At 73.1% G+C, this 54,889-nt stretch carries 53 protein-coding genes (1 of these 53 running past the window's edge); 28 read left to right on the top strand and 25 right to left on the bottom strand.

Features of this window, described 5'->3' with window-relative positions:
- Nucleotides 1–105: the end of a barstar family protein gene (locus ACFV9Q_RS03205; protein WP_377233115.1), read on the top strand. The gene continues 306 nt to the left of window position 1, outside the view; the window shows 105 of its 411 coding nt (coding positions 307–411); the start codon falls outside the window, past its left edge; its stop codon occupies nucleotides 103–105.
- 40 nt (nucleotides 106–145) lie between these two features.
- Here ACFV9Q_RS03205 and ACFV9Q_RS03200 read toward each other — a convergent pair whose 3' ends face one another.
- The gene (locus ACFV9Q_RS03200) at nucleotides 146–1,048 is read right to left on the bottom strand and encodes a hypothetical protein (protein ID WP_377233114.1); all 903 of its coding nucleotides are present in this window, start codon (nucleotides 1,046–1,048) and stop codon (nucleotides 146–148) included.
- A complete protein-coding gene (locus ACFV9Q_RS03195) occupies nucleotides 1,048–1,617 on the bottom strand; it encodes a SigE family RNA polymerase sigma factor (RefSeq protein ID WP_377231537.1) in 570 nt (189 codons plus the stop codon). The genes ACFV9Q_RS03200 and ACFV9Q_RS03195 overlap by 1 nt, the downstream gene beginning before the upstream one ends.
- 271 nt (nucleotides 1,618–1,888) lie before the next feature.
- Here ACFV9Q_RS03195 and ACFV9Q_RS03190 point away from each other — a divergent pair, with 271 nt between their 5' ends.
- The gene (locus ACFV9Q_RS03190) at nucleotides 1,889–4,837 is read left to right on the top strand and encodes a TIR domain-containing protein (RefSeq protein ID WP_377233113.1); all 2,949 of its coding nucleotides are present in this window, start codon (nucleotides 1,889–1,891) and stop codon (nucleotides 4,835–4,837) included.
- Between the two features lie 33 nt (nucleotides 4,838–4,870).
- On the opposite strand, the gene ACFV9Q_RS03185 is transcribed toward ACFV9Q_RS03190, so the two are convergent.
- Nucleotides 4,871–5,713 (bottom strand): helix-turn-helix transcriptional regulator, encoded by an 843-nt coding sequence (locus ACFV9Q_RS03185; protein WP_377233112.1) that lies wholly within the window; start codon nucleotides 5,711–5,713, stop codon nucleotides 4,871–4,873.
- A 212-nt stretch (nucleotides 5,714–5,925) separates the two neighbouring features.
- Here ACFV9Q_RS03185 and ACFV9Q_RS03180 point away from each other — a divergent pair, with 212 nt between their 5' ends.
- The 4 genes from ACFV9Q_RS03180 (at nucleotide 5,926) to ACFV9Q_RS03165 (ending at nucleotide 9,696) form a co-directional block, all read left to right on the top strand.
- Nucleotides 5,926–6,318, top strand: coding sequence for an ester cyclase (locus tag ACFV9Q_RS03180; RefSeq protein ID WP_377233111.1), 393 nt, complete (start codon nucleotides 5,926–5,928; stop codon nucleotides 6,316–6,318).
- Between the two features lie 150 nt (nucleotides 6,319–6,468).
- Nucleotides 6,469–7,707 (top strand): carboxylate--amine ligase, encoded by a 1,239-nt coding sequence (locus ACFV9Q_RS03175; RefSeq protein ID WP_377233110.1) that lies wholly within the window; start codon nucleotides 6,469–6,471, stop codon nucleotides 7,705–7,707.
- Nucleotides 7,700–8,494 (top strand): aspartate/glutamate racemase family protein, encoded by a 795-nt coding sequence (locus tag ACFV9Q_RS03170; RefSeq protein ID WP_377233109.1) that lies wholly within the window; start codon nucleotides 7,700–7,702, stop codon nucleotides 8,492–8,494. Before ACFV9Q_RS03175 ends, ACFV9Q_RS03170 begins: the two co-directional genes overlap by 8 nt.
- Nucleotides 8,495–8,613: 119 nt before the next feature.
- On the top strand, nucleotides 8,614–9,696 hold the full coding sequence (locus tag ACFV9Q_RS03165; RefSeq protein WP_377233108.1) for a S1C family serine protease: 1,083 nt from the start codon (nucleotides 8,614–8,616) through the stop codon (nucleotides 9,694–9,696).
- A 29-nt stretch (nucleotides 9,697–9,725) separates the two neighbouring features.
- Here ACFV9Q_RS03165 and ACFV9Q_RS03160 read toward each other — a convergent pair whose 3' ends face one another.
- Nucleotides 9,726–11,063, bottom strand: coding sequence for a GntP family permease (locus tag ACFV9Q_RS03160; RefSeq protein ID WP_377233107.1), 1,338 nt, complete (start codon nucleotides 11,061–11,063; stop codon nucleotides 9,726–9,728).
- 286 nt (nucleotides 11,064–11,349) lie between these two features.
- Between ACFV9Q_RS03160 and ACFV9Q_RS03155 the strand changes: the two genes are divergently transcribed.
- A complete protein-coding gene (locus ACFV9Q_RS03155) occupies nucleotides 11,350–12,519 on the top strand; it encodes a mandelate racemase/muconate lactonizing enzyme family protein (RefSeq protein WP_377233106.1) in 1,170 nt (389 codons plus the stop codon).
- Nucleotides 12,520–12,552: 33 nt separating this feature from the next.
- Here the strand turns inward: ACFV9Q_RS03155 and ACFV9Q_RS03150 are convergent, their stop codons facing one another.
- Complete coding sequence (locus tag ACFV9Q_RS03150; RefSeq protein WP_377233105.1) at nucleotides 12,553–13,224, bottom strand: FadR/GntR family transcriptional regulator; 672 nt, start codon at nucleotides 13,222–13,224, stop codon at nucleotides 12,553–12,555.
- 135 nt (nucleotides 13,225–13,359) lie between these two features.
- Between ACFV9Q_RS03150 and ACFV9Q_RS03145 the strand changes: the two genes are divergently transcribed.
- Entirely contained in the window at nucleotides 13,360–13,716 is a 357-nt protein-coding gene (locus tag ACFV9Q_RS03145; RefSeq protein ID WP_377233104.1) for a VOC family protein, read from the top strand.
- Nucleotides 13,717–13,732: 16 nt separating this feature from the next.
- Here ACFV9Q_RS03145 and ACFV9Q_RS03140 read toward each other — a convergent pair whose 3' ends face one another.
- The gene (locus ACFV9Q_RS03140) at nucleotides 13,733–14,302 is read right to left on the bottom strand and encodes a TetR/AcrR family transcriptional regulator (RefSeq protein ID WP_377233103.1); all 570 of its coding nucleotides are present in this window, start codon (nucleotides 14,300–14,302) and stop codon (nucleotides 13,733–13,735) included.
- Nucleotides 14,303–14,367: 65 nt separating this feature from the next.
- Between ACFV9Q_RS03140 and ACFV9Q_RS03135 the strand changes: the two genes are divergently transcribed.
- A complete protein-coding gene (locus ACFV9Q_RS03135) occupies nucleotides 14,368–15,183 on the top strand; it encodes an MBL fold metallo-hydrolase (protein ID WP_377233102.1) in 816 nt (271 codons plus the stop codon).
- 86 nt (nucleotides 15,184–15,269) lie between these two features.
- Complete coding sequence (locus tag ACFV9Q_RS03130) at nucleotides 15,270–16,106, top strand: alpha/beta fold hydrolase (RefSeq protein WP_377233101.1); 837 nt, start codon at nucleotides 15,270–15,272, stop codon at nucleotides 16,104–16,106.
- 51 nt (nucleotides 16,107–16,157) lie between these two features.
- Here the strand turns inward: ACFV9Q_RS03130 and ACFV9Q_RS03125 are convergent, their stop codons facing one another.
- A complete protein-coding gene (locus ACFV9Q_RS03125; RefSeq protein WP_377233100.1) occupies nucleotides 16,158–17,036 on the bottom strand; it encodes an SDR family oxidoreductase in 879 nt (292 codons plus the stop codon).
- A gap of 78 nt (nucleotides 17,037–17,114) precedes the next feature.
- Here ACFV9Q_RS03125 and ACFV9Q_RS03120 point away from each other — a divergent pair, with 78 nt between their 5' ends.
- Together ACFV9Q_RS03120 and rraA are read left to right on the top strand one after the other, a co-directional pair.
- Complete coding sequence (locus ACFV9Q_RS03120; protein ID WP_377233099.1) at nucleotides 17,115–17,711, top strand: TetR/AcrR family transcriptional regulator; 597 nt, start codon at nucleotides 17,115–17,117, stop codon at nucleotides 17,709–17,711.
- A gap of 90 nt (nucleotides 17,712–17,801) precedes the next feature.
- Nucleotides 17,802–18,266 carry a ribonuclease E activity regulator RraA gene (gene rraA / locus ACFV9Q_RS03115; protein WP_377230891.1) on the top strand — a complete coding sequence of 155 codons (465 nt, stop codon included), beginning with the start codon at nucleotides 17,802–17,804 and terminating at the stop codon, nucleotides 18,264–18,266.
- 18 nt (nucleotides 18,267–18,284) lie between these two features.
- On the opposite strand, the gene ACFV9Q_RS03110 is transcribed toward rraA, so the two are convergent.
- The 3 genes from ACFV9Q_RS03110 to ACFV9Q_RS03100 all read right to left on the bottom strand — a co-directional run bounded on the left by ACFV9Q_RS03110 (nucleotide 18,285) and on the right by ACFV9Q_RS03100 (nucleotide 21,592).
- Nucleotides 18,285–19,553, bottom strand: a complete 1,269-nt coding sequence (locus ACFV9Q_RS03110; protein WP_377233098.1) for a hemolysin family protein — start codon at nucleotides 19,551–19,553, stop codon at nucleotides 18,285–18,287.
- A gap of 129 nt (nucleotides 19,554–19,682) precedes the next feature.
- Complete coding sequence (locus tag ACFV9Q_RS03105; RefSeq protein ID WP_377233097.1) at nucleotides 19,683–20,303, bottom strand: response regulator; 621 nt, start codon at nucleotides 20,301–20,303, stop codon at nucleotides 19,683–19,685.
- Nucleotides 20,300–21,592 (bottom strand): sensor histidine kinase, encoded by a 1,293-nt coding sequence (locus ACFV9Q_RS03100; RefSeq protein WP_377233096.1) that lies wholly within the window; start codon nucleotides 21,590–21,592, stop codon nucleotides 20,300–20,302. Before ACFV9Q_RS03100 ends, ACFV9Q_RS03105 begins: the two co-directional genes overlap by 4 nt.
- A 158-nt stretch (nucleotides 21,593–21,750) precedes the next feature.
- Here ACFV9Q_RS03100 and ACFV9Q_RS03095 point away from each other — a divergent pair, with 158 nt between their 5' ends.
- Both ACFV9Q_RS03095 and ACFV9Q_RS03090 read left to right on the top strand, forming a co-directional pair.
- On the top strand, nucleotides 21,751–22,881 hold the full coding sequence (locus ACFV9Q_RS03095) for an FtsX-like permease family protein (protein WP_377233095.1): 1,131 nt from the start codon (nucleotides 21,751–21,753) through the stop codon (nucleotides 22,879–22,881).
- 46 nt (nucleotides 22,882–22,927) lie between these two features.
- A complete protein-coding gene (locus ACFV9Q_RS03090) occupies nucleotides 22,928–23,614 on the top strand; it encodes an ABC transporter ATP-binding protein (protein WP_377233094.1) in 687 nt (228 codons plus the stop codon).
- A gap of 102 nt (nucleotides 23,615–23,716) precedes the next feature.
- Here ACFV9Q_RS03090 and ACFV9Q_RS03085 read toward each other — a convergent pair whose 3' ends face one another.
- Genes ACFV9Q_RS03085 through ACFV9Q_RS03070 form a run of 4 tightly spaced genes read right to left on the bottom strand, consistent with a single transcriptional unit; the run spans nucleotide 23,717 to nucleotide 28,074 of the window.
- The gene (locus ACFV9Q_RS03085) at nucleotides 23,717–24,568 is read right to left on the bottom strand and encodes a carbohydrate ABC transporter permease (protein WP_377233093.1); all 852 of its coding nucleotides are present in this window, start codon (nucleotides 24,566–24,568) and stop codon (nucleotides 23,717–23,719) included.
- Nucleotides 24,565–25,506, bottom strand: a complete 942-nt coding sequence (locus ACFV9Q_RS03080) for a carbohydrate ABC transporter permease (RefSeq protein ID WP_377233092.1) — start codon at nucleotides 25,504–25,506, stop codon at nucleotides 24,565–24,567. The genes ACFV9Q_RS03085 and ACFV9Q_RS03080 overlap by 4 nt, the downstream gene beginning before the upstream one ends.
- A 1-nt stretch (nucleotide 25,507) precedes the next feature.
- On the bottom strand, nucleotides 25,508–26,812 hold the full coding sequence (locus ACFV9Q_RS03075) for an ABC transporter substrate-binding protein (protein ID WP_377233091.1): 1,305 nt from the start codon (nucleotides 26,810–26,812) through the stop codon (nucleotides 25,508–25,510).
- Nucleotides 26,809–28,074: an aminotransferase class V-fold PLP-dependent enzyme gene (locus tag ACFV9Q_RS03070; RefSeq protein ID WP_377233090.1), complete on the bottom strand. Its 1,266-nt coding sequence runs from the start codon at nucleotides 28,072–28,074 to the stop codon at nucleotides 26,809–26,811. Before ACFV9Q_RS03070 ends, ACFV9Q_RS03075 begins: the two co-directional genes overlap by 4 nt.
- A gap of 148 nt (nucleotides 28,075–28,222) precedes the next feature.
- Between ACFV9Q_RS03070 and ACFV9Q_RS03065 the strand changes: the two genes are divergently transcribed.
- On the top strand, nucleotides 28,223–28,912 hold the full coding sequence (locus ACFV9Q_RS03065; protein WP_377230419.1) for a FadR/GntR family transcriptional regulator: 690 nt from the start codon (nucleotides 28,223–28,225) through the stop codon (nucleotides 28,910–28,912).
- A 21-nt stretch (nucleotides 28,913–28,933) separates the two neighbouring features.
- Here the strand turns inward: ACFV9Q_RS03065 and ACFV9Q_RS03060 are convergent, their stop codons facing one another.
- Entirely contained in the window at nucleotides 28,934–32,392 is a 3,459-nt protein-coding gene (locus ACFV9Q_RS03060; protein WP_377233089.1) for a DNRLRE domain-containing protein, read from the bottom strand.
- 133 nt (nucleotides 32,393–32,525) lie between these two features.
- Complete coding sequence (locus ACFV9Q_RS03055; RefSeq protein WP_377233088.1) at nucleotides 32,526–33,572, bottom strand: LacI family DNA-binding transcriptional regulator; 1,047 nt, start codon at nucleotides 33,570–33,572, stop codon at nucleotides 32,526–32,528.
- Between the two features lie 184 nt (nucleotides 33,573–33,756).
- On the opposite strand from ACFV9Q_RS03055, the gene ACFV9Q_RS03050 reads away from it, so the two are divergent.
- The 5 genes from ACFV9Q_RS03050 to ACFV9Q_RS03030 are packed head-to-tail and all read left to right on the top strand — an operon-like array spanning nucleotide 33,757 to nucleotide 38,901.
- On the top strand, nucleotides 33,757–35,079 hold the full coding sequence (locus ACFV9Q_RS03050; protein ID WP_377233087.1) for an ABC transporter substrate-binding protein: 1,323 nt from the start codon (nucleotides 33,757–33,759) through the stop codon (nucleotides 35,077–35,079).
- Nucleotides 35,080–35,096: 17 nt separating this feature from the next.
- Nucleotides 35,097–36,059 (top strand): carbohydrate ABC transporter permease, encoded by a 963-nt coding sequence (locus tag ACFV9Q_RS03045; protein WP_377233086.1) that lies wholly within the window; start codon nucleotides 35,097–35,099, stop codon nucleotides 36,057–36,059.
- Nucleotides 36,056–36,880, top strand: a complete 825-nt coding sequence (locus ACFV9Q_RS03040; RefSeq protein WP_377233085.1) for a carbohydrate ABC transporter permease — start codon at nucleotides 36,056–36,058, stop codon at nucleotides 36,878–36,880. The genes ACFV9Q_RS03045 and ACFV9Q_RS03040 overlap by 4 nt, the downstream gene beginning before the upstream one ends.
- 30 nt (nucleotides 36,881–36,910) lie before the next feature.
- Entirely contained in the window at nucleotides 36,911–37,900 is a 990-nt protein-coding gene (locus ACFV9Q_RS03035) for an acetylxylan esterase (RefSeq protein WP_377233084.1), read from the top strand.
- Nucleotides 37,897–38,901, top strand: a complete 1,005-nt coding sequence (locus tag ACFV9Q_RS03030; RefSeq protein WP_377233083.1) for a hydroxyacid dehydrogenase — start codon at nucleotides 37,897–37,899, stop codon at nucleotides 38,899–38,901. Before ACFV9Q_RS03035 ends, ACFV9Q_RS03030 begins: the two co-directional genes overlap by 4 nt.
- A 13-nt stretch (nucleotides 38,902–38,914) precedes the next feature.
- Here the strand turns inward: ACFV9Q_RS03030 and ACFV9Q_RS03025 are convergent, their stop codons facing one another.
- The 4 genes from ACFV9Q_RS03025 to ACFV9Q_RS03010 all read right to left on the bottom strand — a co-directional run bounded on the left by ACFV9Q_RS03025 (nucleotide 38,915) and on the right by ACFV9Q_RS03010 (nucleotide 42,904).
- Nucleotides 38,915–39,514: an NADPH-dependent FMN reductase gene (locus ACFV9Q_RS03025; RefSeq protein WP_377230420.1), complete on the bottom strand. Its 600-nt coding sequence runs from the start codon at nucleotides 39,512–39,514 to the stop codon at nucleotides 38,915–38,917.
- Between the two features lie 146 nt (nucleotides 39,515–39,660).
- Nucleotides 39,661–40,326, bottom strand: a complete 666-nt coding sequence (locus tag ACFV9Q_RS03020; protein ID WP_377233082.1) for a hypothetical protein — start codon at nucleotides 40,324–40,326, stop codon at nucleotides 39,661–39,663.
- Between the two features lie 74 nt (nucleotides 40,327–40,400).
- The gene (locus ACFV9Q_RS03015) at nucleotides 40,401–41,735 is read right to left on the bottom strand and encodes an ABC transporter substrate-binding protein (protein ID WP_377233081.1); all 1,335 of its coding nucleotides are present in this window, start codon (nucleotides 41,733–41,735) and stop codon (nucleotides 40,401–40,403) included.
- A 101-nt stretch (nucleotides 41,736–41,836) separates the two neighbouring features.
- Nucleotides 41,837–42,904 (bottom strand): substrate-binding domain-containing protein, encoded by a 1,068-nt coding sequence (locus tag ACFV9Q_RS03010; protein WP_377233080.1) that lies wholly within the window; start codon nucleotides 42,902–42,904, stop codon nucleotides 41,837–41,839.
- 134 nt (nucleotides 42,905–43,038) lie between these two features.
- On the opposite strand from ACFV9Q_RS03010, the gene ACFV9Q_RS03005 reads away from it, so the two are divergent.
- Nucleotides 43,039–45,063, top strand: coding sequence for a DUF2264 domain-containing protein (locus ACFV9Q_RS03005; RefSeq protein ID WP_377233079.1), 2,025 nt, complete (start codon nucleotides 43,039–43,041; stop codon nucleotides 45,061–45,063).
- 11 nt (nucleotides 45,064–45,074) lie between these two features.
- Here ACFV9Q_RS03005 and ACFV9Q_RS03000 read toward each other — a convergent pair whose 3' ends face one another.
- The 3 genes from ACFV9Q_RS03000 to ACFV9Q_RS02990 form a co-directional block, all read right to left on the bottom strand.
- On the bottom strand, nucleotides 45,075–45,572 hold the full coding sequence (locus ACFV9Q_RS03000) for a hypothetical protein (RefSeq protein ID WP_377233078.1): 498 nt from the start codon (nucleotides 45,570–45,572) through the stop codon (nucleotides 45,075–45,077).
- A gap of 67 nt (nucleotides 45,573–45,639) precedes the next feature.
- Nucleotides 45,640–46,575 (bottom strand): universal stress protein, encoded by a 936-nt coding sequence (locus ACFV9Q_RS02995; RefSeq protein ID WP_377233077.1) that lies wholly within the window; start codon nucleotides 46,573–46,575, stop codon nucleotides 45,640–45,642.
- Between the two features lie 2 nt (nucleotides 46,576–46,577).
- A complete protein-coding gene (locus ACFV9Q_RS02990) occupies nucleotides 46,578–47,165 on the bottom strand; it encodes a flavodoxin family protein (protein ID WP_377233076.1) in 588 nt (195 codons plus the stop codon).
- A 130-nt stretch (nucleotides 47,166–47,295) separates the two neighbouring features.
- Between ACFV9Q_RS02990 and ACFV9Q_RS02985 the strand changes: the two genes are divergently transcribed.
- Complete coding sequence (locus ACFV9Q_RS02985; protein WP_377233075.1) at nucleotides 47,296–48,267, top strand: Acg family FMN-binding oxidoreductase; 972 nt, start codon at nucleotides 47,296–47,298, stop codon at nucleotides 48,265–48,267.
- A 15-nt stretch (nucleotides 48,268–48,282) separates the two neighbouring features.
- Here the strand turns inward: ACFV9Q_RS02985 and ACFV9Q_RS02980 are convergent, their stop codons facing one another.
- Together ACFV9Q_RS02980 and ACFV9Q_RS02975 are read right to left on the bottom strand one after the other, a co-directional pair.
- The gene (locus tag ACFV9Q_RS02980; protein WP_377230429.1) at nucleotides 48,283–49,107 is read right to left on the bottom strand and encodes an alpha/beta fold hydrolase; all 825 of its coding nucleotides are present in this window, start codon (nucleotides 49,105–49,107) and stop codon (nucleotides 48,283–48,285) included.
- A 184-nt stretch (nucleotides 49,108–49,291) separates the two neighbouring features.
- Entirely contained in the window at nucleotides 49,292–49,678 is a 387-nt protein-coding gene (locus ACFV9Q_RS02975) for a VOC family protein (RefSeq protein WP_377233074.1), read from the bottom strand.
- 124 nt (nucleotides 49,679–49,802) lie between these two features.
- Here ACFV9Q_RS02975 and ACFV9Q_RS02970 point away from each other — a divergent pair, with 124 nt between their 5' ends.
- The 6 genes from ACFV9Q_RS02970 (at nucleotide 49,803) to ACFV9Q_RS02945 (ending at nucleotide 54,862) form a co-directional block, all read left to right on the top strand.
- A complete protein-coding gene (locus ACFV9Q_RS02970) occupies nucleotides 49,803–50,243 on the top strand; it encodes an ArsR/SmtB family transcription factor (RefSeq protein WP_377233073.1) in 441 nt (146 codons plus the stop codon).
- Nucleotides 50,240–51,958 carry a SulP family inorganic anion transporter gene (locus tag ACFV9Q_RS02965; RefSeq protein WP_377233072.1) on the top strand — a complete coding sequence of 573 codons (1,719 nt, stop codon included), beginning with the start codon at nucleotides 50,240–50,242 and terminating at the stop codon, nucleotides 51,956–51,958. The genes ACFV9Q_RS02970 and ACFV9Q_RS02965 overlap by 4 nt, the downstream gene beginning before the upstream one ends.
- 106 nt (nucleotides 51,959–52,064) lie before the next feature.
- Entirely contained in the window at nucleotides 52,065–52,691 is a 627-nt protein-coding gene (locus ACFV9Q_RS02960) for a hypothetical protein (RefSeq protein ID WP_377233071.1), read from the top strand.
- 27 nt (nucleotides 52,692–52,718) lie between these two features.
- Nucleotides 52,719–53,663, top strand: a complete 945-nt coding sequence (locus tag ACFV9Q_RS02955) for a hypothetical protein (RefSeq protein WP_377233070.1) — start codon at nucleotides 52,719–52,721, stop codon at nucleotides 53,661–53,663.
- 40 nt (nucleotides 53,664–53,703) lie between these two features.
- Entirely contained in the window at nucleotides 53,704–54,192 is a 489-nt protein-coding gene (locus tag ACFV9Q_RS02950; protein ID WP_377233069.1) for a hypothetical protein, read from the top strand.
- 103 nt (nucleotides 54,193–54,295) lie between these two features.
- Complete coding sequence (locus tag ACFV9Q_RS02945; protein WP_377233068.1) at nucleotides 54,296–54,862, top strand: DUF305 domain-containing protein; 567 nt, start codon at nucleotides 54,296–54,298, stop codon at nucleotides 54,860–54,862.
- Nucleotides 54,863–54,889: the final 27 nt, after the last annotated feature.

Here is a 54,889-nt window from a genome sequence, read left to right as displayed (position 1 = left end):
CGCGGCGAGGGTCCAACGCTGTTCGACGAGATCGTCGCCATCGTCCGCGACCACGGACCCGGCGGCCGGGAGTCGGCGGACGGGATCCTGCTGGAGCTGGTCTGAGGCGGGTCAGCGCCTGAGGCGGGTCGGCGCCTGAGGCGGGTCAGCGCCGGAAGTCCAGGGTGCCCAGGAAGGCGTGCAGGTCCTTCCAGCCCTGCTCGGTGCCGTCGAAATCGACCACGAGGAAGAGGTTCTCGCCGCGGTCGCTCTGGTGGAGGTAGATCTGCGCGCTGTAGGCCTCCGGCTCACCGTCCAGCGTGTGCAACGACGGCTGGACCTCGGCGTAGTCCGCACCGGGGACGGTGATCAGCTGGGACCAGGGCGCGGGGTCGGTCTGCGTCCACCAGTTCCCGCCGGGCTTGCCGCCCTGCACGTACACCCGCTCGTACTCCGGGTGCTCCTTGGTCGCCGCCTCCAGCTCCTCCGCGGTGAGGTCGGGCGCCCCCGGCAGCTGCGCGTAGAGGTCCTTCAGCTCCTCGGGATCCACGCCCCCGTTCACGTGCGTCACCGTCGGGCCCGTCCACTCGACGCCGGGCGTGAACTGCCCGTCGGTCGCCTCGGAGGTCCAAGACTGCGGCACGGCGAACGACAGGCCGTTGAGCTCCACCTGCTTCCAGCCCGCCGGGACCACGTGGTCGAGCGGTTCGAGCACGGGGTACTCGATGCCACCGACCGGCCGGCCGCTCGGGTCCGGATCGGCCTGTGCGCCGTCCGACGGACCGGTCGACGCGGTCGCGTCCGCCGCCGCGTGGTCGCTGCCCGGCAGCAGGTCACCGCGGTGGGCACCGGCCGCGCCGAGCACCCCGAGACCCGCGCCGGCGAGCGCGAGCGCCGCGACGCAGGCTCCCGCCGTCCTGGCCACCCGGCGGCGCCGCACGTTCCGCACGGCGGTCGCCACCAGCAGCGCCGGGTCGAGGTCCCCCGGCGTCTCGATCATCGACCCCGCCGTGCGGATGCCGGCCGCGAGCGCCGCGTCCTTCGTGGGGTGGGTGTCGTACATGGTCATCATCGTTCTCCCCCGTTGGGCACCAGCACGGTGCGCAGGCGTCGTAGGCCGTGTGCGGCGGTGGACTTGACGGTGCCCTCGGAGATGCGGAGCTCGGCGGCCGTCTCCGCGACCGAGCGGTCGAGCATGAACCGGAGCACCACCACGCGCCGCTGCTTCACGGTGAGCTGCATGAGCGCGCGGACCAGGCGGTCGCGGTCGACCACCTCCCCCTCGAACACCAGCACGCCAGGACTGCGCACGCTGGCGGCGGGGTCGTCGGTGAGCACCTCGCGGCGGGTGCGGCGCCAGGTGTCGATGCGGGCCGTCGCCAGGACGCGGCGCGCGTAGGCGAACGGGTCGCCGTCGCCCACCTTCTTCCAGGCGTTGAACGTGCGCTCGAGGGCGATCTGCACCAGGTCCTTCGCGCGGTGCTCGTCACCGCACAGCATGTAGGCGATGCGGTACAGCGCCGGGGTCTTTGCGTGGGCGAAGACCGTGAACTGCGCGACCGGGTCGGCGCCGCTCCGGACGACCGGCACCTCCGTGGTGACCGTCTCGGGGACCACACCCACGGCGGTCCCGCTCATCCGCTCCACCGTCCCCGAAGTGAGCGGTCAGGAGGCGGTGTCGGGGATGGTTCGCGGCGTCGTGGACCCCGCTTGGTTGGCGTCATGCACCATAGACGCAGCCCGGGGCGGGTGGGGTTCTGTGCAGTTTCCGGGCCGTATCACCCAGGGATGATTGAAGGCCCGCACCACGGCACATACCATCGCGTCGAGATCCACGTCACCCGTTCTTGCAGGTCAACGGACCTTGGAGTGCCATGCTGCCCATCTCGCGCACACCGCTGCTCCCGTCGTGTGGCACCGAGTGAGGTTCCGACCCGCTCGTGGATCGAGCGCCGACCGTGGCCAAGACACCCCTCACAGCTCCACATACGACGCCTTCATCAGCTACAGCCACAAGGACATCGGAGTGGCACGCGAACTGCACCGTCAGCTCGAGTCGTTCGCCTGGGTGCAGCGGGAGCGGTCGCTGCGGATCTACCGCGACGAGGCGAACCTCGCGGCGGGCGGCGCTCTCGACGCGACGATCCAGGCGGCGCTGGAGAACTCTGAATGGTTGATCCTGATCGCGTCGCCGGACGCGGCCACGTCCGAGTACGTGGCGCTCGAGCTGCGGTGGTGGTGGGCCAAGCATCAGTCCTGGGACCGGCTGCTGATCGGTGTGGCACGGGGCCAGGTGGCGTGGACGCCGGAGGCGGCCGACCTCGTTGCCGAACGGGGTCAGGAGCTCGCTCTCCCGGGGTTCCTCCTCGAGACCACCTCGACCGAGCCGAAGTACGAGAACCTGCACCTGCTCACGCAGACCGAACGGCCTCGCAGGACGCACGGACCCGAGCTCTCCCGCCTCCTCGCCAGCTTCGCCGGCCCCATCCGCGGCGTCGAGAAGGATCTGTTGGTCAACTACCGGATGGAATGGCTGCAGGCGGAGAACCGTCGTGGGGCCCGGATCCGCGCAGCTCTCGTCGCGGCGGTCGTCGTGGTCACGGTGGCGGCCGGAGTCGCCTTCGACCAGTGGCAGAGGTCCGAAGCACGCAACACCGTCGCGAACGCGAGGTCGTTCGCGAACGCGGCACTCGAGCTGTCCGCCACAGACGACGACCTGGCGAAGCTCCTGGCGGTCGAGGCGTACCGCCTCGACCCCGCGACGAGGAGTGCCCTGTACCAGGCCACCAGCGCCAACCCGCTCCGTCGGGCCGAGGTGACGATCCCCTCCGAGGTCACGACGAACGACGTGGGGCGGACACTGCTCACCGCAGCACCACACTCAGTCGTCGGTGTCGCCGGTGACCGTGTCTTCCGGTGGTCGGTTCCGAAGGAACACCTCACCGATCTCGGCCCGATCGGGCAAGGCCCGGCCGCTGACGACGGAAATGCACCGACGGACATCGCGACAAGCAAGGACGGGACCGTTGTCGCTGTCTCGACGAAGGACAGAACCGTCCTCTGGGTGGACGGACACCGCACGTCCACACGATTCCCTGGGGCTCAGGCGGTCGGCTTGTCCCCCGACGGCTCCTCGCTGACGACCGCGACCCGTCTCGCATATTTCTGGGAAGACGATCCAGCCTGGCGTATCCAGTCCTTCAGCACGGACGGAGGCGAATCGCTGGTCCGGAAGAAACTGCCCTGGACCTCGAGCGTCGACAAGATCGCGATGGACGACGACGTCATCACTCTCGCCGGGATGGAAGGGAACTGGCACCGTCTCAGGCGGAATGACCTGAGTGTCCTCGCCTCGAGCGAACAGGGACTCGCCCCGATGAACGGCGCCGAGCTCGCGCTGTCACCGAACGCAAGGTATTACGGCCACGCGTGGTTCGACCTGTCCGTGTACCCCAACTTCACGGGTGCCCGCACCGAGCCTGGCGACGGGTTCCACTACACCGAACCCGTGCGGATGACGATCGAGAACGATCTCAACCCTGGCGCCCTGCCTGGCGCCCATGTCAACAACCCGATACGTTCCAGCGCCGACAGGACGACCGTCTTCGCGATCAGCGACTCCGGGACGCGCTACCTGGTCGCGGGGGGCGACGAGACGTGGGTGACCTCGCTGGACGAGCCCTACGACGAACCGAATGCATGGAAGCTCACCGGGGCAGGCCAGCCCGATGCGGCGATCTTTCTCTCCGATCACGAGGTCGTCACCGCAGATCAGTCGGAGCTGACCTTCTGGGACATATCGCCACCGAAGCCTGCGCTCCGCGAGGACCTCGATCTGGTCGCCCCAGACGGGGGCACGGCCGGATTCAGCGCGATGCTCGCGGTCTCGCCGGACGAGAGGTCGATGGCGGTCGCCGGCGCGGGGCAGCTCATGGTTCGGCGCGCCGATGGGGCTCAACAACAGGGCCAGACAGAGCTGCGGCCGATCTGGCTCCCGAACCGAGAGCTTCTCCTTGTCTCGGTCGACCAGGGCTGGATCCTCAACCCGGACGACACCGTCGAGAAAGTGTGGAGCAGACCCTCTCCGCCGCAGAAGCTGAACGGGGACGACACGCTGGGAGCATGGATCGACGGCAGCTCCGTCATCGTCGTCGGAGCTGACCGCGAGATCGCCATCCGCGACTGGGCCACGGGAAGGCTCGTACGTGAGATCGAACCGGAGATCCCGGCCACACCCGAGTCCGAGTTCCCAGGTCTCCCCACCGGGCCCAGCCTTGCGTCCTTGAGCCCCGACGGACAGTCCATGGCGCTCGTGGCCGACGACGCGAGCGGTGCCTACGTGGTCGACATGAGGTCCGGCGGCACAGGCCCCCGACTTCCCGTCGAGGGGCCCTCCGGCGTCCTTCATCTCGGTGAGGAGATCGCCGTCGTGCACGGCGACGGGATCGATGTCGTCGACGGACGCGCGCTCAAGGTGGCATCGTCGATCACCATGCACGGGGACTACGGCATGGCGGTCGCCACGATTCCAGGCACAGACGCCATCGCCCGGGTGAAGTTCACCGGAACGGTCGAGCTGTTCGACATGTCGACGGGCGCGTCGCTCGGGGAGTACCCCTTGGAGCGCCGGAACGCATCGATCGCGAACGTGCAGTGGGAGACTGCCTCCCTGCTCACCACACAGGACTCGATCTACTCCGTCGCCGCCAACACCGCTGTCTCACGCTGGTCGCTGAAACCAGAGGATGTGGTCAGGGCGGCGTGTCGGGCGGCCGGCCGCCAACCCTCGCCCGCGGAGTGGAGCTCCGTGGCCAGCATCGAGGCTCCGGACGATCTGTCCTGCGACCGGCCGAGGTGAGCGACCGCAAAAAGTGCAGCCGCGCTCCGGAAATCAGCTGAACTGCTGCAGCCCGATCGTCGCGAGGAGGTCGAGCTGCCCGGCGGCCTCGGTGCCCGGTGCGGCGGTGTACACGATGAGCCGCAGGTCGCTGTCCCGGACCGTGAGGAAGTCGGCGTCGAGGGTGATCGGGCCGATCTCCGGGTGGAGGAACGTCCGGTGGCCCGGGGCGGGCTGCGGGGGCAGACGCCGCTCCCACAGGTCGGCGAAGTCGTCGCTGGCCTCCTTCAGGTCCGCGACGAGCTCGCGCAGCTCGGTGTCCTCCGGGTACCGGACCCACGCCTCCCGCAGGTCCGCGACCACCTCCAGCCGCAGGAGGCGTTCCTCCTCCTCGGTCCGCACGTAGCGGGTGGACCGGTGCGTGAAGATGATCCACGCGAGGTTCTGCTCCCGCAGCGGCAGGGCCGACGTGTCCCCGGTCAGGGCGTAGGCCAGGGCGTTGGACGTGACGCAGTGCCACGACGCGTCGACGACGGTCACCGGCGTGTCGGTGAGCCGGTCCAGGATGCGCTGCACGCTGGGCGTGATGTGCCGCTTGACCTGCCCGGACAGCGGCTCCGCCTGGTCCCCGAGCCGGAACAGGTGCACGCGCTCCTGGTCGGACAGCCGCAGCACACGGGCCAGCGACAGCAGCACGGACGCCGAGGGGTGACCGGCACGGCCCTGCTCCAGGCGGGCGAGGTACTCGACCGACAGCCCCGCGAGCTGGGCGACCTCCTGCCTCCGGAGGCCGGGCACGCGCCGTCGTCCCCCGGCGACGAGGCCCGCCTCACCGGGCGAGACCCGGTCACGCCACGCCCGCAGGCTGCTGGCGAGCTCGCTGGAGTTCACGACCATGCGTCCAGTCGTACCACGCGGGCGTGCGGCCGAGGGTAGCCCTGCCAGTACGAGGCTCGACAGGTTCATTTTGCTCCGGACGGCGCGGGGCGAGACTCGGAGCACCCGGCCGGTGAGACCCACCGACGGACGAACCAACAGATCGGAAGAGCAATGAAGAACACTCGCCTCGTGCCCGCCCCCTCCGTGGCGGTCCTCCTGTGAGCGCGGGCATGACGCCGGAGGAGCTGCGCGACTTCTACCGGCGGTACGTGGACCTGGCGAACAAGCGCGACTTCGACCGCATGGACGAGTTCGCGCACGACGAGGTCATCATGAACGGCACCCCGGTCGCCCGCGACGACATGGTCGCCGAGTTCCGCCGGCACACCGACGCCGTCCCGGACCTGACCTGGGAGATCAAGGAGCTCCTGGTCGACGGCGGCCACGTCGCCGCCCGGCTCGTCGACACCGGGACGCCCGAGCGGGAGTGGAACGGCCTGGCGCCCACCGGCGCGACCGTCACGTTGTCCGAGACCGCGTTCTACGAGGTCGAGGACGGCCGGTTCAAGCACATGTGGTACCTGATGGACACCGACGCGCTCCGCACCCAGCTCGCCCCGTAGGCGACGGGGGGAAGGACGGCGGATGGCCCGGCCGACGGCCGGGCCATCCCCGTTCCCGGCCCCCGGATGTCCGACTTTTCCACTTCACCCCCTCTGTGACACAACGTTTCAGGCGCCTCGGACGTGTGAGATGACATGAGGAACAAAGCAGTGCACCCAGTCATCCTCGGTGGCGACGCCGGTGCCTACAGCCTCGCGCGCGCCTTCCACGAGGGCTACGGGGTCCGGTCGACCGTCGTGTCCATCCGCCCGACGCCGAACGTCGCGCACTCCGGCATCATCCGTAACGTCGTCGAACCGCGCCTCGACGAGCCCGACGTCCTGGTCGAGCTGATCCGCCGGATCGCCGCCGCCGGACCGGGCCCGGTCATCGTGCTCACCTGCGTGGACTGGTACGTGCGGGCGCTCGCGGAGCACCGCGAACGCCTGGAGGACGTCGCGGTCGTGCCCTACCCGTCGGTCGAGCTGCTCGACCGGGTGATGGACAAGCAGCGGTTCTCCGAGCTGTGCCAGGAGATCGGGGTGCCGCACCCCCGCACCGAGGTGCGCGACGGCGGCGAGCCGGTCGGCGACCTCGACCTGCGCTACCCGCTGATCGCCAAGCCCGGCGACAACACGGCGTGGCACCAGGTGTCGTTCCACGGCAAGGCGAAGGTGCACCTGGTGCAGGACCGCGAGGAGCTGGCCGCGCTGCTGACGGCGGCCGGGGACGCGGGCTACCGGCGGCCGATGATCATCCAGGAGTACGTGCCCGGCGACGACTCGCAGATGCGGATCATGACCACCTACTCGGACCGCACGGGCGCGGTGCGCATGGCGTGGGGCGGCCGGGTGTTGCTGGAGGAGCACACGCCCGGGACGTTGGGCAACCCCGCCGCGATCCTCACCGGGCCGCTCCCCCAGGTCGAGGCGGACGCCCGCCGGCTGGTGGAGCACCTGGGTTGGACGGGGTTCGCGAACTTCGACGTCAAGGTGGACCCGCGGACCGGCGTCGGGCACTTCTTCGAGCTGAACCCGCGCACGGGGCGGTCCAACTACTACCTGACGGCGAGCGGCCTGAACCCCGCCGCCTACTGGATGGGCGACCACCTGACCGGGTTCTGGCCGCCGGCCGCCGAACCGCTGGAGGTGCTGTACCGGATCGTCCCGGGCTTCCTCCTGGACCGGTACCTGGCGGACAAGTCGGTGCGCGCCGAGGTGCGCCGCGCCCGCGCGGTGCACCCGCTCAAGTACGGCCGGGACCGGTCGCCGCGGCGCGACGCCTGGGTGCGGCTCGCGGAGCTGAACCAGGTGCGCAAGTTCTCGCAGTACCACCCCGCGCCGGAGGCGGGCGAGGCGAACGGGCGGCCCGATGAGCCCGTCCCGTCCGGGGAGCGCGACGTTGCCTGACGACGGCGCGCCGTCGCCCGGCGACGACAGACCGGGTTCCGGCCCCGCGGGGACGCTGGTCGGCGTGCTCGGCGGGGTCGGGCCGCTCGCGACGGTCCTGTTCATGGAGCGCGTCGTCCGGCTGACCGACGCGGCGCGCGACCAGGACCACGTCGACATGGCGGTGCTGCAGCACGCGACCGTCCCGGACCGGACGGCGTTCGTGCTGGGGCGCTCCGCCGACGACCCCGGGCCGGTGCTCGCCGCCGACGCGCGGCGGCTCGCCGGGCTCGGGGCCGACCTCCTCGTCCTGCCGTGCAACACGGCGCACGCCTTCGCCGGCGCGGTCGCCGCGGCGACGCCGGCCCTGCTGCTGACCGCCGTGGATGCGGCGGTGTCCGCGGTGTGCGACACCTGGACCGCTCGCTTCAGCGGGCCGCGGCCCGAGGTGGTCGGCCTGCTGGCGACCGAGGGGACGATCGCGTCGGGCGTCTACCTGGACGCCTTCAGCGCCCACGGCGTCAAGACCCTCGTGCCGGACGTCGCCGGACAGGCGGCCGTGACCGCCCTGATCTACGACGGCATCAAGGCGGGCCGCGGCGGCGACCTGACGGCGCTGGCGGGCGTGGTCGCCGACCTGCGATCGCGCGGCGCCGGCGCGGTCGTGCTCGGGTGCACCGAGCTGTCGGTCGCGGCGGAGGCGACCCCGCCGGACCGCCTGCCCGGCGTCGTGCTCGTGGACGCCCTCGACGAGCTGGCCCGCGCGACGGTGCTCCGGGCGGGACGGCGGCTGCGCCCCGCGGGCTGACGACGGGCCGCCGTGCCGTCGCCCCGTGCCGTCGCCGCCACGCCGTTCCCGTGCGAGCCTGAAGGCGGTCCAGCGCCCGGCACCGCACGCCCGTGCGCGGCCACTCCCGGGGAGGAACGATGTGCGCGCAGCCGTCCCCCGAGCGCCGGCGTCGCCGGTGGCGTGGCCCGGCCCTGGCGACCGGCGCGGCCCTCGGGGCCCTGGCGCTGGGCCTGGCCGGAGGCGTGCTCGGCGCCCGGCTCGCGGCGGACCCGGACGCGTCCGAGCCGGTGGGTAGCTGCGACGTGGCCGAGGTGGCCCCGCGCGTCCTGCCGACGATCGTCACGATCAGCGCGACGGGCGCGGAGTCCGGCACGGGCAGCGGCGCGATCCTCACCGCGGACGGCGCCGTGGTCACCAACGACCACGTCATCACGCCGGCCGTCCCCGACGGCCGGATCGAGGTGATCCTGGCCGACGGCGAGCGCCTGCCCGCCGAGCTGGTCGGACGCGACCCCCAGACCGACCTCGCCGTGCTGGACGTCGAGCCCGGGCGTGCGCTGCCCGCCATCGAGCTCGCCGGCTCCGACGACGTCGCCATCGGGGAGCCCGTCGTCGCGCTCGGTGCGCCGCTGGGGCTGTCCAGCACGGTGACGGCGGGCATCGTCAGCGCGACCGGCCGCTCGGTGACGGTGCCCACCGGCGAGGGCGGCACCACCGTCCTGACCGGGGCGATCCAGACGGACGCCTCGATCAACCCCGGCAACTCCGGCGGCGCGCTGGTCGACTGCGACGGACGCCTGGTCGGGGTGAACACCGCGATCTCTACGGTGCCCGACAGCGCGGGGCAGCCGGTGGGCGGCAGCGTCGGGATCGGGTTCGCGGTTCCCGTGGGCACGGTCCGGGCGATCACCGACGAGCTGATCGAGCACGGCCGGGTCGCGCACCCGTCCTTCGGGATGACCGTCTCCGAGCTCCCGGCGTCCGCCGCCGCGCGGTTCGGCGTGCCGCCGGGGCTCGTCGTCACCGCGGTGACCGACGGCGGGGCCGCGCAGGCCGCCGGCCTCCGGGTGGGCGACCTGATCACCAGCCTGGACGGCCAGGCCGGTCCGACCGACGCGACGCTGGCGCGGGTCGTCGTGCACGCCGCCGACGGCGACGAGGTGGAGGTGGAGGTCTTGCGGGACGGGCGGTCCCGCCAGGTGACGGTGACCCTGAGCTGAGTCACGTCGGCCCGGCGGGACCGGCCGCCTCAGACGAAGATGTCGGCGGCCAGGACCGCGACCAGCGCCACGACGGAGAGGATCGACTGGCCCAGCGTGTACGTCTTGAGGGTGCCGCGGGTGGACAGCCCGAAGAGGCTGCGCAGCATCCAGAACGCGTTGTCGCTGAACTGACCGCCGAAGATCCCGCCCGCGCCGGCGGCGAGGACCACGAGCACGGGGCTCAGGCCGAGCCCGTCGACCAGCGGGGCGATGATGCTGATCGCCGTGATTCCTGCGACGGTCTGACCTCCGATGGCCATCCGCATGACGGCGGCGATGAACCACACGGCCAGCAGCGGGAGCGCCGAGTTCGCCTCGAAGAGGTTGGCCAGCACGTCCTGCATGCCGGTGCCCGCGATGATCTGGCCGAGCGAGCCCGACACGGCGGTGACAACAAGGATGGTGCCGACGGTCTCGAGCGCCTTGTTCACCACGTCGGCCTGACCCGCCAGCCCCGACCTGAGCGCCGTGATGACCAGGGCGGTCAGGGCGCCGGCGAGCAGCGCGATCACGGGGCTCCCGATGAACTGCACCACGGCGTTGTCCACCCCGACGAGCGGCGCGACGATCGCGGCGACGATGAGCACGAGCACCACGAGCACCGGCGCCAGCGCGACCGGCATGGACGGCAGGCGGGTCTCGTCCGGCTCGGCCTCGACCAGGACCTGCTCGTCCACGGCCTCCTCGTCCCGGGCCGGGTTCCACCACCGCAGGCGCTCCATCGCCCCGACGTAGAGGAAGATCGACAGCGCCACGGAGGGGACGGCGACGAGGAAGCCGGGGACGAGCAGGTCGCTCGGCGAGAGGGAGAGCGTGCCGAGGTAGGCGAGCATCGCGGCACCCGGGATCACCAGGGCGTTGCCGGCGGCAAGACCCATGGACACCGGCCCGGCCAGGGAGGCGACCGGACGTCCCGTGATCCGGGCGACCCGGCGGGCGATCGGCGCGACGAGCACGAGCAGCACGTCGAAATAGATCGCCGGGGTCACCGTCGAGAGCGTCAGGCCGAACGCGTAGGGCGACCCCCTGGTCCCGAAGACCTTGAGGATGCCGCCCACGATCCGCTGGACCGCGCCGTAGCTCGACATGAGCAGGCCCATGATCACGCCGAGCGAGATGAGCAGGCCGACCTCGGCCATGAGGGACCCGAAGCCCTCGTTGATCCCCGCGACCACGTCGTCGAGGGGGATGCCCGTGGTGATCCCCAGGACGATCGTCCCGAGGAGCAGCGCGAGCGCCGGGTTGAGCTTGAGCCGGACGATCAGCAGCGCGATCGCCACGAAGACCAGAACGAAGTCGATGATCAGCCATGATGCCGACACCATCGCCACCTGCTTCCGTGGTGGGGGCCGCGCACGGGCGGCCCCGGTAGGTAGGACTCCGAGGGTCGGGTGACGATGGATGCTGTCCTGCGATCCGCCATTGGACCCTGGTTGACTCCTCAGATGACTTGCACCGTAGCGGGCGTCCGGACGAACGGTCAACTCGCCGGTTTCTATATGAGACAGCGGTTCACGACGACTCCTGCCGGGATCAAGTCCTCTGATGACCTGTTATCGTCGGTCGAGAGCCGGCAGGACGATGCTGCCGGTTTCCGAGCAGAGGAGCGAGATGAAGATCGATCGGGTCGAGACGTTCGTGCTGAAGGTGCCGCTGGGAGCCGAGCGCTTCTACTCCTCCCAGGCGGAGTTCCCCGAGCGCAACAGCCTGCTGGTCCGGCTCACCACCGACGACGGCGTGGTCGGCTGGGGCGAGGGCGGGCAGTACGGCCCCGCGGAGCCTGTTCAGGCGGCCGTCGACGCCGTCCTGGGCCCGCGGCTGCTGGAGCTGGGTACGACGGACCCCGCCGTGGTGTGGGAGCAGCTGTACTCCTCCACGCGCGACTTCGGCCAGAAGGGCACCTACGTCGAGGCCATCAGCGCAATCGACATCGCCCTGTGGGACCTCGCCGGCAAGTACCTCGGGGCGCCCGTCTCGACCCTGCTGGGCGGCCGGTTCCGCGAGCGCGTGCGCGCCTACGGCACGGGCGGCTACTACCGGCACACCGACCTGGACCCGGCCCGGGACCTCCCCGCGCTGCAGGACGAGGTGTCGCGGTACGCCGAGTCGGGGTTCTCGATGCTCAAGATGAAGGTGGGCCTGCTGCCCGTGCGCGAGGACGCGCGCCGCGTCGCCGCCGTGCGCGAGGCCCTCGGCGAGGACTTCAGCCTGCTGGCCGACGCCAACCACGCGTACACGTCGAGCACCGCGGTGGCCATGGGCCGGGTGCTGGAGGACGCCGGGTTCGAGTTCTTCGAGGAGCCCGTGCCGCCGGAGGACCGGGCCGGCTACGCCCGGGTGCGGGCCGCGATCGACGTCCCGGTCGCGGGCGGCGAGGCCGAGTACACGCGCTACGGGTTCCGTGACTTCATCGCCGACGGCTGCGTCGACATCGTCCAGCCCGACATCTGCGTGGCCGGCGGCATCTCCGAGGTGCAGCGCATCGCCACCCTCGCCTCGGCGTACAACCTGCGCACGGTGCCGCACGTCTGGGGCAGCGGCGTGGCGCTGAGCGCCGGGCTGCACGTGTGCGCCGCACTCCCCCTCGCGCCGTACGGCTTGCGCGCCGTCCCGCTGCAGAACGAGCCGGTGATCGAGTTCGACCGCACACCCAATCCGCTGCGCGACGACCTGCTCGTCGAGCCCTTCACCCTGACCGACGGCCACGTGGCCGTCCCCACCGGCCCGGGGCTGGGCATCGAGGTCGACATGGACGTCGTCGAGCGGTACCGGACGGCCTGACGCCCCGAGGCCCGCCCGCCCGTCGCCGCCCGGCTACCGGGCCGGGCGGGCGGCGGCGTCCGCCGGGCCTGACCTCAGCTCCTGCTGCACCGTGCGGACGTGCTCGGCAGCGAGCCGACCCGCCCGCTCGGGGTCCCGGTCGCCGATGGCCTCCGCGATGGCGACATGGTCCGCGTGTGCCCGCTCGCGGCGGCCCGGCATGCCGATCACCTTGAGCGAGTACTCCTCGTGCTGCGCCGCGAACGAGTCCCACACCAACAGGAGCAGCGGGTTGCCGCTCGCCTCCGCGACCTGCCGGTGGAACCGGCCGTCGAGCCGGACGAACTCCTCCCGGGTGGTGGCGGGGTCGCCGGCGGCGACCAGGATGGACTGCAGCAGCTCGTGGTGGTGGTCGGTCAGCCGGCGCGCGGCGAGCTCGGCGGTGGTGCTCTCGATCGCGATGCGGACCTCGAACAGGTCGCTCATCGTGTACCCGCCGGCCAGCGTCAGGTCGAGCGGTCCGATCCGGCTCGACCGGTCGCTGGTGACGTAGACGCCGCTGCCGTGCGTGCTGCGCAGGTAGCCCGCCGCGGCCAGCGTCCGGACCGCCTCGCGCATCGAGCTGCGGCCCACCTCGAACCGCTGGGCGAGCTCGGGCTCGGCGGGCAGCTTGCTGCCGACCGGGAAGTCGCCCGCGACGATCAGCGCCTCCAGCTGGTCGGCCACCCTGTCGGACAGCCTCTTGCGTGGGACCCGTTCACTCGTGGCCAACTCGGTTCGCTCCTGTGCACTCGACGACGCCTAGGTGAGTTTACCGGGCAGGACCGATCAATATCACCGGGGAGCACCGTCCACCCGTCCATGAGCGAATTTCTCTCCGACGGTGACGAACTCTTCGCGGCGAGCTGCGTGAAGAGCTACGCGGCCACCTACCCCTGGTGGGAGACGCTGCTCGGCGCCCCGCCGTCGTTCAAGGCGACCGCGACCGAGGCGGTGTGGGAGGTGGCGCCCCACCGCTGGATCGTGCTCGAACAGCGCCCGGAGCGCGCCGGGAACGCGACGCACACGCTGTACGTGACCGACCTCGACGCCCGGGTCGCGGCGATCTCCGCCCGCGGCATCGAGCCGAGCGACACCGAGGTCTACGGCGACGTCCGCAAGGTGGTCTACCGCGACCCCGAGGGGAACGAGATCGGGTTCGGCGGCAGCCCGGCGTGAGCCGGGACGTCCGCCCCTAGTCAGCCCGCGGCGTCGTGGAGGCCAGCACCCGGTCGACGAGGTCGTCGATCGCCGCGGTGCCCAGCGGCCTGCCCTCGAACGTCACGAGCACGAGCACCGCTCCCGTGAGGAGCGCGAGCGCGGGTTCGACGTCGCGCTGCGCGACGTGCGACTCGAGGACGGCGCGCAGCCCGCTGGTCCCCGTCTCGTACAGCCGGGTGCGCAGCCGGCCGACGACCTCGCTGTCGCCCGCGCGCTCGACGACACCCGCCAGCAGCCGGTCGAGGTGACCGTGCGTGAGGTCGTCGGCGAAGTCCGCCAGGCCGGCGCGGAGGTCGGCCCGCAGGTCGCCGGTGGCCGCCGGGTGGTCCGCCTCGTCGCAGATCTGCTCGATCGACGCGCTGATCAGGTCGAGCCGGGTGGGCCAGTGCGTGTAGACGGTCGCCTTGGAGTACCCGGCGCGCCGCGCCACCGCGGCGTGCGTGACGGCGTCCCAGCCCTCGTCGAGCAGGAGCGCGCTGGTCGCGGCGACGACGTCGCGCCGCGTGCGGGCGATGCGCGGGTCCACTGCGGTCTCGCTCGTCATGGCGCGATCCTACGAGTACTGGACTGCGTTGACACTGTTGAACACATCGTTCAATACTGACACGCATGACCAACAACGACCCCTCGGCCGGGGAGATCCCCGCACAGGTCGAGGTATTCCAGCTCCCCACGGGCACCTACGAGACCCCGGCCGCCCTGGCCTTCCGGGGCGGCAGCTTCCGCGACCGCCGGCAGTTCGCCGCCACCGCCGCGCTGGTGCGGCACCCGAAGGGCGACGTCCTGATCGACGCCGGGTTCGGCGCGCACGCCGAGGAGCACATTCGCACGCTCCCCGCGTTCCGGCGCTCGCCACACCGCCTCGGCGCGACCGTGAGCGAGCAGCTCGACGCCGCCGGCTACGACCGCGGCCGGCTGCTCGGCGTGCTCCTGACCCACTCGCACTGGGACCACGTCAGCGGCCTGGACTCCCTCGACGTGCCGGTCCTCGTGACCGCCGAGGAGCTGCGGTACGCGGCCGGCAGCCGGGGCGACCGGGTGTTCAGCCACGTCGTCGTGGGCCACGACGTGCGGCCGTACGCCTTCGACGGCCCGCCCCACCTGGGCTTCCCGGCCAGCCACGACCTGCACGGGGACGGCTCCGTCGTGATCGTGCCGGCGCCCGGCCACACCACGGGTTCGGTCATGGTCCTCGTCACCGAACGACCGGACCGGCGGTTCGCCTTCGTCGGCGACCTCGCCTGGCAGCTCGACGGGATCGAGCGCGGGGCGCAACGACCCCTCCTGATGCGCCTGCTCGCCGACAGCGACCCGGCGCGCGTCCGGCGAGACCTGGCCCGGGTGGCGGCGCTCCCACCCGACGTGCGGATCGTGCCCGCGCACGACGCGCGAGCCTACGCGGGCATCCCGCTGCTGGGCGCGTAGGCGCGACGGTTTTTGCATCTCGGGCCGATCGGACGTACGGTGGAGTTACTAGTCAGTCTACCTAGACGTGTACGAGAGGCATACCCATGAAGCTCAGGACCTCCACCCGCCGGCTCGGCGCTGCGATCGGCATCGCCGCGAGCGCGGCACTCGCCCTCGGTATCGGGGCCGGCGCGGCCCAGGCCGACAGCGGCCACCGACCCGACCGCGACACGACCAAGCCCACCGTCGTCCTCGTGCACGGCGCCTTCGCCGACGCGAGCGGCTTCGGCGGGGTGATCGACCGGCTGCAGCGCGACGGCTACCCCGTGATCGCCGTCGGCAACCCGCTGCGCGGCCTCGCGTCGGACGCCGACTACGTGCGCAGCGTCGTCGACTCGATCGACGGCGACGTCGTGCTGGTCGGCCACTCCTACGGCGGCGGCGTCATCACCAACGCCGCCAGCGGTGCCGACAACGTCGACGCCCTGGTGTACATCGCGGCCTTCGCCCCCGACAAGGGCGAGACCGTGGGCCAGTTCAACGACCCGACCCAGTACCCCGGCAGCGAGCTCGAGCCCGAGTCGCTGGTGCTGCGGCCGTACCCGGGCGGCGTCGACGCCACCATCGACCCCGCGGACTTCCGCCAGATCTTCGCCCAGGACCTCTCCCCGCAGCAGGCCCGCCTCATGGCCGCGACCCAGCGCCCGGCCAATGTCGCCGTCCTGGAGGAGGAGTCCACGGTCGAGCCGGCCTGGAAGACGATCCCGAGCTGGTACCAGGTCTCGGCCCAGGACCACGCCCTGTCCCCCGTGGCTCAGCGCTTCTTCGCCGAGCGCATGAACGCGCACACCACCACGATCGACGCCTCGCACGCCGGGTACGTCTCGCACCCGGCCGAGACGGCGAAGGTCATCGAGAACGCCGCCCGCGCGACGAACTGACGTCACCACGCAGGGCGCTCAGGTCACCGACCTGGGCGCCCGGCGCGCTGCTCACGCCGCCCGGCGGGAACGCAGCCGGCCCACGACCGTCCACGCGATCATGCGCGCCATCCGCGCCGGCCCGTAGCGGACGCCGGACGCGAACGGCGCCTCGCCGCGGAGCGTGGCCTCCGCCCCGCCGTCGACGAAGAGGACCTGCCCGGTGACGAACGCGGCGTCCGGCGTCAGGAGCCAGGCGATGGCGGCGGCGACCGGCTCGACCGGGCCGGGCATGCCGAGGGGCTGCGGCAGGGCATCCCGGAGCACACGCACGCTCGCGGCGTCGGCGAGCAGGGTGCGGCGCGCGGTCCCGGTCTCGACGATGCCCGGGGCGACGGCGTTGAGCGGGATGTGCGCCCCCGCCCACTCCTCGCTGACGGCGGTGCGGCGCAGCCACCGGTTCAGGGCGATCTTGGTCGACCGGTAGACCACTCCCCCACGGCCGCGCGCGACCGTCCGGTCCGCGACCGCCAGGGCGCGGGCCTCGTCGCCGGCGAGGCAGGCGTCCACGAGGTCGTCCTCGCCGGCGGAGAGCGAGGAGGCCGAGCTGACGACGACGGCGCGGGGCGCGGCCCGGCGCGCCAGGTCGCCGCGCAGGGCGGTGAGCAGCTCGACGGTGCCGAAGTAGTTGAGGCCGACGGCGATGCGCGCGTCCGCGCTGCCCGCGACGAGCGCGACGCCGTCGATCCCCGACGGGGCCAGCTCCCGGACCCGCGCGACGGCGGCGGCACGCCCCTCCGCGCTGGTCAGGTCGGCGCGGACGTCGGCGGTGTCGGCGAGGCCGCACCGCAGGACCCGCGCGCCCTCCCCGTCGAGCCGGTCGGCGACGGCGGCGCCGATCCCGGAGTCGGCGCCGGTGACCACGTAGGTCCGGCCGGTGTGCTGCGACATGGACGCCTCCTTGATCGACGCATTGATACACTAGTGCATTTCTACACTAGTGCATCAGCTCCGCGCTACGCTGGGCCCATGAGCAAGGAGACCGGGATCCGGGAGCGCAAGCGGGCCGAGACGCGGCGCGCGATCGTCGACGCGGCCACCGCGCTGTTCCTCGACCGAGGCGTCGCCGGGACGTCGATCGACGACATCGCGGCCGGCGCCGGCGTCGCACGCCGCACGTTCTTCCTGCACTTCCCCTCGAAGGAGGACGTGCTCTTCCACTACCTGGAGGGCCACGTCCGGCGGGCAGTCCAGGCGCTCGACGGCCTCCCCGCCGACGCGGACGCGGCGCAGGGCGTCCGAGCGGTGATGGCGGCGTTCGTCGATCTCTTCGACGATCCGGGCGCCGGCGCCGACGAGCTCGCGGACCTGCGGGCCGAGCTTGTCACCGCGTCGCGCGGCCTGCCGGCGTCGCTCGTGCTGCGCCTCCAGCGGGCGCAGACCGACCTGGTCGGCGCCCTGCGCGCCCGGTTCCCGGACCGCACGGGGTGGCCGCTGCTGGCGGCGCACCTCGGCGCCTGCATGGGCGGCGCGACGGCGGCGGCGGTCGCAGCCGAGCGGCCCGAGGACCGCGCCGCCGCCATCCGCGCGGCCGTGGACCGCGCGAGCGCGGGCTTCGCGGGCTGACCAACGCACCGGGTGCGAGGGCCGAGGGACGAGGGGCAAGGGGCAAGGGCGCTACGCTCCAGGCGACGAGCTCCCGGCGAAAGGATGCCCATGCCCGCAACGGCCGACCTCTACGACGAACTCGGCGAGACGGTCCAGTCCGTGCCCGTCCAGTTCCAGCTCCACGGCGGCGTCGCTCGGTTCGAGGGGCCCGTGCGCACCGTGCGGTGCTTCGAGGACAACGCGCTGCTGAAGTCGATCGTCTCGACGCCGGGCGACGGCGCCGTCCTGGTCGTCGACGGCGGCGGGTCGCTCGAGCGCGCGCTGATGGGCGACATGATCGCCCAGATCGCCGCCGACAACGGCTGGGCGGGCGTGGTCATCCACGGCGCGGTCCGCGACCGCGTGGCGCTGGCCGAGATCCCGCTCGGGATCAAGGCCCTGGGCACCAACCCGCGCAAGAGCACCAAGACGGGCGCGGGCGAGGCGGACGTCGAGGTCGCCTTCGGCGGCGTCACGTTCCGGCCGGGCGCCCGGCTCTGGAGCGACGAGGACGGCATCCTCGTCGAGCGCTGACGCGCCCGACGGGAAGCCTCAGCCCCGGCGCACCACCTCCAGGCGGGTCAGCCGCCGGCCCTGGACCGCGGTGACGACCAGGTCGACGTCGGCGACGTGGACCTGGTCGCCCACCTCGGCGATCCGGCCCAGCCGGCTGACGACGTAGCCCGCGACGGTCTCGTAGGGACCGTCGGCGAGCTCCACGCCGGTCCGGTCGGCGAACTCCTCGATCGTGACCCCGGCGTCGACCACGGACGTGCCCTCGGCCTGCTGCGACGCGCCCTCCAGCGCGTCGTACTCGTCCCGGATGTCGCCGACCATCTCCTCCACGAGGTCCTCGAGCGTGACGATCCCGTCGGTGCCGCCGTACTCGTCGACCACCACCGCCAGGTGGCGGCGCTCCCTCCGCATCTGCGACAGCGCCGGGATGAGGTGCGCGGTGGCCGGCAGGTAGAGCATGCTGCGCGTCAGCTCGCGCACCGGCGTCGTCCCCGGGGCCCCGAACAGGTCCCGCACGTGCAGCAGGCCGGTCACGTCGTCGAAGTCGGTGCCCGTGACCGGGTAGCGCGAGTACGGGCTGACCCGCACGATCTCCAGGACCTCGGACACCGTCAGGGCGCCGTCCACGAAGGTCACCTCCCCGCGCGGGCGCATCACCTCGCTGATCGACCGCTCCGCGGCGTCGAAGACGTCGCTCAGGATGCGGCGCTCCTCGGCGGGCAGCCCCTCGTGCGCCACGACGACGTCGCGCAGCTCCTCCTCGGTCATGCCCTCGGACGTGGCCCGCGGGTCGCCGCCGAGCAGCCGCACCACCGCGTTGGTGGAGACCGACAGCAGCCAGACCACCGGGCGCATCAGGTTCGCGAACACGTCCAGTGGCGGGCCGACCACCAGGGCGACACCCTGGGAGCGCTGGAGCGCGAACCGCTTGGGGACCAGCTCGCCCAGCACCAGCGAGAGGTAGGCGATCACGAGCGTCAGCACGATCAGCGAGGCGGTCGCGGCGACGTCCGCCGGCAGCCCGAGGCCCTCCAGCACGGGCGCGAAGTCCGGCGCGAGCGTCGAGGCGCCGTAGGCGGCGGAGAAGAACCCGGCCACGGTCACGCCGATCTGCACCGCCGCGAGGAACCGGTTGGGGTCCCGGGCCACCGCCGCGACCCGGGCACCGCGCCCGCCCCGGGCCTCCAGCCGGCTGATCTGGCTCTCCCGCAGCGAGACCAGGGCGAGCTCCGTGCCGGCGAAGACGCCGCCGACCAGGATGAACACCAGGACCAGCGCGACATTGACCCACGTGTCCTGGTCCATCAGCCGCCCACCTCCCCGGTCCGGCGCGGGTGACGGGCGCAGAGACTGTGAGCGTCGTCCATGGCGTCGAGTAGATGGGCCGTGACCTCGTGTGTCAAACCGGCACGACCCGGGTCCGGCGGGCGCCGGTCAGAGCATCCCGCGCTCCCGCGCCGCGGCCGCCGCCTCGGTGCGGGACTGGGTGCCGAGCTTGGTGTTGATGTGCGCGAGGTGCGACTTCACCGTCGCGACCGAGACGAACAGCTCGCGGGCGACAGCGTCGTTGGACCGGCCCGCCGCGACCAGGCGCAGCACCTCGAGCTCTCGCGCGCTGAGGGTCTCGCCCGGGGCGCGCACCCGCCCCAGCAGCCGCCGCTGGACGCCCGCGCCGAGCGCGACCTCGCCCGCGGCGGCGGAGCGGATCGCGCGGGCGAGCTCCTCGGTCGGCGCGTCCTTGAGCAGGTAGCCGGTGGCACCCGCCTCCACCGCGGCCAGGATGTCGGCGTCGGTGCCGTAGGTCGTGACCACGAGCACGGGTGTGGCGTGCCGCCGGACGATGCTCCCGGTGGCCTCCGCGCCGCCCATCCGGGTGTCGCCGAAGCGCAGGTCGAGCAGGACGACGTCGGCCCGGCCCGGGCCGTCGAGCCAGCGCAGCAGCTCCTCGGCGGTGGACGTCTCGTGGACGACGCGCATGTCCGGCTGGCCGTCGATCACGGCACGCAGCCCGGCCCGGACCACCGGGTGGTCGTCGGCGACGACGACGTCGATCATCGGGCCTCCTCCTCCGGCCGGACCGGCAGCGTGACCGTGAGGACGGTCCCGGCGCCCGCGGGACCCTCCAGCGCGAGCTCGCCGCCGAGCTCCCGCACCCGCGAGCGCATGGCGGGCAGGCCGAAGCCGCGTGCGCCCGGCCCGCCGGACGCGGTCGCCGCCGCCGTCCCCGTCGCCGGAACCCCGGCCGTGGCCGCCGGGCCGAGGCCCACGCCGTCGTCCGCGACGCGCAGGGTGACGCTCCCGGGCGCGTAGGTCAGCGTCACCTCCGCGCGGGACGCGTCGGCGTGCTCGTCGACGTTGGCGAGCGCGGACTGGGCGATGCGCAGCAGCGCGGTCTCCAGCGGCACGGGCAGCGGTCGCGGCCTGCCGCCGGCGTGCACCGTGACCGCCAGGGGGCGCGACCGGGTGCCGTCGCGGCCGCCCGCCGTGCGCTCGGCGACGCGGCGCAGCGCCCCCAGCAGGGTGGTGCGGTCGAGGTCGGCGGGGGTCAGGTCCTGCACCACGCGCCGGGCCTCGGCCAGGCCGTCGCGCGCGGCGGACCGCGCCTGGCCCACGAGCTCCCGCGCCCGCGCGTCGTCGGAGCCCACGCCGTCCTCCGCCGCGCGCAGCAGGAGCTCGATCGCCGACAGCGACTGCGCGAGGGTGTCGTGGATGTCCCGGGCCAGCCGCGCGCGCTCGTCCGTGACCGCCCGCTCCCGATCCGCCTGGGCGAGGTGCCGGCGGGCCCGGGTCAGCTCGTCGACGGTGCGCTGCCGGTTCTGCGCCTCGCGGACGAACGCCTCGATGCCGAGCACCACGCCCACGGCGACGGCCGCCCCGAGCAGCGGCCCCAGGACGTACCCGGTCCACGGCTCCCCGGGGCCGGACCGGGTCAGCAGGCCGTCGGCGACGGTCACGACCGCCGTCAGGACGACGGCGACGACGCCCCGCCGGGGCCCGAGCACGTGCATCTGCAGGATCATCAGCGGGAACGCGACCCACAGCCCCGCCGGTGACAGCCAGAGCAGCACGACCCAGACGACGGTCAGGCCGACGATCCACGTCAGGTCCGGCCACCAGGTGCCCCGGGGCGTGTCCACGGACCGCTCGTGCACCCGCACCGCGGCGCGTCCCGCGACGTAGCCGGCGAGGAGCACCCCGCCCGCGAGCGCCGCGGGCCACCCGGCTCCGGCCGGTGCCTGCACCACCGCGACGACCACCAGGACCACCAGCAGGAGGTCGAGCCCGACGACGAGGCCACGCGTCGCCGCGGACGACGTCGCCGCGGACGGGGAAGGGCGGGTCACCCGTCCACGATAGCCAGCAGGCGGTCCCGCGCATCGTCCGAAAGGTTGAACCGCCGGTCCACCGTTCGGCGCCCCACGATCACTCACGCCGCCGATGACCGCCGTCCGCCCGGCGCGGAGGCTGGTACCCGTACCGGCAACCGTTGTGGAGGAATCTCGTGTTCGTCGCCCTGCGCGATCTCAAGCATGCTCGTGGACGCTTCGTCCTCATGTCCGTGGTGATCGTGCTCATCACCTTTCTCGTGACCTTTTTGGCGTCCCTCACGGCGGGGCTGGCGCGGGAGTCGACGTCGGCCGTGACCGACCTGCCCGCCGACCACCTGGCGTTCTCGATGCCGGCCGCGGACGACGCGCCCGAGTTCACGGCGTCCCGCGTCACCCAGGAGCAGTGGGAGGGCTGGGCCCGGGAGCCGGGCGTCGCGGCCGCCGAGCCGCTGGGTGTGGCGACCACGCGCGCCGCGTCGGGCAGCACCACCGCGGCGGTCACGGCGCTCGGCGTGGCTCCGGGCACGGACCTCGTGCCGGGGGACGGCGGGGGCGCCGGGGCCGACGTCGAGCCCGGCACGGTGGTGCTCACCCCGGGCGCGGCCGACGCGCTCGACGCCGGCGCCGGCGACACGGTCACGCTCGGCGGGCAGCGGCTGACGGTCGCGCGGACCGTCGACGCGGACCAGTCGTTCTCGCACACGCCCGCGGTGTGGACCACGCTGGAGGACTGGCAGGCCGTCGGGGCCCGCGGCTCCGGGGCCACGTCGGACGGCCCGGTCGCGACAGTGGTCGCCCTGACCACGACCGGCGTCGGCGGCGGCGTCGGCGTCGGCGGCGCGGAACTCACCGCCGCGGACGACTCCCTCGGGACCACGACCGTCACCACGTCGGACGCCCGCTCGGCGGTGTCCTCCTTCGTGGGCGAGAACACGTCGCTGACGACGATGCAGGCGTTCCTGCTCGTCATCTCCGCCCTGGTGGTCGGCGCGTTCTTCACCGTCTGGACCATCAGCCGCACCGGCGACGTCGCCGTGCTCAAGGCGCTCGGCGCCTCCACCGGCTACCTGGTGCGCGACGCGCTCGGGCAGGCCGCGGTGCTGCTGGTCGGCGGCGTCGGGATCGGCACCGCGCTCACCGCCGCCGGCGCGGCGCTCCTGCCGGACGCCGTCCCGGTCGTCCTGACCACCGCGACGACCCTGGCGCCCGCCGCGGGGCTGGTCCTGCTCGGGCTCGTGGGCGCGGGCGTCGCCGTCGCCCGCGTCGCGCGCGTCGACCCCCACGCGGCCCTCGCGGCCCGCTGACCGGGCTCGACACCCTCGAACCACACACCCCCGAAGGAGAGACCCCATGGACCTGCGCCTGGACCGCATCACCCTCGTCTACCCCGACGGCGAGACCACGCTCACCGCGGTGGACGACGTCGACCTCACCATCCCCGCCGGAACCACGACCGCCCTGCTCGGCCCGTCCGGGGCCGGGAAGTCCAGCCTGCTGGCGGTGGCCGCCGGGCTGACCCCGCCCAGCCGCGGCACCGTCTCGATCGGAGCCGAGACGGTCTTCCGCCCCGACACGACCGTGGCGGACGCGACCCGCGTGCGGCTCGACCGGATCGGCATGGTCTTCCAGTCGCCCAACCTGCTGGGTTCGCTGACCGCCCTCGAACAGCTCGAGCTGCACGCGCACCTCCGCGGCGCCCGGCCGGCGAGCGTGCGCGGGCGCGCGATGGAGCTGCTCGACGCCGTCGGGCTCGCCGGCCTGCACGACCGGCGGCCCGCGCGGCTGTCGGGCGGGCAGCGGCAGCGGGTCGCGATCGCGCGGGCGCTCGTCGGCCAACCGCAGGTGCTCCTCGTCGACGAGCCGACGTCGGCCCTCGACCACGAGCGCGGCACCCAGGTGGTCGAGCTGATCACGGGTCTGGCGCGCGAGACCGGGGCGGCGACGCTGCTGGTCTCCCACGACGCCGCGACGCTCGGGTCGGTCGACGCCACCGTCCGGATGCTCGACGCCCGGGTCGAGGCGCCCCAGCCGGTGTGACCGCTGACCTGGACGTCCGTTCAGCAGGCGGCAGACGACCGTCACCCCGCCGGTCACGGTCGCCTGTCGCCTGCTGAACTCAGCTCAGCAAGATGTGGTCCGTCATTCCTTCACCGAACCTGCCGTCAGGCCCTCGACGATCCAGCGGCTCGCCAGGGCGAACAGCACCATGGTGGGCAGCACGGTGAGCACCGCGGCGGCCGACATGGGCCCCCACGCGATGTTGAACGTGGAGATGAAGCCGTTGAGCGCGGCCGGGACGGTCTTGTTGGCGTCGGAGTTCATCAGCACCACGGACAGGAACAGCTCGTTCCAGCAGTTCACGAAGTTGAAGATGAACGCCGCGGCGATCCCGGGCGCCATGACGGGCACGAGCACGCGGAACAGCGCGCCGAGCCGCGAGCAGCCGTCGATCATCGCGGCCTCCTCCAGCGCGTCCGGCATGTTCTCGAAGAACCCGCGCAGCATCACGGTGGAGAACGGGATGCACATGGCCACGTAGACCAGGCCGAGGCCCGGTTTGGTGTCCACCAGGCCCAGGTCGGCGAGCATCGCGTACAGGGGCCCGAGCGCGATGAACGCCGGGATCATCTGCGTGAGCAGGAAGGCCCCGAGCACCGCGCCCTTGCCCCGGAACTCGAACCGGGCCAGCACGTAGGCGCTGAGCAGGGCGATGAGGGTCGCCGTGGCGCCGGCCACGAGCGCGACCACCAGCGAGTTGCCGAGGAACGTGCCGAAGGCCGACGTGGCGAACAGGTCGGTGTAGTTGGCGGTCGAGGGCTCCGACGGCCAGTACTCCAGCGGCCACCGGTTGATCGACCCGGGCGACTTGAACGACGTCACGACCACCCAGTAGAGCGGGAAGAGCGTGATGACCAGCCACAGCGTGAGCCCGGTGACGCGGACGACGCCGCCCGTGGTCACCCGGGCGGTGGCGGTTCGAAGGGCCGTCATCGCTGGTTCACCCGCCGCATCGCCGTCAGGTAGAAGGCGCAGAACACGAACAGGACGACCATGACGGCCAGCCCGATCGCGCTCGCCAGGCCGTAGCTGCCCTGCTGGGTGTACTCGATCATCCAGGTGGTGACGATGTGCGTGCGGCCCGCGGGCCCGCCGGCGGTCATCGCGTAGATGATCTCGGGCGAGTTGAACGTCCAGATCGCCCGCAGCAGCACGGTCAGCGCCAGCGTCGTCCAGATGTAGGGGACGACGATCGAGAAGAGCCGGCGCACCGTGCCCGCCCCGTCGATGGCCGCGGCCTCCAGCACCTCGTCGGGCACCGACTGGAGGGCCGCGAGGATCATGATCGCGAAGAACGTCACGCCGTACCAGACGTTGGCGACGATCACGGCGACCATGGCGAGCTTCGGGTCGGCGAGCCACGGCAGGGGCGCGTCGATGGCGCCCGCCTTCATCAGCAGGTCGTTCACCACGCCGAACTCGGCGTTGAACATCCAGCGGAACAGCATGCCGACCAGGAAGCCGGACACCGCCCACGGGTAGAAGATCAGCGCCTGGTAGAGCCCGCGGAAGCGGAACCGGCGCCACAGGGCCAGCGCGACCAGGAACCCGATGACGAGCTGGGGCACGATCGAGCCGACCACCCACACGAGCGTGTTGCCCGCGACGATCGGGAAGACCGGGTCGGCGAGGATCGTGGCGAAGTTGCCCAGGCCCACCCACGGCGTCGAGGTGAGGTCCCACAGGTTCCAGTCGCGGAACGCCATCTGGGCGCCCTGCAGCATCGGCCAGTAGGTGAACCAGCAGACGAAGACGATGGCGGGGGCGAAGAACCCGAGGATCGTCAGCGCCTGCCGGCGTCCGAAGGTCTTTCGGCGCACCGGCCCGCGCGGGGCCTGCGCCCGCGCGGGCCGGACGGCGGTGGCTGTCACGTCACTGCTCCGCGGCGTACTTCTCGGTCCAGAACGTGTCCCACTCGTCGAGCAGCTCGCTCGTCGTCATGCTGCCGAGCAGCACCGCCTGGACGTCCTGGTCCGCCTTCTGCTCCCACTCGGTCCACCAGCTCACGCCGCGCGGCTGCACCACGTTGACGTACGTCTCGGGGTCCTCGGTCATGGCGACGTAGCTCGCCCACGGCCCCTCGGCGTAGAACGGGTCCTCCCCCGCGCCGTCGATGATCGGCACGAGGCTGTTCTCCTGGGCGAACCGGGTCGCGGGCTCCGCCCCCGAGAGGAACTCGACGAGGTCGGTCGCCTCGTCCTGGTGCTCGCTCGCCTCGGCCACGCCCCAGCCCGCCGTCGCGAGGGGCTGCGCCGCCTTGCCCGTGGGGCCGGTCAGCAGCGGGGCCGTCGACCACTGGTCCTGCGTGACCGTCGTCGACTGCGACACGGTGGCGATGACCTCCGGGTCCTGCAGCAGGAACGCCGTGGACCCGTTGGTGAAGCCCTCCACCATCTCGGGGTAGCCCCACGAGACGGCCGACGGCGGCGCAGCCTCCTCGAACAGGGAGAAGTAGGTGTCGACGGCGTCCTGCGCCTCGGGCGCGGAGAAGATCGTGGACCCGTCCGCGAGCAGGTAGGCGTTCTCCACGTCGAGGTCGTCGATCGTGTACGCCTCGACGGCGGCCACCACGTTGCTGAACCCGTTCTGGCCGCCGCGGAACGCGTAGCCGTAGGTGTTCTTGCCCGGGTCCTGGATCGCCGAGGCCTGCTCCAACAGCTCCTCCCACGACGCCGGCGGCCCGTCGAAGCCCGCGTCCTCGACGAGGTCGGTGCGGTAGAACAGCGACAGCCCGTAGAAGCCGTACGGCACGTAGTAGCGGGCGCCGTCCTCCGCGGTGACGGCCTGCGCGTTGTCGGTCAGGTCGTCCCAGCCCGCCCACGCCGTGGCGTCGTCGGACAGGTCGTGGAGCCAGCCGTTGTTGCTGAAGGCGCCGACGGTGCTGTCGCGCACCTCCAGGACGTCGACGCCCCTGCCCGACTGCAGCATCTGCTGCAGCTTCTGGTCGGCCTGGTCGGTGGGCGGCGACACCAGGTCGACGGTGACCCCGGGGTTCTCGGCCTCGAACTCGTCCAGCAGCTCGCGGATCAGCGCCGTGCGGGCCGGGTTGGTCAGGCTCTCGACCATCTGCAGGCGGACGGTCCCGTCCCCGGCGGACCCGCCGCCGGAACACGCGGTGAGGGCGAGGAGGCCGGTGGCGGCCAGGCTCGCGGTGAGGGCAGCTCGGGTGCGGTTCATGCGCGCACCTCTCCTTCTTGTCGGTCGGTTGATGACTTGCCCCGGCGTTCGTCGGCGAACGCCAGGATCTGGGGAACGGCGCGCTCGACGAACGCGTCGAAGTCGCGCTGCTCCGTGTACAGGTGCACGGACAGGCGCAGGTAGCCGACTCCGCCGATGCTCGTGAAGGCCGACTCGACGCCGGCCAGGTCGAGCAGCCGCAGGCGCAGCTCGTCGGAGTCCAGGCGGTCCCGGCCGAGCCCGTCGGGCAGCCGGAGCAGGCGCATGGAGACCACGGGCATGCCCACGTCGGTGGCCACCGGGGCGTCCACGTGCGGCTGCAGGGCGGCGCCGATGACAGCGGCGCCGTGGTCCGCGAGCGCCGACATCGTCTCGCGCGCCCGCGCCCAGCCGTGCTCGCGCTCTACGAAGTCGATCGCGCGGCCGGAGGCGAGGTAGCTGGTCGCGTCGAGGGTGCCCTGCGAGTCGAACCGCCCCGGGTAGGGCTCCTCGGCGCCCCACGAGTCGATGAGCGGCCAGAGGTCGTCACGGTCGGCGGCCTCGGTGACGAGCAGCGCGGAGCCGCGCGGCGCGCAGGGCCACTTGTGCAGGTTGCCGAACCACCAGTCGCCGCCGGCGGCGGCCGCGGCGTCGGGCACGAGGCCCGGGGCGTGCGCGCCGTCGACCAGCACGCGGGCGCCGTGCTCGTGGGCGAGCTCGGTGATCCGGGCGGTCGGGAGCAGGCGGGCGGTGGGCGAGGTGATCTGGTCGACCACGACGAGGCGCACCGCGTCGGTGAGCTCGGCCCGGAAGCGTTCGACGACGACGTCGGCGCTCGCCGCGAGCGGGATCGTGACCGTGCGCACCCGGGCGCCGAAGCGGCGGGCGAGCCGCTGCGCGCCCATGGTGATGGCGCCGTAGCCGTGGTCGGTCACGAGGATCTCGTCGCCGGGTCCCAGGCGCAGGGAGTTGAACACCACCGTCGCGGCGGCCGAGGCGTTGGGCACGAACGCCGTGTCCTCGGGCCGCGCGCCGACGAACGGCGCGACCTCCTGGCGGGCGGCGGCGACGAGCTCCGCGACCCGCGGGAACCAGCCGACGGGGCTCAGGTCCGCCTGGCGGCGCAGCTCGTCCTGATAACGGAGCACCTCGGTGGGTACCGCGCCGAACGAGCCGTGGTTGAGGTGCACCACGGCGTCGTCCAGCGGCCATGCGTCGCGCGCCGGGCCGCCGGACGCGAGCCGGACGGGCGCCGGGGCCGGCGCTGTGCGTGTCTGGTCCATCAACACCTCTCTCGGGATTTGTCGGACAACCATGGCAGGCCGGACCCGGCAGCACCAGAGTTTCCCGGCAGATGACACAGATCTGTAGGACAGGTTTTACGGGCGCGAAATGTCCGCCCCGCTCCCGGGAACCTGCCATCCTGGTGGGATGCACGAGGTGAGCGCAGTCGAGACGGCCCTGCACGGGCTGCGGACCCTGATCGCCGACGGCTCGCTCCAGCCCGGCGACCGGATGCCGAGCGAGGGCGAGCTGAGCGAGCGGCTCGGCGTCTCGCGCGGGTCGATCCGCGAGGCGATCCGCACGCTCTCGGCCCTGGGCGTCGTCGAGACGCGCCGCGGCGCGGGCACCTACGTGGGCGAGCTGCGCGCCGCCGACATGATCCAGACGCTCTCGCTCACGGTCGGCCTGCTCCCGCTGGAGTCGATCCTGGAGCTGTACGAGCTGCGCCGGGTGCTGGAGGCGCATGCCGTCGCCCTGTCGGCCGCGCGCTGCGACGACGCGACGCTCGCCCGCCTGGGCGACCTGCTCGACCGGCTGGAGGCCAGCGAGGACGTGGACGAGCAGTCGGCGCTCGACCACGAGTTCCACATGGGCATCGTGCGGCTGTGCGGCAACGACTCGCTCGGCGCGCTCGTGTCGGTGCTGCGCTCCCGTTCGCGCGCCTACCCGGTGCTCACCCCGGAGACCAAGCGCGTGTCCGACGCCGGGCACCGCGCGATCCTGCGGGCGCTGACGGCGCGCGACCCCGTCGCGGCGTCGGTGGCGGCCGCCGCCCACGTGACTCAGAGCGAGGTGTGGCTCCGCGAGGTCCGGCCGGCGCCGGAGGCCGTGGGCTGAGCACGGCCTCCGACGGCGGGGTCAGGACACCTCGACGTCCAGGTACGGCCGCTGCGCGGCGTCCCCCTCGCGCGACGTCACGAGTACCAGCGGCCCGTAGCTCGCCACGGCGCCGGTCAGCGCGAAGCCGGCGGGCGTGCCGTCGTCCTGCGCGGCGCGCACGGCGTCGGTCACGTCGATCTCGTACCAGCGCGGTGTGGCGTCCTGGACCGTGATCGTGCCGAGGCTCGGCGCGCGCGCCGGCATGGTGTTCCACGTCAGCGCGGCCTCGGTCCAGGTCGGGTCCGCCACGCGGTGCACGGCGACGGCGCCGGCCGCGCCCGCGCTGCTCAACCACCCGTACACGTGCAGCGTCGCGGCCGTCGCCTGCCGGCCGCCGACGGCGTCCAGCGGGAACGTGAGGTAGGAGACCCGCTCGAACCCGCTGGCGTTGTCCGGGTTGTTGCGGACCTCCAGGTTCCCCTTGCCGAACACCCCGTCCGGCGCGGCGTTGCGCACCACGGCGTCCGCGCCGGGCTCGATGTGGCCCGGGTCCTGCACGATCACTGTGGTGCGGGCGGTGCTCCAGCCCACGCCGGAGCGGACGACGGCGCCCACGGTCACCGAGCCGCCGGACACCCCGGTGACGGTGCCGTCCGCGGCGACCGTCGCCACGCCCGGGTTCGCGGAGAACCACCGCACCTCGGCGTCCGCCAGGTCGACCGCGCCGCCGCCGGTGCCGGTCCCGGCGAGGCCCAGCGTCCGGTCCTCCCCCACCGACAGCGCCAGGACGGGAGCGGGCGTGAGCTCCAGCGCGCCCAGCCGGTCCTGCGGCACGGGCTGGTCGGCGCGAGCGGTCGCGCCCGAGGCGTAGGCGCGGATCTCGGTGATGCTGTTGAAGGCGCTCGCCGAGTTGCCGTGCCCCACCAGCCGCACGTACCGCGCCGTGCGCGCTGCGAAGCCGTGCACCTCCAGGTCGTCGGTGGTGCCGCTGGTCACCTCGCCCGCGAGCGCGGTCTGCCAGGTCGCGCCGTCGGTCGACGTCAGCACGTCGAAGGTCGAGGTGCGCGTGTGCCCGTTGTAGTAGGCCACGGAGAGCGCGCCGACAGTCGTCCCGGCGCCGAGGTCGAGCGTGACGTGCTGCCCGTCGCCCTCGGCGCTCCAGCGGGTGCCGAGGCTGCCGTCCACGACGGACGCCGCAGCGTTGCCGTCGTCGGCGCTGGCCCGGACGGACGCGACCGGGAGGGACCGGCCGAGCACACCCGGCTGGCGCACGTGCACCACGTAGGTGGGGCCTGCCTCGGTCCCGCGCCGGGTGGTGACCCGCACGACGCCGGGCAGCGTGCCGGACCGCTCGACCTTGGCCTGGACGCCGGGGGCGGCCGTCGCGGTGACCGCGGGCGGCCGCGTGGCCGCGGCCGCGGTGGTGACGTCGTAGCGGAACCGGCCGGCGTCGAACTCGGGCAGCGCGGCGCCGTCCACCCGGAGGCCGGTCAGCCACGCGGCGTCCGCTCCCCCGGCGGCCCAGCCGGCGATCGGGCCCACGGCGGTCGTGTCCGACGGCGGCTGCTGGCCGGAGTCCAGCGGCACAATGCGCACGGCCACGGTCGTGTCCGTGACGTCGGGGACCGAGATCAGCAGGCTCGTCACGCCGGTCATGGCCTTCTGGCCGCCCGGGTCCTGCACCCAGGGCAGCGGCGCGGCGCGGCCGGCGGTGATCCTGCCCTCGGGGGTCAGGAGCTGGAGCCACATCCGCTGCCCGCCGCGTTCGAGCAGGGCGCTGCGGCCGCCGTCGGCCACCGTGACCTGGGCGCGGGTGAGCAGGAACTGCCGGTAGTCGATCGGGTCGGCGGACTCCACCTCGTCCTGGACCAGCACCTGCCGCCGGTCGTCGTAGAGCATGACGCCGCGCTCGGCCCGCTCGACCCGGTCGCCGTACAGCCCGGTCAGGTCGGTCACCGAGTACCAGCGGCGCGCGTCGGCGGCGGTGCGCACCGGCGCCCCCGCGGTGAGGGCCGCGGACGGCACGGGCCCGTCGCCGAGCACCATGGTGTTCTGCCCCTCGGCGCGCGTAGCGAAGTAGTTCCAGCGCCCGCCCGAGTCGGTCTTCCAGGTGAAGTACTGGTCCTGGTAGGTGTCGGCGCCCAGCTCCTCGAACCAGCGGATCCCGTTCGCCTCGACCACCAGGTCGCCGGCGTCGAGGTTCATGTGCGCGTTCACCTGGTCGTACCCGGCGCGCAGGCCCTTGGTCGCGACGTAGACGGCGTAGGGGTCGTCCCAGGCGCTGCGCGCCGTCGCGATCTCGGTGTTGCCGAAGGTCGCGTCCGTCGCGGTCGGGTGCGGGGCGGTGTCCGCCGTCGCGGGGTCGTACCAGAGGATGTCGAGCGGGCTGGGCGACCGGTCGGCGCGCTCGGCCTGCCAGGCGGCGAGGTGGCCGGCGTCGTACCGGTCCGCGAGCCACATCATGAACGGCGAGTGCCATCCGCCGGTGACGCCGCCGAACAGGTCGGTGCCGCCGTCGCCGTAGTTGAAGGTGTGCCCGGTGGGGCTGGTCACGTGGATGCCGAAGTCGCCGGTGCCGGCGAGGCCCGGCAGCCCGGAGAGGCCGAAGTCCGTGCCGGTCGCGGTCGTCATCGCGGCGAGGTAGCTGACCAGGTAGTCCGTGCCGTACTGCCAGTAGGACGGGCTCTCGGCGTAGGCGCCGTCGGGCGCGTACTCGGAGATGCCGTACTGGATCGAGGTGATGCTGCGGGTCAGCACGGCGTCGGCGAGCTGCGGGGACTCGTCGCCGATGGCGAGGGCGCCCAGCGCCACGCTGTTGGTGATCAGGTTCCAGTTGTGGGTCTGCCCGACGAAGAAGTTCGACCCGGTGGTGTCGTAGTAGGGCAGCGCGACCTCCAGCGCCTTGTCCTCGATCGCCGCGCGCACCGTCGCGCGCTCCGCGGCGTCCATCGCGTCGTACATCCAGTCGTAGCCGACCGCGACGGCGCCGGTCATCTCGCCGACGTCGAGGAAGTGCGCCGGGCTCCAGTCCGGGTACGCACTGGCGGACAGGAGCTCCTCGATCCCCCGCTCCGCGTACCGCTCCTCGCCGGTGACCTGCCACAGGAACCCGAGCGTGAGCACGCGGCGCTTGACCTCGCGCACCGCGCTCAGGATGTTCGACCCGCCGGGGCGCGCGACCGGGGTGGTCGGCAGGATCGCGTCGCCCGTGGCGCGGGTCGCGGCGAACCAGCCGGCGACACGCTCGTCCTGCTCGACGCGCAGCCGGGCGGCGTCGAAGTCGGCCTCGTCGGCGAGCAGGCGCGGGTGGCCGTCGCGGAGCAGGGCGACGACGCTGTCCGGGGGTTCAATGGTGGGGGCCGCGATGGCGGCAGTTGCTGCTTCAGGTACAACGGTTGCACTCGCGGGTGCGGTCAGGAGGCCGAGGACGAGCGCGGCTGAGGCGACGAGCCCCGTACCGGTCAGAGCCCTGCGATGACGGTGTCTGCGGAGGTGCACGAGAGAACCCTTCGACGTTGAGGGGGTTGGCAGCACGCTGCGCGGCGGATGCGGGAAGCACGTCGCGACGCGCTAGAAGTAAAACGCTTGCACCCTGGGTCGTCAAGAGCCGGGCCGCGTAGACCGTGAGCCGTCAGGCCCGCGGTGCCACGACGCTCCCGCGCACCACGACGTGCGTCGCGAACATCTCCCGGTCCTCGCGCGCGTCCGGCGCGAGCAGCATGCGCACGGCGGTTCGGCCGAGCTCGGCCGAGGGGATGCGCACCGAGGTCAGGTCGAGGTCGGTGGCCACGGGCGAGTCGTCGAAGCCGACGAACGACATGTCGTCCGGCAGGCGGAGCCCCTGCTCGCGCAGGTACTGCATGGCGCCGGCCGCGACCTGGTCGGTGTGCGCGAGCACGGCGGTGAAGGCCGAGCGGTCGAGCCGGCTCATGACGGCGCGCCCGGTGGCGCGGTCCCACGCCGGCCCCACCTCCAGCGCGGGGTCGACCGGCACGCCGAGGTCGGCCAGCGCCTTGCGGTAGCCCGCCCGGCGCTCCTTGCTGATGGTGCTGGCCGGCGGGCCACCCAGCAGCAGGATGCGCCGGTGCCCGCGGGAGACCAGGTGGCTCGTGGCCGCGTAGGCGCCGCCGGTGTTGTCGTACTGCACCACCGAGTGGGCGTCCGCGCCCTCGACCGGCGGCCGGGCGCAGAGCACGAGACGGGTGCGGGACCGGTCCAGCGAGGCGATGTAGCTGGTCATCGCCGCGCGGTACGCCTCGGTCTCCTCCACCGCACCGACCACGATGACGCCGCGCACGTGCTGGCCGTGCATCTGGCGCAGCACCTCGATCTCCTTGCCGGGCTCGTTGCCCGTGGTCCCGATGAGGCACAGCATCCCGGCGTCCTCCACCGCCGTCGCGATGGCCTGCACGAGGGCCAGCAGGAACCCGTCGTCGAGCTGGCGCACCACGATCCCGACGGTGTTGCTCTCGGTGCCGGTCAGGGCGCGGGCGTGCGGGTTGGGCGAGTAGTTCAGCTCCTGGACGGCGCGCATCACCTTGCCGCGGGTCTTGGGCGCGGGCGGGTAGTTGCCGTTGAGGATGCGCGAGACGGTCGAGACGGACACCCCGGCCCGCTCCGCGACGTCGCGGATGCTGGCGCGGGCGGTCGTCGTCGACTCCGGCTGGTCGGTGGTCACGCTCCCGATCGTAGCCCACGCCCGTTGCAAACGGTCTACCTCCGCCGATTCGGCAGGATCGCCACGTCATGAGCCCCGTACCTGCGGGTTCGCAGCCGGATGTTGACACCCAAAGGTAAACCGCTATAACTTCCGTTCGCACCGGCGTGCTCCCGGCGTCGGACGACCATCAAAGGAGAAGGTTGTGTCCTCACCACGAACTTCCGCGGCCCCGCTACGCCGCCGGACGGCCCCCGTCGCCGCGGTGGCGGTCGCCACGACGCTGCTCGCCGCGTGCGCGGGCCAGACCGGCGGCGCGGAGGCGGAGCAGGATCTTGACGTCCCGCACGGCACCATCACCCACCTGACGCATCTGGAGCCTGCACGGTTCGAGGCCTACGTGCAGGCTTTCGAGGAGAAGTACCCCGAGGTCGACGAGGTCCGGATCGAGCGGCTGACCGACTACGGCACCGAGATCAAGACGCGCATGTCCACCGAGGACTACGGCGACGTGCTGAACGTCCAGGGTGTCTCCCCCGACCAGCTCCCGGACTTCTTCGAGCCGCTCGGCGACTACGACGAGCTGTCGCAGGACTACCGCTGGCTGACCAAGACCTACGAGGGCACCACCTACGCCATCCCGGACCTCGGGAACGCGTGGGGCTTCCTCTACAACAAGCAGGTCTGGGCCGACGCCGGGATCGAGGACTGGCCCACCACCACCGACGAGTTCCTCGCGGACCTGCAGACGATCAAGGACAGCGCGCCGGACGTCACGCCGCTGGTGACCAACTACAAGGACGGCTGGATGCTCAGCCAGTGGGAGGGCTACCGCGGCCTGGTGTCGCTGAACCCGGACATCGTCTACGACATGAGCACCTGGGACGACCCGTGGGGCTCCGGGCACGACGACGAGATCGTCGACGGCCTGCTGTACGACCTGGCGGCCGAGGGCCTGATCGAGGCTGATCCCACCACCGCGACGTACGACGAGACGAAGATCAAGATCGGCTCGGGCGAGATCGCGACCATGCCGGTGGCGTCCTGGGCGATCACGCGGGCCGGCGGCGACATCGAGAAGGCCGGGCTGGACCCGTCGGTGCTCGGCTACATGCCGTTCCCCATCCAGCACGACGGCGAGTTCTGGACCACCACCGGACCCGACATCTCGCTCGGCATCAACGTGCACTCCGAGAACAAGGTGACGGCGCGCGCCTGGCTCGACTTCCTGGCCGACGAGTCGACGTACTCGGCCGACATGGGCGGCCTGTCCCCGCGCAAGGACGGTCCCGAGCCGGAGATCCTCGCCGACTTCCTCGCGGACGTGCAGATCTTCGAGCCGGCGCTGCCGCCGGCCGGGGAGGAGTCCCGGTTCAACGAGGTCAGCACCACGTCGGGCATCATCACTACCGACGGCCGCTACCGGCAGGAGCTCATCGATGCGGCCCGCACCGGCTCGAAGACCAAGGAGCAGGCGTTCGCCGAGCTGAACGAGGCCTGGGCGAAGGGCGTCGCGAGCGTCGGCTGACGCGATCGCGGACCATCATGAGCACCACTGCGACCCCCACGCGGGCCACGGACGCAGGGCAGCCCACCACGGGTGCCGCACGAGCAGCAGGCTCGGGCGGCACCCGGAAGGCGGGCTGGCGCCGGCGCCTGACGCCGTACGCCTTCCTGCTGATCCCCGTCGTCCTCCTGCTGGTCTTCACCTACTGGCCGGTTGTCAACATGTTCGCCTACTCGGTGACGGACTGGGACGGCCTGGACAAGGACCGGCAGTTCGTCGGGCTCGACAACTACGTCACCACGCTGACCGAGCCCGACAACCTCCAGGTCTTCCTGGTCTCGCTCTACTACTTCGCCGCCTCGCTCGTGCAGATGGCGCTGGCCCTGTACTTCGCCGTCATCCTCTCGTTCCGCACCCGGCTGAAGAACATGTGGAAGGGCATCTTGTTCTTCCCGTACCTGATCAACGGCGTCGCCATCGGCATGATCTTCCTGAACTTCCTCAAGCCCGACGGCGGGCTCGACAGCCTGCTCACGGCGGTCGGCTTCGAGTCGCTCATCCGGCAGTGGACCGGTGAGCCCGCGCTGGTCAACGTCACCCTCGCGAGCGTGGCCGTCTGGCGATACCTCGGGCTCAACTTCGTCATGTTCCTCGGCGCGATCCAGTCCATCCCGCCCCAGACCCTGGAGGCCGCGCAGCTCGACGGCGCGAACCGGTGGCAGGAGGTGCGGCACATCATCCTGCCGTCCATCCGACCCATCGTGGGCCTGCAGTTCGTGCTGGCGATCTCGGGGGCCCTCGCGATGTTCGAGGTGCCCTACGTCATGACCGCGGGCGGCAACGGGTCCGAGACCTTCGTCATCCGCACCATCTGGACCGCCTTCGAGCGCAACATGGTCGGGCTCGCCTCGGCGATGGCGGTCGTCATGCTCGTCGTCGTGCTGATCCTGACCTGGATCCAGCGCGCGATCGTCCCCCAGCGCGACGTGGAGATCTCATGAGGGCAAACCTGACGGGCACGCTCAAGTACGCCTCGCTCGTGGTCGCGGCCCTGTTCGCGCTGGTGCCGCTCGTGCTCGTGCTGTTCGGCGCGTTCAAGGACTACCAGGAGTACGTCTCGACGAGCCCACTGGACCCGCCAACAAACTGGCTCAACCTCGACAACTTCGTGGTCGCGTTCGTCGACGGCGGCATGGCGGTCGCCTTCGTCAACACCGTGGTCATCCTCGGGGTGTCGCTGGCGGGCTCGGTGCTCAGCTCGGCGTTCGCCGCCTACGCGATCGACCGGTTCCGGTTCGTGGGCCGCCGGCTGGTGCTGGGGCTGTTCCTGCTCGCCGCGCTGGTGCCGGAGGTGACCACGCAGGTGGCCACGTTCCAGCTCATCAAGGGCCTCGGCATCTACAACACCCAGTGGGCGCTGGTCGCGCTCTACACGGGCACGGGGATCATCTCGATCTACATCTTCCTGCAGTTCATGCGGGCACTGCCGACGTCGCTCGACGAGGCGGCCCGGATCGACGGCGCCGGCCAGGTGCGGATCTTCTTCCGGATCATCCTGCCGAACCTCAAGCCGGCCGTCGCGACCGTCGTGATCATCCGCGGCATCGCCATGTACAACGAGTTCTACCTGCCGTTCCTGTACCTCAGCGACACGAGCAAGCGGCCCATCTCCACCACCCTGTTCGCCTTCAAGGGCCAGTACGGCGCCCAGTGGGAGGTGATCAGCGCCGGGGTGCTCCTGACGATCGTCCCGATCCTGGTCCTCTTCCTGTTCATGCAGCGCTACGTCTACAACGGCTTCACCGCCGGCGCCGTCAAGTAGCAGCACCGGCCTTCCGACCGATTGGACACCATGGCCCAGTTCGACCTGCCCCTGGAACAGCTCCAGGCGTATCACCCCGACGTGCCCGAGCCGGCGGACCTCGACGCCTTCTGGGCCAAGACCCTGGCGGAGTCCCGGGCGGCGGCGCCCGGCCTGGCCCGGTTCGAGCCCGCCGACACGCTGCTGCGCGGCGTCCGGGTCGAGGACGTCACCTTCCCCGGCTTCGGCGGCCAACCCGTGCGTGCCTGGATGCTGACGCCGCGGCACGAGCCGCCGCGCGGCTGCGTGGTGCAGTACATGGGCTACAACTCGGGGCGCGGGTTCGCCGAGCAGTGGACGCTGCTGCCGAGCGCCGGGTACGCGCTGTTCGTCATGGACAACCGCGGGCAGGGCACCGGGGCGACGCCGGGCTGGACTCCCGACCCGTCCAGCGGCCCCGCCCAGGTCGCCGGCAAGGTGACGGCCGGCATCGACGACCCGCACGACTACTACTACCGGCGCCTGTTCACCGACGCCGTGCTCGCCGTCGACGCCGCGCGCAGCCACCCCGCCGTCGACCCCGCACGGGTGCTCGTGTCCGGCGGGAGCCAGGGCGGGGCGATCGCACTGGCCGCGGCGGGGCTCAGCGCCGGGCTCCTCGGAGCGACGGTCGACGTGCCGTTCCTCAGCCACGTCCGCCGCGCCGTGCGCATCACCGACGCCGCCCCGTACAGCGAGCTGGTGCGCTACCTCCAGATGCGCCGCGGGGCGGAGGAGGACGTGTTCCGCACGCTCGACTACTTCGACGGCGTCAACCTCGCCCGCCGGGCGCACGCCCCGGCGCTGTTCTCGGTGGCGCTCGGCGACGTCGTCTGCCCGCCGTCGACCGTGTATGCGGCCTTCAACGCATACGCCGGCGCCGACAAGTCGATCGAGGTCTACCCGTTCAACGGGCACGAGGGCGGGCAGTCCCATCACACCCGCCGTCAGCTCGCGTTCCTCGACACGGTGTTCGGGGCCCGCCAGGAGAGCGCGGTATGAGCGGGCACCGCCCCAGGGCCGCCCTCGTCATGGAGGAGGCCAGCCGGGACGCCGTCTACCCGCCCGCGCTGATCGCCCGCATCGACGCCGTCGCCGACCTGCGGCGCCCGTTCCTCACCGCCGAGGAGTTCCGCCGGGACGCCCGCGCCGCCGCCGAGACCGAGATCCTGCTGACGGGCTGGGGCGCTCCGGTGCTCGACGCCGCCGCCCTCGGGCGGGCGCCGCGGCTGCGCGCCGTCTTCCACGCCGCCGGCACGGTCAAGGGCTTCGTGCACGACGCGGTGTTCGACCGCGGCATCGCCGTGGTGAACGCGGCCGCCGCGAACGCCGAGCCGGTGGCGGAGTTCGCCGTCGCCCAGATCCTGCTGGCGGCCCGCGGGTTCTGGCACGCCCAGCGCGAGTACCGCGCCCAGCACCTGGCCACCACCAGCAGCTTCGCCCGCGGCACCCGCGACAGCACCGTGGGCCTGGTCGCGCTCGGCGAGATCGGCCGGCGCGTCGCCGAGCGGCTCCGCGCGCACCCGGTGCACGTGCTGGTCCACGACCCCGGGGTCGACGACGCCCGGCTCCGGGCTCTCGGCGCCGAGCCCGCGGGGCTGGACCGGCTCTTCCGCGAGTCCCAGGTCGTGAGCGTGCACGCCCCGCTGCTGGCCTCGACCCGGGGCCTGGTGACGGAGACCCTGCTGCGCTCGCTCCCGCGCGGCGCCGTGCTGGTCAACACCGCCCGCGGGGCCGTGGTCGACGAGGACGCCCTGATCGACGTGCTGACGGACCGCACCGACCTGACGGCGCTGCTCGACGTCACGCGGCACGAGCCGATCCGGCCCGGCTCCGCCCTGTGGGGGCTGCCGAACGTCGAGCTGTCCCCGCACATCGCGGGCGCCACGGGGGCCGACCGCGAGAGCCTCGGCGAGCTGGTGGTGGGCGAGCTGGAGCGGTACCTGGGCGGCGCGGAGCTGCGCCACCGCATCGAGCCCACGACGCTCGACCGGTCCGCCTAGCGGATCCCGCCGGCTACTTGGTCGAGGCGGGGTCCTCGTCGCCGATGTGTCCCGGGGCGTTGGCGGCCAGGACCCGCTGGACGAACGCGCAGTACTCCGCCATGTAGTGCCGCAGGAAGGTGGCCGTGGTCTCGTTGACCACGGTGCCGTCCGGGCCGAAGTCGGCGGCGTCGAAGGTGATGTACGCCTCGGGCGCGTTGAGCTGCGGCGCGTCGAGGAAGCTCAGCACGCTGCGCATCGACGACTGCATGACGGCCGTGCCGATGCCGCCGGGCGAGGCGCCGATGATGCCGGTGGGCTTGCGGGCGAAGGAGTTCTGGCCCCAGGGCCGCGAGCCCCAGTCGATCGCGTTCTTCAACGCGCCCGGGATCGAGCGGTTGTACTCCGGGGACACGAACAGCAGCCCGTCCGAGGACTCGATCGCGGCCTTGAACGCCCGGCCCTCCGGCGGGAAGTCGGCGTCGAAGTCCCAGCTGTACAGCGGCAGGTCGCCGATCGGGATCTCGGTGAACGCCAGGTCGTCGGGCGCCGAGGCGATCAGCGCCCGCGACAGCGTGCGGTTGATCGATCCCTTGGCGAGGCTGCCGACGAGGTAGCCGATCTGGTAGGTCATGACGCCTCCCTGCGTCAGTCGGTCGTCGACGCTCGCCGCCGGCGTGCCGGCACCCCTCCGGTGCCGCCACTGTCCACTGTGCGCTCGGACGCCCGGCGCCGCGAGTTCACCCGCCTGGCCGCCCGGGCGCCCAGCCGCCGACCCGCCTAGCCGTCGCCGTCGAACAGCCCGCCGTCGAGGAGCCAGTTGTACCGCAGCCGCAGGGCGCGCTCGGTGCTGGCCAGCAGGGTGGCCACCAGCACGGTGATGTTCAGCCAGGCCGGCAACCGGACCGGCGAGGTGAAGGTGGTGCCGAGCCGCTCGGCGACAGGCGGGATCTGGGAGATCTCCTCGACGATCTGCGGCACGCCGAGCACCAGCCCGATCACCAGGACGACGATGCTGACCAGCCCGATGGACCGGCCCGCCACGGGGTGCGCGTGCTCCAGGTGGGCGCGGAGGCCCTCGGCCGAGGCGGCGTCCGGGGCGAGCTGGCGCTCGTAGCCGTCGTCGGTCACGTAGTGGCAGCGGCGGAGGCCGAAGCCGCTGGTGACCACCTCGATGACGCCGCCGGTCACCGGGAAGCGGGCCGGCAGCTTCGACGTCGCCTGCAGCCGGCCGTCGAGGTAGAGCTTGGCCCAGACCGTGCCGTTGTCGTCGCCGCCGTGCCGGATGTCCACCGACCAGGTCTCGCGGCCCCCGGCGCCGGCCGTCAGGTCCAGGTGGAACAGCGAGCGCGTGAACGGCTGCCACCACCGGAACCGCTGGAGCGGGCTGCCGTCACCTGGCCGGACGCGCTTGTCGGCACGCCGGCGACTCCTGTCCGAGAACATGCCCGACACCGTAACAACGCGCCCGCGGGGCCGCACCGAAGGTCGCCGGCGCGGCCCCGCGGGGCGTCTGTGCCCTACCCGGCGAGCGCCGTCGCGGCCTCCGCGAACCAGCGGTCGACGGCCTCGTCGACGGTCAGCGTGCCGTAGGCGACCTCCAGGGCGGTGGTCGAGAAGGTGGTCTCCAGGTTGCTCAGCCCGGCCACGGGCGGCGGGGCCGAGCCCACGAGGTGCGGTTCGAGCTGCTTCTCGTAGTCCAGGATCTGCTGGTCGAGCTCGGTCAGCTCGACGCCCTCCAGGGTCGCGCTGGAGGCGGGCACGCCGCGGGACATGCCGAAGATCTCGCCGACCCGGGGGTCGTTCACCAGGAAGTCGACGAGCTTCGCGGCCTCGTCGGGGTGCTCGCTGTTGGCCGCGACCGAGAGCTGCAGGCCCGGCTTGAGGAACATGCCGCTGTTGTTCTCGAGGTCGTCCGCGGGCACGGGCAGCAGCGTCAGGTTCGGCTTCGCCTGCCCCTCGCTGAACCGGACCAGGAAGTTGTCCCAGCTGATCTCGGCGGCGGTCTCGCCCACGCCGATCGCGTCCGCGCCGGAGAGCTGCTCCTGCCGCTTGGCCGGCAGGAACCCCTCCTGCTCGTGGACCGCGGCGCTCCTGTCCCACCAGGTCGCCAGGTCGGCCTCGTCGAAGCCGAGCTGGTCGCCGTCCAGCAGCGACTTGCCGTTCTGCTGCAGCCAGATCTGGAACAGCCAGAAGAACTGGGTGTAGTCCACCGAGCCGTGGACGGCCGGGTCGTGCCCCGCACCGGCCGCCGAGATCTCGGCGAGCAGGGCGTCGTACTCGTCCCACGTCAGGCCGTCCTTCGGCACCGTGACGCCGAGCTCGTCGAGCAGGTCGGTGTTGACGAACGTGCCGAGCGTGCTCGCGCTGCTGGCCAGCCCGTAGGTCTGACCGTCCACCTGCCCCGAGGCCAGCAGCGGCTCGGAGATCGTGTCGACCGTGATCGTGTCGCCGAAGTACTCGTCCAGCGGGATCACGTGCCCGAACTCCGTGTACTCGGTGAGGTAGGCGAGGTCCATCTGCAGCACGTCGGGCAGGGTGCGGCTGGCCGCCTCGGTGTTGCGCGCGGTCCAGTAGTCGGCGAAGCCCGCGTAGTTGGTCCGGACCGTGATCCCGGGGTTCTCCTCCTCGAAGATCTCCAGCGCCTGCTCGTACCGTTCGGCCCGGCTGGCGTCACCCCACCAGGAGAACGTCAGCGCCACGTCCTGACCCGAGCCGTCCGCGCCGCCCGAGCCCGCGCCGCCGGACGCGCAGGCGGCCAGGGCGAGCACGGCAGCCGCGGCCACACCGGCCACGACGGCCTTCCGGCGGCCGCGGCCGTTCCCCGGGGCGCCACCCCTCGCGTGCAGATACATGTGAGCCTCCTTGCTCCTGGTCCTCGCAGGACGACGACGCCCTGACCCGGGCACAGCCTGCAACCCGGCGCCCGCACGACCGGGCGAACGGACAAAAGCGGTCACGACCGTGGCGCGGCGCCGCACGACGCCCGCACCGTCAGCCGGGGCAGCAGCTCGACGTGCCGCGGCGGGCGGTGCCCGGTGCCGTGGGCGATGCGGTCGGCCAGGAGCTGCAGCGCCTCCCGCCCGAGCTCGCGCCGGGGCGTCGTCACTGTGGTCAGGGGCACGGCCGCGAGCTCGGCGTTCTCGTCGTCGTAGGCCACCACCGCGAGGTCCTCCGGCACGCGCATCCCGCGGTCCAGGGCGGTCTCCACGAGGCGCGCGGCGTGGTCGTCGGTGTGCACCAGCACGGCGCGGGTGCCCGTGGCCACGCACCGGTCCAGCAGGTCGGCGAGCTCGCGGCGCAGCCGGGCGGGGTCGTCGTCCCCCTTGGACAGCGCGACGTCCGGTCCCGGCGCCAGGCCCATCCGGGACACGGCGGTGGCGTACCCGTCGCGGACGCGCGGCGCGGTGGGCGTCCGGTCGTAGACGCCGATCCCGACCCGCCGGTGCCCCAGCCGCACCAGGTGCTCGACGGCGAGCACCGCGCCGTGCGCGTGGTCGGTGCGGGCCACGTCGAGCTCGCTGAGGCTGGTCAGCGCGTCGATGCGGCGCTCGACCAGGACCAGGGGCACCGGGATGGCGCCGAGCCACGCGGCGAGGTCGTCGAGGCTGCGGTCCCGCGTCGTGGGTGCCAGGACCAGCCCCGTCGCGCCCAGCGCGAGGAGCCGCTCGACCTGCTGCTCCTCCAGCTCGGGCCGGTAGTGCGAGACGCCGAGGACGAGCCGCACGTGGAGCGCCGGCGCGAGCGCCTCCATGCCCCGGACCGTGTCCAGGAAGTGCGCGACGACGCTCGGCACCACCACGCCCACCAGCGCGCGGGCCGCCCGCGGGCCGCGCTCGGAGCCCAGGGCGATGGCTCCGCCGTGCACCCGTCCGAGCCGGCCCGCCGCCTCCAGCTCGCGGATGTCGCGCCGGATCGTGACCTCGGAGACGCCGAGCCGGGCGGCGGCCTCGGCAGACCGCACGCTCCCGCGCAGCTCCACCTCGCGCAGCAGGTACTCGTGCCGGCTCCTCGGCAGGTGCATGTCGCCTCCTCGTCCACCCCGACGTCCACCCTGACGCCCGCGACGACGTCGTCGTCGGCGCACACTGTAGCCACTGGGTGACCGAAATTGTCCGGTCGGACAAACCCCGACGGGACGGCGGCGAGACTGCCCGGGTGACCCCCTCGCCCACCTCCCCCGCGCCCGATCACGAGCCACGGCCCGGCCGCGCCCCGCGCTGGAGCCGCGACCGCTGGCTCGCCACCGCCGACACGCTCCTGCGGGCCACCGCGCCGTACGCCTCCCCCGGGCAGGCCCTGCTGGCGCTCCCCGGTCCGGTCAGCGCCTCGGGCGCCTGGAGCGACGGCCTGGAGGGGTTCGCCCGCACGTTCCTCCTGGCGGCGTTCCGCGTGCGGGGGCAGGACGGCGCCGACCCGGACGGCCTGCTCGGCCGCTACGCCGAGGGGCTGCGCCACGGCACCGACCCGACGAGCCCGGAGCGCTGGCCCCGGATCGACGAGCGTCGGCAGGCCGTCGTCGAGGCGGCGTCGATCGCCGTGGGGCTGGCCGAGACACGGCCGTGGCTGTGGGAGCGGCTGTCCGACGGCGTCCGCGGGCGCACCGTCGCCTGGCTCGCCGGTGTGGTCGGCACGAGCGGGTACCGCAACAACTGGCTCTGGTTCCAGAACGTGGTCGAGGCGTTCCTCGCGTCGGTGGGCGGGCCGTGGGACCAGGCGGACCTGGACCGCAACGAGGAGCTGGCCGAGGCGCTGTACGTGGGCGACGGCTGGTACTCCGACGGGCGGGGCCGCGACGGGCGGCGTCAGACGTTCGACTGGTACGCCGGGTGGGCCTGGCACCTGTACCCGGTGCTGCACGCGCGGATCGAGGGCCGTGGTCCGGCCCCGCGGCACGCCGAGCGGCTGCGCGCCTACCTGGAGCAGGCGCAGCACCTCGTCGGCTCCGGCGGGGCGCCGGTGCTGCAGGGCCGGTCGGTGACGTACCGGTTCGCGGTCCTCGCCCCGTTCTGGGCCGGGGCCCTGGCGGACGCGACGCCGCTGTCGCCGGGCGCGACCGGTGTGCTGACGTCGGCGGTGGCCGGGCACTTCCTGGACCGTGGTGCCGTGGACGAGCGGGGTCTGCTGCCGGTCGGCTGGCACGGCCGGTACGACCGGCTGCGCCAGCTCTACTCCGGCGGGGCGTCACCGTACTGGGCGAGCAAAGGGTTCGCGGGTCTGCTCCTGCCGCCGGACCACCCGGTGTGGACGGCGCCGGACGAGACACCGCCGGCGTGGCGGCAGGAGCAGGTCACGCTGCTGCGCGCGCCGGGGTGGCTGGTCGCGGGCACGCCGTCGGACGGGATCGTGCGGGTGCTCAACCACGGCTCGGACCGGCTGCTGGAGCCGGAGGCGCAGGCGCACGGCGACGACCCGTTCTACCGGCGGGTCGGGTACGCGAACGTCGTCTCGCCGCAGCTCTCGCCGCAGGACCTGGCGGAGCCGTCTGACTCGCACGTGGCGCTCCTGGACGGCGGGGGCCGGCCGTCGCACCGGGACGGGATCGAGCGGGTGCGCGCGGACGACCGGGTCGCCGTGTCGCGCTCGCGGGTGCGGTGGCTGGACGTGCCGGGCTCGGGTCCGGGCGGGGACCACGCCGGCTGGGCCACGGTGCGGCGCGGGCCTGTGGTGACCACGGCGAGCGTGGTGCGCGGTCCGCACGAGGTCCGCCTGGCGTGGTGGACGCCCGCCGTCGTCCCCGGGCCCGGCGCGCCGGCGGCGGGTGCGGACCTGGACGCGGACGTCGCCTGGCCCGCCGACCCGGGACCCTGGGCGTTCCAGGTGGGCGGCTGGCCGCTCGCCGCCGACCAGGACGGCGACCTGCGGACGGAGTCCGGGGACGGCTGGGTACGGGTGGCGCGGTCCAACGGGACGACGTCGGTGCTGCGCGGACTGCGCGGGCTGGACCTGGCCGGGGCGCACCGCCGCGCCGGCGCCGACCCGTTCGGCGCGGCCTCGATGGTCCCGTGGCTGCGCGGCAGCGGTCCCGCGGCGGCGGGCGACGTCGTGGCCGCCCTCGTCGTGCTCACGGGCGACGCCGGCTCGGTGGACCTGGACGCCGTCGGCTCCGTGGCGCTCGCGCCGGACGGGAGCGCCGTCGAGGTGCGCTGGCGCGACGGCGCCGTGGACACCGTGCCGCGCTGACCGCGGGAAACCTACTTGCTGTCCCGCTTGCCCTGCCGGCGCGCGCCCTGCGCCCGGGTCGAGGCGTCGCGCTTCTTGCCGCCCGTCGTCTTCTGGTGGCTCCGGGCCCGCCCGGGGCCGACCTTCTTGCCGCCCGGCCGGTCCTTCGGCCCCGGCCCGGACGACCTGCCCGCCGTGGCGCGTGCGAGCCGCTCGTCCTTGAGGGCCTCGGCCTGCACGTGCGCGACGTGCGCCAGCCGTTCGCTGACGATCGACAGCGCCTCCTCGAACGCGGCCGCCCGCCAGCGGGACTTGCCGCCCTTGGGCGCCGCCTTGCCGCGCGCGCCCACCTCCTTGACGTTCAGGGCCGCCTTGCGGCGGTAGTTCTTGACGTGCTTGTTGCGCGCCCGCCGCACGCGGCGGTGCAGGTCGAGCAGGCCGTCCTCGTCGAGCGCCTTTAACCTCTTGGGTTCGAGCTCACGCACCAGATCGAGCTCGTCGTCCTTGAGCACCCACAGGTAGTCGTCCATCGGTGACCGTCCTCCGCGCTGAGTTCTGGGCATCCCCACCTTCGCAGGTTTGCCGCGCGGCGGCGCGTCAGGTCTTCAGGATCTCCTCGTCGCTCTCCAGGACGATCGGCACGCCGGAGGTCTTCCAGCGCAGCGGGACCACCTCGACCGGGGTGTCGCACACGTTGAGGATCGCCCGCGGGGTCCGCCCGAGCCGGCCGGTGTGTCCCAGCCCCCGGTGGTGGCGCGCGACCATCAGCACGTCGGCGTCGGCCGCGGACTCGACGAGAACCTCGTCCGGGCGGCCCAGGAGCACCGACGTCTCGACGGACACGCCCGGGTAGACGACGGCCCAGTCGTGCACGACCGTCTCCAGCAGCCGGGTGGCGGCCGTGACCGACTCGCCGGCGTACGAGTCCGCGATGCCCAGGTCGGCGGCCAGGTCCGGGACCTCGACGGCATGCACGACCCGCACGATCGCGTGCCGGCAGGCCGCGACCGAGAGCGCACGGGTCAACAGCTCACCGGCGCTGGTGAACGTCTTGATCCCCACGACGATCCGGTTGTGCCCGCTGTCCCGCCACTGTGCGGGCACCACCGCCACGGGGACCGTGGCACGCGCCGCGACCTCGGCGGTCGTGGCCCGGGCGACCAGGCGCTCGGCGCCGTGGCGCGTCTCGCGGCCCAGCACGAGGAGGCCGCCGGAGGCCCCCGCGGCGACGAGCTGGGCGACACGCGGCCCGAGGGCGAGCACCGGCTCGATGTCCACCTCGGGGGCGACGGCGCGCGCCGCCTCCGCCTCCCGGGTCACCGTCCCGCGGCCCGCCCGTTCGAGGTAGGCGATGTCGCCCGCCTCGGCGGGCCAGAGCCCGCTCTCGGGCAGCGGCGCCGGGACCACGTGGACCATGCGCACCCCGCTGCGCCGGATCCGGGCCTCCGTGATCGCGTACCCGACGGCGCCCGCGCTGCGCTCGCTGCCGTCGACGGCGACGACGACCGGGGCGGCCCGCTGGTCGGCGGTCATGGTCACGCCTCGCCCAGCTGGCCCTGCGGGTACGGGCGGCGGTACAGGTGCGCGTGCGGTGACCGGACGAGCGGCCTCGTGGGCTTCTGCACGACCACGTCGGAGCCGAGGGCCTTGCCCCACCCGTAGGCACGGTCAAGCTCACCGTCCACGAGCGGCCCGGTGACGTCGGTGACCCGGAAGCTCATGGGCGAGGCGATCAGGGGGAAGCCCAGCCGGTCCAGCCGGCGGCTCGCCGCGCGCGCGGCGGACCCGGTCAGCCGCGAGGTCGCCCGCGTGTCGAACGCCGTCGCCACCGTCTTCGTCGTCACCCCGGGCAGCGCCCCGAGCCACTCGCGGATGCCGCGGTCGCCCGAGATGACGGACGTGGCCCGCCCCGCGGCGTCGCGCCGCGTGGACGGCCAGGACATGCTGAACGCATGGGTGGGCCCGCCCACGACCAGCATCGTGACGTCGGCCGGAACGGTGGCCGGTGCCGCGCTCACCTCGACGACGTCGGCGTGCATCGACGCCTCGATCCCGTCCGCGACCGACCGCGCGATCGCCTCGGTGTTGCCGAACATGGACTCATAGACCACCAGTGCGCGCATCGTGGCCACCTCCCGATTGGTTCTACCTCCACGCTTGTTCCCCGGCCGGTCGGGCGTCAGGGCCGTCCGGCCCACGTCCGCGGGACCTTTGGCCCGTGCCCCGCGACCACCCGCCCCGAAGACTGGGTCGATGGACGTCGTCGACTCGCGGGTGGAACGGATCCTGCGGGCCGCCGCCAGCGCCCCGAGCGTCCACAACACGCAGCCGTGGCGGGTGGAGGTCACGGGCCGCACCGTGGTTCTGCGGGCGGACCCGGCGCGGCAGCTGCGCCACTCGGACCCGTTGGGCCGGGAGATGCTGATCAGCTGCGGGGCCTTCCTGTTCAACGCGCGCACGGCGGCGCGCCGGGAGTCGCTGAGCGCCACCGTCCACGTGCTGCCCGCCCGCGACGACCCCCTGCTGGTGGCCACGATGCGGCTCGAACCGGGCCCGGTGCCCAACACCGACGAGCTGGAGCTGGCCGTGGCGATCGCGCGGCGCACGACGTCGCGGGTCCCGTTCGACGACCAGCCGCTGTTCACGGACGTGCTGCTGGCGATCGGGCAGGCGGCGCGGGACGAGGGCGCGGAGCTGCGCCCCGTCCAGCCGTCCGAGCCGGCGCGCGCGGAGGTGATGACGCTGGTCCGCCGGGCCGAGGCGCTCGCGGCGGAGGACCCGGCGACCCGGGGCGAGGAGCTGGCGTGGACCGCCACGGACGCGGACCGCGCCGACGGCATCCCCGCGGAGCTCCTGGGACCGGCGGCCGTCGACGACGGCGCGCCGGTCCGGCGGTTCCTCGCGAGCAGGGGCAGCGCCCAGTTCGAGCAGCACTCGACGATGGCCCTGCTCTCCACGCCCGGCGACAGCCCCCGGGACTGGGTCACCGCGGGTCAGGCGCTGGAGCACGTGCTGCTGGTCGCGATCACCTACTTCGTCCACGCGTCGTTCGCGACCACCGTGCTGGAGAACCCGACGACCCGCCACGACCTGCGCCGGGTGCTGTCGCTCGACCAGGCGCCGCAGATGCTGATGCGGCTCGGCTACAGCTCGCTGCCCCGGCACGCGCCGCGACGCACGGAGGAGGAGATCCTGCGCGAGGCCAGGCGGCAGGCTGCCCGGTAGCTGCAGCCCGGTAGATCAGGAGCGGATGAACTCCAGCAGGTCGGCGTTGATCACCTCGGCGTGCGTGGTCGGCATGCCGTGCGGGAAGCCCGGGTAGGTCTTCAGCGTGCCGTTCGGCAGCAGCTCGGCCGACATCGGGCCCGCGTTGGCGTACGGGACGATCTGGTCGTCGTCGCCGTGCATCACCAGCACCGGCACGGTGATCTTGCGCAGGTCCTCGGTGAAGTCGGTCTCCGAGAACGCCGCGATGCCGTCATAGTGCGCCTTGGCGCCGCCCTGCATGCCCTGGCGCCACCAGTTGCGCACCAGCGGCTCACGCGTCTCGACGCCGGGCCGGTTGAACCCGTAGAACGGGCCGGCGGGCAGCGCCGTGTAGAACTCCGACCGGCTCGCCGCGAGCTGCGCGCGCAGGTCGTCGAACACGCTCTTGGGCAGGCCGCCGGGGTTGGCGTCGGTCTGCACCATGAGCGGCGGCACGGCGGCGATGATCGCGGCCTTGGCCACGCGCGACTCGCCGTGCCGCGCGATGTAGTGGACCACCTCGCCGCCGCCGGTGGAGTGGCCCACGTGCACGGCGTCGTGCAGGTCGAGGTAGGCGGTCAGCGCGGCCAGGTCGTCCGCGTAGTGGTCCATGTCGTGGCCGTCCGCCACCTGCGTGGACCGGCCGTGCCCGCGGCGGTCGTGGGCGATGACCCGGTAGCCCTGGTGCAGGAAGAACAACAGCTGGGCGTCCCAGTCGTCGGCCGACAGGGGCCAGCCGTGGCTGAAGACGATGGGCTGCCCGGTCCCCCAGTCCTTGTAGAAGATCTCGACGCCGTCATCAGTGACAATCTTCGGCACGTTTCCGTCTCCGTTCGCCGTCCGGCGGGCCGCCTCGGCAAGGCGTGCCCCGCGAGGCCTCCGCCGGCCCCGCCTCAGCCAGCATCCGCCGACCGGGCCGCGCCCGCAGTCCAGGATCGGCCCCGCGGGTGACTTACCCGGGTGATAAACGCGTGGCCGCGGACCGGGCCGGCACTCCGGGCCGTCAGTCCTGGATGAGCGCGATGACGTTGCCCGCCGGGTCGGTGATCCAGCCGATCGTCGGCCCCTGGGTGGGATCGGTGCTGCGGGCCACACCGCGTTCGTCCTGGTCGAACCCGGGGTACCGCAGCAGGCTCACCCCGGCCGCCTCCAGCTCGGTGACCGCCTTGTCGATGTCCGGCACGACGAGGTTCAGCACGGTGTACGACGCCGGGGTGTGGTCCTTGCCCTTGGGGTAGACGAACACCGACGAGCCCTCGGTCAGCTCGATCTGGAGGCCGCCCATGTCGTTGGCCCGTGCGGGCAGGCCGAGGGTGTCGCGGTAGAAGCGGAGGGCGGCGTCGACGTCGTCCACCGAGAAGCCGCTGAAGCTGCGGAGCGTGGTGACCATGGTGAGTTCCTTTCGTGGGGTCGGTGCTACGTGACTGACGGCGGGGCGCGGCGGAACTCATCGGCGGTTGCGGGCCGGCGCCGTCGTCCCGGCAGTGGTTTCAGCAACTGCTAAATTCATGCCCGTGGACACGCAGCCCCTCTACGCGATCAAGGCGGAGCTCTTCAAGAGCCTGGCCCACCCGGTACGCATCCAGGTGCTGGAGGTGCTCGCGGCGGACCCCGACCTGACCGCGCCCGTCTCCCGCCTGCAGACCGTCACGAGGTCCGAGCCGTCCGCGCTCTCCCAGCACCTGGCCGTGCTCAAGCGCGCCGGGGTGGTCGAGGCGACCCGCTCGGGCAACGCCGTGCACTACCGGCTCACCGAGCCGCTGGTGGCCGAGCTCCTCGTGGTCGCGCGCGCGTTCCTGCTGCACCGGCTCGCCGGGCGGGACACCGACGCCGACCGTCTCGACGCCGCCCGCCGCCTGCCGGCACTGCCCGGCGCGAGCGCCCGCGCCGTGCTGGAGGCGGCGCTGGCCCGGACCGGGCCGGACGACGCGGCGCCCGCCGGGGCGGCCCGGTGACCACCCTCCGCGACGCCCTGGCCACCCTCGACGTCCGCGACCTGCTCCCGCGGCGCGCCGACTACGACCTGCGGCCCCGGTCGCTCGGCGCCGACCTCCTGGCGGGCCTCACGGTGGGGGTCGTCGCGCTGCCGCTGGCGCTCGCGTTCGGCGTCAGCTCGGGCACGGGACCCGCTGCGGGCCTGGTGACCGCCGTGGTGGCGGGCGTCGTCGCGGCCGTCCTCGGCGGCTCCCGGTTCCAGGTCTCGGGGCCCACCGGCGCGATGGCCGTGGTGCTGGCCCCGGTAGTCGCCGAGCACGGGCTCGCCTCGGTCGCCCTGGTGACCGTGCTCGGCGGGGCGATCGTCCTGCTCGCGGGCGTGCTGCGGCTCGGCCGGCTCGTCACCTTCATCCCCTGGCCGGTGGTCGAGGGGTTCACCCTCGGGATCGCGGCGATCATCTTCCTCCAGCAGGTCCCCGCCGCCCTCGGGCAGGACGCCGGGGCCGGGGAGAACCCGCTGGTCGCCGCCCTCCACGCCGTCGGGGCGGCCGCCGCGGCACTCGGGCGGCTCGCGCTGGGCGCGAGCACGCTGTGGGCCCTCGCGACCGTCGTGCTGGTCGCGGCGCTCCTGGTGCTGCTGCCGCGCCTGCACGCCGCGATCCCCGCCTCGCTCGTCGCCGTCGCGCTCGCCACGGTGCTGGCCGAGGTCGCAGGAGCACCGCTGGCCCGCATCGGCGCCCTGCCCCACGCGCTCCCCGCCCCGGTGCTGCCCGGGTTCGGCGCCGCGGCGGTGGGCGACCTCCTGGGTGCGGCGGTCGCGGTCGCGGCCCTGGCCGCCATCGAGTCGCTCCTGTCCGCCCGGGTGGCGGCCACCATGGCCCCCGGTTCGGTCTACCACCCGGACCGCGAGCTCGTCGGGCAGGGCCTGGCGTCGCTGGCGTCAGGGCTGTTCGGCGGGATGCCCGCGACCGGCGCCATCGCGCGGACGGCAGTCAACGTCCGCTCCGGGGCGCGCACCCGCCTGGCCGCCGTCGTGCACGCGCTGGTGATCCTCGCCGTCATCTACCTGGCCACCGGACCCGTGAGCCGCATCCCGCTGGCCGCGCTCGCCGGCGTGCTCATGGTGACCGCCCTCCGGATGATCGGCACGGGCACCGTCCGCGCGGTGCTGGGCTCCACCCGGTCCGACGCCGCGACCTTCGTGGTCACGGCCGTGATCACCGTCGCGTTCGACCTGATCGAGGCCGTCCAGATCGGGCTGGTCGTGGCCGCGTTCTTCGCCCTGCGGCGGCTGGCCCGCGCCTCGACCGTGCACCGGGAGCCGCTGCCCGGTGCCGCGCACGAGGGCGACGAGCGCATCGCGCTGTTCCGCCTGGACGGTGCCATGTTCTTCGGGGCCGCCGACCGGATCCTCGGCGAGGTCACCGACGCCTCGGTCCGGGACGACGTGCTGGTGGTCGTCCTGCGCCTGTCCCAGCTCGACATGGTCGACGCCACCGGCGCGCGCGCCCTCGCCGACCTGGTCACCACCCTGGAGCAGCGCGGCGTCACGGTGCTGGTCAAGGGCGTGCAGAGCCGGCACCGCAGGCTCATGACCACCGTCGGCGTGCTGGACGGGCTCCGGCACGAGAACCACGTGTTCGCCACGCTGGACGCGGCCGTCGCCCATGCCCGCTCCCATGTCCGGAGGGCGGCGCAGGGAATTGACGTGCCGCAGCTCGACGGGAGGCGCTGAGCCGCGCACGGGTTCACCCGCCGAGCCCGCGGAACGGGGACGCAAGCCGTATCACGTCGTCTCCCCCGCGACTCCCTCCGGGTAGGCGGACGAGGAGGTGCGCCCGATGAGACACCAGACGACACGACGTGCCGTGTGGCGGCGGCTCGCACCGCTGGCCCTGCTCGCGGCGCTCGTGCTCCCGGCAGGAGCAGCCTGCACCTGGGGCGGCGACAACGGCGACGACACCGAGCAGACCGACACCACCGATGACGACGGCGGCGGTGGCGATGACGACGGAGGCGGTGGCGGTGGAGGAGGCGGTGGCGGAGGAGGCGGCGGAGGAGGCGGTGGTGGCGGCGGTGGCGGCGGAGGAGGTGCGCAACCCTCCCCGATCGTTCTCGGTAGCCCCTTGGACCAGGCCGGCGGCGGCCGGCTGGTGTTCGACATCGCCGATGAGGCAGCCGACACGATCGCAGATCAGTGCCCCGGCGGGGACCTGTGCGTCGAGATCACCTTCGATCCCGCCGTGCGCGACTGCAACTACTCCGGTTCCGACCCGGCGGAGGGTGACGTGATCGAGGTTGGCGCGACGCTGACGTTGTTCGGGGACCCCAACGAACCTGAGGGCTGCACTGACGGCGAGGGCGGCGAGAACGGCACCGACGTCGATCCGACCGAGGACACCACCGACGGCAGCACCGACGAGCCGACCGACACCGACGAGAGCCCCGCCGAGGGCAGCCAGGGGTAGCCAGGGATGAGCGGTCGGGAGAGAACCGTGCCCGACGAGGACGCGCCGGCTGACGTCGGCCGGGACATCGGCCGGATCGTGCGCGTCGCCACGGAGGTCATCGCGCCCGTCACCCTGGTCACCGCGCTGCTCTACTTCTTCGGCCGCAAGCAGATCACGTTCTTCTTCGAGTACTTCGGCGTGGACGTCTCGTCCCTGGGGCTGACCACGACCGACTACCTCTACCTCGCGCAGGACGGGCTCCTCATCCCGCTCGCGGTGGTGGCCACGGGCGTGCTCGTGGCGCTGTGGGTCAGGGGCGGGTCCCGCGCCGGGGGCGACCGGCCCGACGTCGACCGCTGGATCGTGCGGGTGGCGGGCCCGGTCGGGGCGGTCCTGGCCCTGTTCGGGCTCGTCCAGGCGTTCCGGCCCAGGACGGGGCTCGCCGACTGGGTGCCGTCGTGGGTGGCCCCCCTCTGCCTGGCCGGCGGGGTGCTGCTGCTCGGCCTGGCGGTGCGCCGCCGGCGCACGGTGCGACGCCGCGACGACAAGTCCTGGGTCCCGCCGTCGCAGACGGCGCGGCTCGCCGAGTGGGGCGCGATGTTCGCGCTGGTGGCGGTGGCGCTGTTCTGGGCGGTGGCGGACTACTCCGCGGCAGTCGGTCGTGAACGAGCCGAGCAGTTCGCGGATGGTTTGTCCAAGGACTCGTCCGTCGTGGTGCGCAGCACCGTGGACCTGCAGATCGTCGGGCCGGGCGTCACAGCGACGGCGTGCCCGTCGGGACCGGACGGGTTCCGCTACCGGTACGACGGCCTGGTCCTCATGGCCGCCTCCGGCGGCCAGTACGTGCTGATCCCGCGCGCCTGGTCGGCGGAGGACGCCGGCGTGGTCTCGGTGCCCGCCACGGACGACGTCCGGCTCGACCACCTGAGCCCGTCGCCCGACGGCGAGGCACGTCAGGGCCCCACGGCCGAGCCCGGCGGCGCCTGCTGACGTGCGCCGTCGCGCACGGAGATCGGGTAGCCTCCGTGCCGTGCGCGTGCTCTCGGTCCTCCGCTCGGCCCTTACCGGCCCTCGGCAGGGCATGGTCGGAGCACTGGCGATCCTCACCGTGATCGTCGGCGTGGTCACGATGCACTCGATGAGCGGCTCGCCGACCTCGCACGGGCACGCGGTGCCGCACGAGGACACCGCGGTCGTGTCGGAGCAGCTCGCGCAGACCGGCGTCGCGCAGACAGCAACGGCGCAGGCCGGCACCGGACCCGTCCTGGTCCAGGCCCCCGCGACGGACGACCACGCGCCCGGCGACGAGGGCTCCTGCTGCGACGGGTGCGGCGGGCACGACGCCGCGATGGCGATGTGCCTCATGATCCTCGTCGCGCTCCTCGCGCTGGTCGCGCCCGCACGGCGGCTGCTGTGGCGGGCCCCGCTCCAGCTCGTGGCGTCCCTCGCTCCGGCGTTCGCCGGCCTCCGCGTCGTCGCGGCGCCCTCCTTGCACGACCTCTGCATCTCCCGGACGTAGACCCGGGCCCGGCGCGCACCCGCGCCGACCCGAGAGCGTGACCGCGCCCCAGCGCCGTCGCGCCAGTGAGTGCTACCCCGAGACGAAACCAGAGGAAGACCCCATGAAGCGCACCCTTCTGCCCGCGATCGCCCTGTCCGCCGCCCTGGCCCTCACGGGCTGCTCTGGCTCCACGGAACCCGGAGCGGACACCGCGGCCGGCGAGCACGCCGGGCACAGTGACGCGGACGTGATGTTCGCGCAGATGATGATCCCGCACCACGAGCAGGCGATCGAGATGGCGGACGCCGTCCTGGCCCGGCCCGACGCCGACCCGCGGGTCGCCGAGCTGGCCGGCCAGGTCAAGGCGGCCCAGGCCCCCGAGATCGAGACGCTCACCGGCTGGCTCGACACCTGGGGCGCCGAGCCCACCGGCGACCACGGGGGCCACGCGGGGATGGACGGCATGATGTCCGACGAGGACCTCCAGGCGCTCGACGCCGCCACCGGCCCCGCCGCGGACCGGCTGTTCCTGGAGCAGATGATCGTGCACCACGAGGGCGCCGTCGAGATGGCGCAGGCCCAGGTCGAGGACGGTCAGGACGCGGGCGCGGTCGAGATGGCGCAGACCATCGTGGACACGCAGGCCGCCGAGATCGAGACGATGGAAGAGCTCCTCGCCTCGATGTGACCGCCGGGTGGTGCGCCGGCGCGTGCC

Source organism: Promicromonospora sp. NPDC059942 (assembly GCF_042731755.1).
Classification (GTDB): domain Bacteria; phylum Actinomycetota; class Actinomycetes; order Actinomycetales; family Cellulomonadaceae; genus Promicromonospora.
This window is presented reverse-complemented; position numbering and strand designations above follow the sequence as displayed.

What these genes read in the sequence shown, in the direction of transcription:
- ACFV9Q_RS03200 (WP_377233114.1), bottom strand. Translation starts at nt 1,048, where the DNA reads ATGACCATGTACGACACCCACCCCACGAAGGACGCGGCGCTCGCGGCC.
- ACFV9Q_RS03195 (WP_377231537.1), bottom strand. Translation starts at nt 1,617, where the DNA reads ATGAGCGGGACCGCCGTGGGTGTGGTCCCCGAGACGGTCACCACGGAG.
- ACFV9Q_RS03185 (WP_377233112.1), bottom strand. Translation starts at nt 5,713, where the DNA reads ATGGTCGTGAACTCCAGCGAGCTCGCCAGCAGCCTGCGGGCGTGGCGT.
- ACFV9Q_RS03180 (WP_377233111.1), top strand. Translation starts at nt 5,926, where the DNA reads ATGACGCCGGAGGAGCTGCGCGACTTCTACCGGCGGTACGTGGACCTG.
- ACFV9Q_RS03165 (WP_377233108.1), top strand. Translation starts at nt 8,614, where the DNA reads ATGTGCGCGCAGCCGTCCCCCGAGCGCCGGCGTCGCCGGTGGCGTGGC.
- ACFV9Q_RS03160 (WP_377233107.1), bottom strand. Translation starts at nt 11,063, where the DNA reads ATGGTGTCGGCATCATGGCTGATCATCGACTTCGTTCTGGTCTTCGTG.
- ACFV9Q_RS03155 (WP_377233106.1), top strand. Translation starts at nt 11,350, where the DNA reads ATGAAGATCGATCGGGTCGAGACGTTCGTGCTGAAGGTGCCGCTGGGA.
- ACFV9Q_RS03145 (WP_377233104.1), top strand. Translation starts at nt 13,360, where the DNA reads ATGAGCGAATTTCTCTCCGACGGTGACGAACTCTTCGCGGCGAGCTGC.
- ACFV9Q_RS03140 (WP_377233103.1), bottom strand. Translation starts at nt 14,302, where the DNA reads ATGACGAGCGAGACCGCAGTGGACCCGCGCATCGCCCGCACGCGGCGC.
- ACFV9Q_RS03135 (WP_377233102.1), top strand. Translation starts at nt 14,368, where the DNA reads ATGACCAACAACGACCCCTCGGCCGGGGAGATCCCCGCACAGGTCGAG.
- ACFV9Q_RS03130 (WP_377233101.1), top strand. Translation starts at nt 15,270, where the DNA reads ATGAAGCTCAGGACCTCCACCCGCCGGCTCGGCGCTGCGATCGGCATC.
- ACFV9Q_RS03125 (WP_377233100.1), bottom strand. Translation starts at nt 17,036, where the DNA reads ATGTCGCAGCACACCGGCCGGACCTACGTGGTCACCGGCGCCGACTCC.
- ACFV9Q_RS03120 (WP_377233099.1), top strand. Translation starts at nt 17,115, where the DNA reads ATGAGCAAGGAGACCGGGATCCGGGAGCGCAAGCGGGCCGAGACGCGG.
- rraA (WP_377230891.1), top strand. Translation starts at nt 17,802, where the DNA reads ATGCCCGCAACGGCCGACCTCTACGACGAACTCGGCGAGACGGTCCAG.
- ACFV9Q_RS03110 (WP_377233098.1), bottom strand. Translation starts at nt 19,553, where the DNA reads ATGGACCAGGACACGTGGGTCAATGTCGCGCTGGTCCTGGTGTTCATC.
- ACFV9Q_RS03105 (WP_377233097.1), bottom strand. Translation starts at nt 20,303, where the DNA reads ATGATCGACGTCGTCGTCGCCGACGACCACCCGGTGGTCCGGGCCGGG.
- ACFV9Q_RS03090 (WP_377233094.1), top strand. Translation starts at nt 22,928, where the DNA reads ATGGACCTGCGCCTGGACCGCATCACCCTCGTCTACCCCGACGGCGAG.
- ACFV9Q_RS03085 (WP_377233093.1), bottom strand. Translation starts at nt 24,568, where the DNA reads ATGACGGCCCTTCGAACCGCCACCGCCCGGGTGACCACGGGCGGCGTC.
- ACFV9Q_RS03075 (WP_377233091.1), bottom strand. Translation starts at nt 26,812, where the DNA reads ATGAACCGCACCCGAGCTGCCCTCACCGCGAGCCTGGCCGCCACCGGC.
- ACFV9Q_RS03070 (WP_377233090.1), bottom strand. Translation starts at nt 28,074, where the DNA reads ATGGACCAGACACGCACAGCGCCGGCCCCGGCGCCCGTCCGGCTCGCG.
- ACFV9Q_RS03065 (WP_377230419.1), top strand. Translation starts at nt 28,223, where the DNA reads ATGCACGAGGTGAGCGCAGTCGAGACGGCCCTGCACGGGCTGCGGACC.
- ACFV9Q_RS03045 (WP_377233086.1), top strand. Translation starts at nt 35,097, where the DNA reads ATGAGCACCACTGCGACCCCCACGCGGGCCACGGACGCAGGGCAGCCC.
- ACFV9Q_RS03040 (WP_377233085.1), top strand. Translation starts at nt 36,056, where the DNA reads ATGAGGGCAAACCTGACGGGCACGCTCAAGTACGCCTCGCTCGTGGTC.
- ACFV9Q_RS03035 (WP_377233084.1), top strand. Translation starts at nt 36,911, where the DNA reads ATGGCCCAGTTCGACCTGCCCCTGGAACAGCTCCAGGCGTATCACCCC.
- ACFV9Q_RS03030 (WP_377233083.1), top strand. Translation starts at nt 37,897, where the DNA reads ATGAGCGGGCACCGCCCCAGGGCCGCCCTCGTCATGGAGGAGGCCAGC.
- ACFV9Q_RS03025 (WP_377230420.1), bottom strand. Translation starts at nt 39,514, where the DNA reads ATGACCTACCAGATCGGCTACCTCGTCGGCAGCCTCGCCAAGGGATCG.
- ACFV9Q_RS03020 (WP_377233082.1), bottom strand. Translation starts at nt 40,326, where the DNA reads ATGTTCTCGGACAGGAGTCGCCGGCGTGCCGACAAGCGCGTCCGGCCA.
- ACFV9Q_RS03015 (WP_377233081.1), bottom strand. Translation starts at nt 41,735, where the DNA reads ATGTATCTGCACGCGAGGGGTGGCGCCCCGGGGAACGGCCGCGGCCGC.
- ACFV9Q_RS03010 (WP_377233080.1), bottom strand. Translation starts at nt 42,904, where the DNA reads ATGCACCTGCCGAGGAGCCGGCACGAGTACCTGCTGCGCGAGGTGGAG.
- ACFV9Q_RS03000 (WP_377233078.1), bottom strand. Translation starts at nt 45,572, where the DNA reads ATGGACGACTACCTGTGGGTGCTCAAGGACGACGAGCTCGATCTGGTG.
- ACFV9Q_RS02995 (WP_377233077.1), bottom strand. Translation starts at nt 46,575, where the DNA reads ATGACCGCCGACCAGCGGGCCGCCCCGGTCGTCGTCGCCGTCGACGGC.
- ACFV9Q_RS02990 (WP_377233076.1), bottom strand. Translation starts at nt 47,165, where the DNA reads ATGCGCGCACTGGTGGTCTATGAGTCCATGTTCGGCAACACCGAGGCG.
- ACFV9Q_RS02985 (WP_377233075.1), top strand. Translation starts at nt 47,296, where the DNA reads ATGGACGTCGTCGACTCGCGGGTGGAACGGATCCTGCGGGCCGCCGCC.
- ACFV9Q_RS02975 (WP_377233074.1), bottom strand. Translation starts at nt 49,678, where the DNA reads ATGGTCACCACGCTCCGCAGCTTCAGCGGCTTCTCGGTGGACGACGTC.
- ACFV9Q_RS02960 (WP_377233071.1), top strand. Translation starts at nt 52,065, where the DNA reads ATGAGACACCAGACGACACGACGTGCCGTGTGGCGGCGGCTCGCACCG.
- ACFV9Q_RS02945 (WP_377233068.1), top strand. Translation starts at nt 54,296, where the DNA reads ATGAAGCGCACCCTTCTGCCCGCGATCGCCCTGTCCGCCGCCCTGGCC.